The organism is Pseudoalteromonas holothuriae (assembly GCF_945859825.1).
In the GTDB taxonomy this organism is placed as follows: domain Bacteria; phylum Pseudomonadota; class Gammaproteobacteria; order Enterobacterales; family Alteromonadaceae; genus Pseudoalteromonas; species Pseudoalteromonas holothuriae.
The window spans coordinates 57672-112004 of record NZ_CAMAPC010000015.1; the positions used below are offsets into that span (position 1 = coordinate 57672).

Below are 54333 nucleotides of genomic sequence, written 5' to 3' on the forward strand. Positions count from 1 at the left end.
CGCGCACACTGGCTTCCCGGGCGGTCTTAAGTCTGTGAACTTCGAGAAACTTCAAGCTAAAAAGCCTGAGATGATCATCGAAAAAGCGGTTAAAGGCATGTTACCTCGCGGTCCTCTAGGTCGTGAAATGTACCGTAAGCTTAAAGTTTACGCTGGTAACGAGCACAACCACGCGGCACAACAGCCGCAGGTTCTAGACATTTAAGGAGCACACTCATGGCAAATCAATACTACGGTACAGGTCGTCGTAAAAGTTCAAGTGCTCGCGTATTCTTACGCCCAGGCACTGGCAGCATCGTAATTAATCAGCGTTCTATCGAAGAGTACTTCGGTCGTGAAACTTCTCGTATGGTTGTTCGTCAGCCTCTAGAGCTAGTTGAAATGACAGAGAAGTTTGACCTTTACATCACTGTTGAAGGTGGTGGTATGACTGGTCAAGCTGGCGCAATCCGCCACGGTATCACTCGTGCACTAATGGAATTTGACGAATCACTTCGTCCAAACCTTCGTAAAGCTGGCTTTGTTACTCGTGACGCTCGTAAAGTTGAACGTAAGAAAGTTGGTCTTAAGAAAGCACGTAAGAAGACACAGTTCTCAAAACGTTAATTATTTACGTTTCAGAATTCAAAAACCCAGCTTTATGCTGGGTTTTTTGTTTTTTACTTTAGTATCTATCAATTGCAGGCTTTATAAACTCGACAGGAAAAACCGATTTTTTTGCTTGAATAATGAACCATTTTGCTAATGCTTGGTTTTCAAAATAAAAAAAGTGCAATATTTACGGTATTTAGTGCAAATCTGTCGATAACTCAGCGTATTTTTTTGCTACAATTGCATGGCAAGTAAAGTGAGCGAGTTTCAAACCCTTATTTGATGGTTGTAAAGCCTCAGTTGAGGTTGATCTTGGTCAGTATATTGTTTTTTGATTGGCGTATCATATTTCATCGGCCTCATGCTCAAAGTAACCTAGCTAACTTATGTTCGGGTTTATTAGGGCATGGGACTGTAATAACCTTGTTTTAATCAAGGGATTTATTTATGATCGCGTCTATTTTGTAGTTTCTTAAAATTAACCTGCTGTAACTGATGTTCTCAATATAGCAAGTGTTGAGAATCATAGTGGAGATAAGTGGATGAGCAATGCGCCTGTAGACAATGGCCGACGTCGCTTTTTAACCATAGCTACCTCTGTTGTTGGTGGTGTTGGTGCGGCTGGGGCTGCTGTTCCTTTTATTGCGTCTTGGAGTCCAAGTGAGCGAGCTAAATCTGCAGGTGCGCCTGTAGAAGTAGATATCAGTAAACTTGAGCCAGGACAATTAATTCGTGTTGAGTGGCGAGGCAAGCCTGTTTGGGTTGTTTTTCGTACGCCAAAAATGCTTGAACAAATGAAGGTTCATGAAGGTCAACTTCGAGACCCTGCATCTGATGAGCCTCAACAACTAGATTCAGCTAAAAACCCATATCGTTCTAAGCGCCCAGAAATATTTGTGGCGGTTGGTATTTGTACTCACCTTGGCTGTTCACCTAGCTTTTTACAGGGTGGGTTTGGTGAAAAGGTTGAAGGTACAGAGGATGGTTTCTTCTGCCCGTGTCACGGTTCTAAGTTTGACATGGCTGGTCGAGTATTCCAGTCTGTTCCGGCACCGTTGAACCTTGAAGTGCCACCGTATACCTTTATTGATGACACCACAATCATTATTGGTGAAGAAGAAGGGGTTGCGTAATGTTTGGTAATATTATCAACTGGATCGATGAACGTATTCCAATGACTCGCGTCTGGAATATGCACATTGCTCAATATCCGGCACCAAAAAACTTTAATTTTTGGTACTTATTCGGCTCTCTAGCCATTCTTGTTTTAGTAAACCAGATTTTAACCGGTATATGGTTAACTATGAACTATGTACCATCAGCAGAGGGAGCATTTGCTTCTGTTGAATATATCATGCGTGATGTTGAGTATGGTTGGTTACTTCGATATCTGCACTCAACAGGTGCTTCAGCGTTCTTTATTGTTGTTTACCTGCACATGTTCCGTGGTATGATCTACGGTTCTTATCAAAAACCGCGTGAGCTACTGTGGTTATTTGGTATGCTTATTTTCCTTGCACTCATGGCTGAAGCTTTCATGGGTTACTTATTACCTTGGGGACAAATGTCTTTTTGGGGTGCGCAGGTAATTATTTCACTGTTTGGGGCTATTCCTGTTATTGGTGATGATTTGACGCTTTGGATCCGTGGTGACTATGTTATCTCTGGTGCAACGTTAAACCGCTTCTTTGCATTACACGTTATTGCATTGCCACTGGTGTTAGTTATTTTAGTTTTCCTACATATTGTAGCACTGCATGAAGTGGGCTCAAACAACCCTGATGGTGTTGAAATTAAACGCAAGAAAGGCAGTGTCGCGGAAGAAGATAAGCCTAAGTTCAAGTTTCATGAATACTACACTGATAAAAAAGATATTGTCGATGCAATACCATTTCACCCTTATTACACAGTAAAAGATATTTTGGGTGTAGCAGGATTTTTAATTCTGTTTTGTTGGGTTGTATTTTTTATGCCTGAAATGAATGGTTTCTTCTTAGAAGCACCAAACTTTGAAGCGGCAAACCCACTTAAAACACCAGAGCATATTTTCCCTGTTTGGTATTTTACGCCATTCTATGCAATATTACGTGCTATCCCTGATAAGCTCATTGGTGTTATTGCAATGGGTGCGTCAATTGTTGTACTTGCGTTATTACCTTGGATTGACCGTGGCAAAGTTAAGTCGATTCGCTATCGTTGTGGCTTTCATAAGTTAAACATAGCTCAGTTTGTGGTAACGTTCGTTATTCTTGGTTGGATTGGTGCAACTCCACAGACAGACTTTAAAACTCTGCTATCGCAAATTACTACAGTGACATACTTCATGTTCTTCGTATTGCTTTTTGTATACTCGAAGAATGAAACGACCAAACCATTGCCAACGAGGTTGACGAAATGATGAAAAAGCTAGTTATCGGTTTATTCGCATTGTTGCCAACGTTTGCAATGGCAGCGGGTCCATCAGTGCCTTTGATGGACGCTGGCAATGATTTAACAGACAAAGCGTCATTACAACGTGGTGCAAAGTTGTTTATGAACTATTGTCTTGGTTGTCACCAAATGCAATATCAGCGTTACGAGCGCACGTTCAGAGATATTGGTATTCCTACAGAGATTGGTGAAGCAGAGCTTATCTTTGATGGTTCAAAAGTGGGTGGCCACATATTGAACGCAATGGAAGAAGATGATGCAGCTAAGTGGTTTGGCGCAGCTCCACCAGATTTAACGCTGGTTGCTCGTGTGCGTGGTGCTGACTGGATTTATACATACCTGAAATCTTTCTATAAAGATGACTCTCGTCCGTTTGGCGTAAATAATACTGTTTTCCCATTAGTGGGTATGCCGCACGTTTTACAAGAGTTACAAGGTTTACCAATGCCAATTACTGAAGAAGTAGAAGAGCATGGTAAGACAGTAACTAAAGTCGTGGGCATCAAAACTGATGGCTCGGGTGAAATGAGTACTGATGAGTATGATCAAGCTGTACGAGATCTTACTAACTTCTTAGCGTATGTCGGTGAGCCTTCTCGTCTTCAGTCGGAAGCACTCGGTATTAAAGTGTTAGGGTTTTTAGTTATTCTATTTATCCTGGCGTTTTTCTTGAAGAAAGAATACTGGAGAGACGTTCACTAAGTTGAACATTTCTAAGGTAATTTTGTAATAGGGGCTTTTGCCCCTATTGCTGTTTAAAGTGATTTATTACTTTTTGTAATTATTAATGGAGGTAGGCATGGCCGTTGCTGCCAATAAGCGCCCTGTAATGACTCTTTTCTCTGGTGCAAACTGCATGTATAGCCATCAAGTACGTATTGTACTGGCTGAGAAAGGGGTAAGTGTTGATATTCACCTAGCGGAAAAGGATAATCTGCCAGAGGCTCTACATGAGATAAACCCTTATGGTACTGTTCCTACTTTGATCGACCGTGAATTAGGTTTATACCAAGCGGATATCATCATGGAATACCTTGACGAGCGTTTCCCACATCCACCTTTAATGCCTGTCTACCCTGTAATGCGTGGCCGTAGCCGTTTAATGATGCATCGCATTGAAACTGATTGGTACAGCCTAGCAGCTAAAATTGCTCAAGGTGGTGCAGAAGAAGCGCAAGCGCGTAAAGAATTAACTGAAGCATTACTTGCTGTTGCGGCTATTTTTACAGAAGCACCTTACTTTATGAGTGAGGAGTTTAGCTTGGTGGATTGCTATTTAGCACCATTGCTTTGGCGTTTACCACAATTAGGCATTGAGCTTAATGGTACAGGCGCAAAAGAGCTTAAAGACTATATGCTGCGTTTATTTGAACGTGACTCATTCCAAGCCTCATTAACAGAAGCAGAACGTGAGATCAGAGCATAATGACACCTAATCGCCCATATTTACTGAGAGCCTTTTTTGATTGGATAGTTGACAATGAGTGTACACCTCATCTCGTTGTGAACGCTGAATATCCAGCTGTTCAAGTGCCTACGCAGTTTGTACAAGATGGGCAGATTGTGTTGAATATCAGCCCTTCAGCTGTGACTCAATTTGCTATAGACAATCACCAATTGAGCTTTAATGCACGCTTTGGTGGTCAACCTATGCAGGTGTATGTGCCTATCGCTGCAGTACTGGCAATCTATGCACGTGAAAATGGTGAAGGTACTGTATTCACGCAAGAAGAGTTTTCTGAAGAGCAAGTGCAAGAAACGCCAGAGCCGCCAGTTACAGCAGAATCAGAAAAAAGCGAGCCAGAAAAGAAAAAGGGATCACATTTAAGAGTGATCAAATAACCTTTTACTTATTGCTTATCTTGATTAGTAAAAACCTGCTTTAAGCAGGTTTTTTTATGTCGAACTTTGAGTGTATTATAAATATTCAAATGCTTTAACTACACGAGTCACACCGTTAACATGCCTCGCTATATCTACGGCTCTATTAGCTTCAGCTTGGCTTACTAATCCCATTAAGAACACTTCACCATTTTCCGTAACTACTTTGATGTTGTTGCCACTTACATCATCGGCTGCCAATAGCTTGGTTTTTACTTTAGAAGTAAGCCAAACATCATGGGTTTGTGTTGCAACACCAATGTTACTGATGACGCGCAGCTGATTATGTATTTGGCGAATTGCAGGAATGCTTTTTAATGCATGTTGCGCTTGTTGCTTCATTTCAACATTGGCAACTTGGCCAACCATTAATGCAACGCCATTAACACTAATTAGGCTGATATTTGCATGATCAGCTAAGCGCTCGATATTGCGAATTGCTATCATTCCTTTGATTTCGATATTGTTATCATCAAGCTGAGAACCAATTGTTCGGCGGTCGTCAGCAGCTGAGATTGCACCAGCAGTGCCTGCAACAACCGCTGCTGCACAGCCTTGTAGTAGCAATGCACCTAAAAGTACCGCAACAGGTCTAATTAGCATTATTGCTCTCCTTGGGGAAATAAGACGTCATCAATTAATTGGCTTAGGCAATGAGTAATGAATAAGTGCGATTCAACGATACGACTTGGGCGCTTACTTGGCACTCGTATCTCTACATCATTAGGTCCTAATAGACCAGTTAGCTCGCCACCATCATCGCCAACAAGTACTAATACTTTCATGTCTTTGGTCAATGCAGCTTCTGTGGCACTTACGATGTCTTTTTCATTGCCATTTACAGCAATAACTAACAGCAAATCACCTTGTTGCGCGAATGCTCTTACTTGCCGTGCAAAGCGGTCAGTATCATCTACAGTTGCTTGGTTACCGAGTTGTACTGAGGCCTGAGTCAGTGCGACAGCGGGCAAGCAAGGGCGTTCAGTTTCATAAAAGTTAACTAATAAGCCTGCCATATGCTCAGCTAGCATATGGCAGCTATTTACACCACAACATAGTAGTTTATTACCATTTATTAAACCTTGCACAATCGTCAAAGCGGCTGACTCCAGCGCATCGGGTAGCACTTCACCTGCAGCAATTTGTGCTTGAATACTTTCTGTAAAAATACTCTTGATAGATTCTTGCATACTAAAAAACGTTTTTAATCCATTGTATATTAGGAGGGTTTTGGCCCTCAATTGCGACAAAGTCTACGCGCAATGGTGCATTATGCAACTGTTGTGCGCTCAAGTAGTGATAAATACTACGTCTAAGTCTTTGTTGTTTGGTATGACTTAGGGCAGATAATGCACCACCAAAATGCTTCGATTGTCGATATTTTACTTCAACAAAGACCCAGCTATTTGCATCTTGCATAATTAAATCAATTTCTCCAAATGGGCAATAGTAATTTTTTTGTATAAAAACAAGCCCTTGATTGATTAAATAAGCTTTAGCTAGCTGTTCGTAGTGATTACCTTTATCTTTGCTACTTTTGAATAGTCCTTTAAACATGGGCGTCCTGCCTAATTAAGTGTTTGTACGTCTTCCATCTCTGTTTGGCGCATAAATAGCGGCGCCGGAGGTGTTTCATCGAGTCTGACTATACGGATTTTGTTCTTTCGATATTGAGCCCAGCTTAACCTGCGCGTTAGGGTATTATCACGTTTTATACTGAGTTGACCTGTTAAGCCACTAAACTCTTTACCTGGAATGCGTGCTAGCTGCTTGATATGTGGTATCAATCTAATTGAGTCGTATGCCATAGCAAATAGACGTTGTTCAATATCTGCTTGCTCAGGCCATAACTCAAGATATTGTTTTCTTAGCCCGTTTTGTTGTATCGCATCAGGCAGCATCCATGGTTGCTCGGTAAAGTATAGGCCTTCTAAGTCGCCTTTATCAGTACTATCGATTCTGCGGCTATAGCTTCTTGAGGTAGCATATAAAGGTATGCGTTCAGCAAAGGTGCTAACATTAACGTCCAAATAGGGTTTTAGTAATCGAGTTTCTGTCGCATCACCTAAAATATAAACCACATCAATATCGCCTCGAGAGCGAGTTTCACTTTCAACCTCTTCTCTAAACAAAGACTTTATTGATTTAATTCGTTGTTTTGACTCATCCACTTCCAGTAAATCAGCTACGACCTTGGCCATATTTTTACTATCAGTGTAAAGCCCAACTTCAGGTTTGGCTTCGCTGAACCTTTCCCATTGCTGTTGAAAATGGTTAATCAGGCGGTGACCTGAGTTATTGTCAGGGGCAAGCAGCATAGGTTTTTGGTATTCTTTGGATAAAAAGTGTACTAATGCTTGCTCAACTTCATGTTCTGGGTTGAGTGCAAAGTAATAATGCTGTGCCATATGGGTTAGCTGGCTGGGTGTATTTAAATAAATAGTGGGTAACGCAGTAACAATATTGCTACTTGCAAGCTTATCAATATTACTTTTTAACAGAGGGCCGATAACAAAGTCGACTTGATTCAAAGCGAGTGCTTGCTCAATTTCTTCAATACTTTGTGTTTCGTCAATAAAAAATACCTCTGTGATATTTTGCTTATCGAGCGCGGCCAAAAAGCCATTTTTGAGCGCTCGACCAAAGCGTTCGCTATTGCCTGATTGTGGCAATAAAATAGCGAGTCGTTGTGCGTTATATGGTACTAAGCTAACGGCAGTTGATACTTTCTCTGGCAATAAGTAACTGGCTGGGTGGTTGACAAAACGGCGCTGCCAGTTATTAAGTGCTTGATGTAGTTGCACACCCATTCCAAGATAAACGAGTTGATACTTCGCAAGTTTAATCCAGCCTTGCTGAATAACAGAGCCTGAGTTGAGTTTTTCTAACGCGAAAGATGAAAGTTGTTGCAAAGCCTGCCATAGCTCATCATTAAGCCCAGAAAGAGTAAGGTTATTTTGTGCGCTTAGGTTTGCAGCATTAAAAAAATAGTGCAAAGCTTGATTAGGTAACCCTTCAGATGCATAAATACTACCAATTAAATATTGGTGCCATGCTTGGTGCTCTGGTAACGAGAGTTGTTGTTCAAGATTTCTTAAAATTGCTAACGCGGCACTTGAGCGACCTTGCTGTTTACGAGCAAGGGCAATATATAGCCTATTTTGTACGTGATCGACACTCATTTTACTTTCAAGTGCGAGACTTACTTGCTCTAATACGCGCCATTGCTGATTGCTAATGGCTGCATCTCGCGCTAAATACAGTAGCTGAATTCTGTTTACACCCTGCTTAGTCTTGGCTTTTTCAAATAAGGCTAGTGCATTAGACGTGTCTAATGCATCCTTTGTTTGCTGATTTTTTGGCTTGGCATTCTCTGTAGGTACTTTTTCAGTTGTACTACAGGCTGATAACCCCGACAATATAGCGATTACAAGACTAATTATTTTCAGTCGCACAACAACGCCCTAATTGATTTATTTTCTAAGGGCTATCTTACTGACTGAACTGGGAGAGCTCAATGATAAAAGCACAGAACACAGATAAAATAGGTACCCTTTATGTGGTAGCCACGCCAATTGGCAATCTTGCCGACATCAGCGAGCGCGCACTGGCTACTTTATCGAGTGTTGACTTAATTGCGGCTGAAGATACTCGCCATACAGGAAAGTTGTTGAGTCACTTTAATATTAAAGCAAAGACGTTTGCTTTACATGATCACAATGAAAAGCAAAAAGCCCAGCAAGTAATTGATTGGTTGAATGAAGGTTTGGATATCGCTTTGGTATCAGACGCTGGTACTCCACTTATTAGCGATCCGGGTTATGCGGTGGTTAACCTGTGCCGTGAACAAGGCGCAAACGTTACCCCAGTGCCAGGGGCATGTGCTGCCATCACCGCACTGAGTTGCTCAGGTTTGCCAACCGATCGCTTTCAGTTTATTGGCTTTACACCAGCAAAAAGCCACGCAAGGCAACAGTTTTTTATCGAGGCCTTTGAAAGCGGCATTACCAGTATTATGTATGAGAGCACGCACCGCATTATGGCGAGCCTTAATGACCTACAAACAGCGCTTGGTGCTCAGCAGCAAGTCGTTTTTGCAAAAGAGCTTACAAAAACCTATGAAACGTTTTTTAGTGGTAGTGTTGAGCAACTTATTGAGTTTTTAACACAAGATCCGCAAAAGCAGCGCGGTGAGTTAGTACTTATGCTGCCGGGTAAGGCTAAACAGCAACAGGAGATCCCCGCAGAAGCAAAACGTATGCTGGCGTTGTTAGAACCACAAATGCCACTTAAAAAAGCCTGCGGCGTGGTGGCCGAATACTTTGATTTGAAGAAAAATGCACTGTATAAGGCGGCAATTGCTGAAAAAGACGCGTAAAAAGCGTGAGCTTTGTGCTTACTTACCGTATAATCCTCGCCGAGTCAGCTGGATAATCGCTGCCTGTGACGAAAATGATCAGGGGGAGGAAAGTCCGGGCTCCATAGGGCAGGGTGCCAGCTAACGGCTGGGGGGCGAAAGCCCACGACAAGTGCAGCAGAGAGAAGACCGCCAACTTTCGAGTTGGTAAGGGTGAAAGGGTGCGGTAAGAGCGCACCGGGCCACTGGTAACAGTTGGTTGCAAGGTAAACTCCACCCGGAGCAAGACCAAATAGGGTTCCTTAAGGTGTGGCCCACATCGGAACCGGGTAGGTTGCTTGAGCCTAGGAGTGATCCTAGGCCTAGACGAATGATTATCGCTCGCAAGAGTACAGAACCCGGCTTATAGGCTGACTCATTAATTTTAGTAACCGCTTGATTTATTTTCGTAAGTTGAGCGGTTTTCTAAAATTCTTATCATATGGAATCATGGCAATTTTATTTTGATCGACTTTTGCCTCGATAATATCAAGTATTACCTGCTAATAATCATGTGTTTATATATTATAAGCGCCATACATTGTCTGTAAATTACTCTAAACAGATTGCTTATTTAGCTAAATGAATGTTTTCGCATTTCACCATTAATGTGTGAAGTTAACCACGGATGTATTTCTTTCACTATTATCTTACCTACATTTCGCCTACATACTCTTTTAATTAATTGAAAATTAATAACTTTAATTTTTGGCTACCTTTTGGGTTAGTACACTGGTGTGTTTGGCTTTGGTTTCATTAGCCGTTAAGGCTGATGCGATTGACCAGTTAGTCAAAGCTAAGATGAAAGAGCGGCATATTCCTGGTCTTCAATTGGCAGTTGTCAAAAATGGCAAGCTAGTGATACAAGGCAATTATGGTTTTGCCGATCTACAACACGCAGTACCGGTAATGAGTAAAACGCTATTCCCAATTAATTCGATGACTAAAGCTTTACGGGTGTGGCTATTGTGCAGCTAGCTGAGCAAGGGTATTTAGCTATTGATGATGAAATTGGCAAGCACTGAGCCGATTTACCTAGTAGCTGGAAATCTCTGAAAATAAATCAATTGATGGGCAGCAGCTCGGGCTTACCTAATATCCTTGCATCAAACCATATGCTGGAAACTATCGTGTTAAAAGATGCACAGACTTTGTGGAGGGAGGTGCAAAAAAAGCCTTTTCAGTTTACGCCTAATTCGCGCTTTCGCTATAACCAAACTGGCTATGTAATTTTAGGCAAGATCATAGATAAGTATGTGCCAGAAGGCTTTGCAACTTATATAACTAATATGCAGCTCAACCCTGTTGGAATGAAACAAACTGCGCAAGCAGGGTTTGATTATTTAGAGTTAATGGTGCCTAATCAAGCTCGTCAGTATTTACATTTAGGTGAAGGGAAATATAAAAACTTTTATGGCGAGTTTCCGTATATGCTCAGAACAGCTGCGGGGATGAGCTCAACAGCCACAGAACTGGCAAACTATATGGTGCCTTTAGAGCAAGGGAAATTAGTCAAAAACCAAGATTTACTATGGACTCCTGTTAAGTTAAATAATGGTCGTACTGAAGGCTTTAATAACCGTAAAAATGGGTATGCCATGGGCTGGCAAGTTATTCAGCGCAAATATCACCCGGCGGTTAGGCCAGTGGCGTTAATGCGACAATACTCATTACTTACCCTGAAGATAATGTCTCAATTGCGATACTAACCAATTTTATGGGTGCATTGTTTATTGAATTTGTCGATGATATTGCTGCACATTATATTGCGAACTTTAATGATGAAATTAAGCAAAAATCGTATCATCCGATGAATTACTTAGAAAAATTAACTGATGAGCAGGGTTTTGATAATTTTTCTGCAACGTTTGCTCAGGCACAATCTGAAACCGGTGTGATGTATGACCTAGAAATGCTCACTGAATGGGGTAACCAACGGTTGAAAAGGTTCATGTAAAAGCGGGAGTTGAGATCTTCAAGTTTGCGATTTCGATGAACAAACTTACTATTTCAGCAGCTTAGCAAAAGCTTATCAAGCGGTTAAGTAATACGCTTTGGCACTGAAATACTATCAACAGATATTGGAGATTAATCCAAAAAGCCAATATGCAAGCACTAAAGTAACTGAGGTGAGTGGTTATCTATAAATTGAAGTCTCATCCAGTGTAGTAATGAGATGCACTCTATCTCTGAGTACTGAATTTAGGTACCTCAGTGAGTTGGCGATTTAGGCAAGGCAGAGGCTTCAGAAGTAGGGCTTATTCAAACTTAAAAGCAATAAGCGCGTTACGCTGCAGCACAATACTCTAATGGAGAAGTAAATAACCTCGGCTCTGGATAAGCGAATTTGCCTAATAAAGCTATTTTTGTTCACCTTCTGCATTGCCTTTATGCAGTAATAACCGGCTGTTACTGCATAAAAGTGCCTTGATATTGATAAATGTTAACATTGGATTGCAAGTAGTGTTAGCTTACACAGCATTTTCTATTGAAAACCCTTATCCAAACCTGAGGTTATGATGGCAACAAGTTAAGCTCTGTCCGTCAGTGCGCAAAACTTAACATTCGCTCAGCAACAAGCTAATGTTATGTGGCAGGCTGCTACGGTACAAGGTATTAACGTATTAAGGTATTAACGTATTAATGAATACGAGTAATGCCGTAACAGGTAAAGTTGTAATACCCAAGTACTTGAAGTTCCTGACCGCTAATACAGTAAAGATTTTCAACCAATTATGATGCTGACGTGATAGCGAAGGCATCATTTTGACTGATTTTAACCTATGGAAAACAACAAAATGTCAAATAGAACTACTGAAAGTAACAAGACTCAAATTATAGCAGATAAATCTTTAGCGCAGACTGGAGCGCTCGCAGTGCAAGATGCGGCAACTAATATGCGTGATATGAATGCCCTTCTATCAACTGCATCTGGTGCCGCGTTAGCTAAGTTTATCGAACAAGGCGATGTAAAATATTTGCAAGCCTTGGAGGATTTAAATAAACAAACGAAAACATCTACAGATCATTTTATCGATTTGTTTAACAGTGTCACTAACTCACAGAATAAACAGTTAGATGATGAAACTAACAAGACTCAAATTATAGCAGATAAATCTTTAGCGCAGACTGGAGCGCTTGCAGTGCAAGATGCGGCAAATAATATGCGTGATATGAATACCCTTCTATCCACTGCATCGGGTGTCGCGTTAGCTAATTTCATTGAACATGGCGATGTAAAATATTTGCAAGCCTTGGAGGATTTAAATAAACAAACGAAGATATCTACAGATCATTTTATCGATTTGTTTAACAGTGTAACTAACTCACAGAATAAACAGTTAGATGATTAATTGCTAAGGAATCATGATGGACAATGAAGCACAAAAAAACTAATAATGAGCATGATGAATTGAATAATAAGCCTTATTCAGTAGACATGAACGATACTCTGTTTGCAGACTCCCTTTCTTGAGGTATGCAAAATGCCATTATATCTCATCAGAATGCTCAAATGGCATCTTCTGCATCCATAATTAGTGCTTGTGCGCATATTTTACAATAAAAATCAAAAGCCTATGGTGAAGGTGGGAAAAAGATGTACCCGAAACCACAATTAGGGCATGGAAATATAAGAGAATAGGTATTTCAGACAGAGCGCGAGCACACTTTGTTAATTCCTGTTAACCAAACAAAATCTCTGCTCTAAAATCATAGTCAAAATTAGCAGCAACGAGTTTGCTGCTAATTGAGCCTTTGTTTTTGTGTGCTGCTTAACCATGTTGCGAACAATTCGGGAGGATAACAGAGTCTAGGCTTGGTTTTGCACCAAGCCTAGAGGAAAATATTTTACTCACCCGTAAATTTATGATCTATTCAGATCGACCAAATAAGCGAATTGCTCTTATTGCTCTTGATTAAGCTGGGTTAGCTTCTCTCCAATCGGCTTTGAGAAGTTATAACCATCATACTTATCCCAATTGATAGACCACGTCATTACGCCACCAAAATTAGGGTAGGTTTTGTTTGGCACTACACTAGAGCAACTTACACCTTTAACTAAGCAATCCAGCGCTGCGGTAATATTACCAATCGGTGCTTGACCAGAGTTTGCTGACTGTGGCCCTGAGGGTAGGCCAATTGCCACTTGGTCATCGCGTAGCGGCGCAAACTGGGTGCCATTGGCAAGTTCAAATCCTTCAATAAGCATTTTGGCATGAGCAACCATCATGTTGATGGAGCCTTCAGGTGCACTTCCTGAAAGATAAGGATTGGGCAAACCACCATTGTTGTAAAGCTGCACATGCAGTAAATCTAAGGTGTCACGTAGTTCATCAATTAGAGGAATATACGCGCCCCAAATACCTGAGTAGGCAACCATACCACCATGCACATAAGGGTGCTCCGGTGCCATGGTTAAGACCATATCACCACCCATGTTTTGCTCAATTTGTTTTAAGGCTCTAGGTAAGCGGGCTTGAATTTGCGAACCATGAACAAGATTTGAGCCGCTTTCCAAGTCAATGTCTAAACCATCAAAACCCCATTCATCGATAATTGCGCTTAAACTCGCAACAAAGTTGGCTTCATCACTGTCGGTGTTCAGAGTAATAGTGCCCTCGGCGCCACCTAAACTTAGTACAAATACTTTGCCTTGAGCCTGTAAATTTTGCATGTCTTGTTTGAACTGTACAGGGTCTACGGCTGGGCAATTTGAATGAATGTCACTTTCAAACAAATTAAAGTGCACTGTGCCATTAGAGTTACGATCGTTATCTGCAAAGGCAATGTCGATGACATCCCATGCATCGGAGATCTGGTTAAGTGGTAATGGGCAACCAGCTGGATTAACAAAGTTATGCCAGTAACCAATCAGTTTATGGGTTTTGCCAAGTGGTTTGTCTATGACCTTAACACTCACCCCTTCGCTGGTGGCTTCATTGCCTAGGTTGTCTTTGGCTGTTGCTACAATGGTTTTCATACCTAGGCTTGCTGGTGTATAAGGCACTGAGTAAGGTACTGTGGTATCGGTTGCAATCACTACGCCATCAACAGCAAAACTCACTTGCGTTACTTGACCAAGCAAAGCTGATGCACTCGCTGCTATTTGTACTGAGTTACCTAAAGTGAGCTGCGTACCAGCGCTTGGGGCTGTAATCGAGGTGACCAGTGGTTTATCTGTGACAGAGATCGTTTGCGAGAAGCTACCTGAGTTGCCTTCATTGTCAATGGCGGTGGCTTTGAGTGACACAGTACCAACTTGCTGGGGTTGCCAGCTAACCGTGTAGGGGGCTTGCGTTAGGCTGGCTAATAAAGTTTGATCTGAGTAAATATCAACTTGGTTTATTTGGCCATCTGCATCAGTTGCATCGACGGATACATCATATTGATTGCCTTTAAGTAAGGTGCTGTTAGGTGCAGGTGAGGTAAAGGTAACATCTGGTTTAATCGCGCAAATACCTTGCTCAGTCCAAGCTTCTTGCCAATGTTGGCCAATTCCTGGTTCATATGCCCATAAGGCGCTTGAGCTACACCAAGGACCAATATCGCATTGATACTTATAATTATTATGAGAAACTATATCCCCATTGTTATAACTACCACCCGCTTGATAGGCAGGCACATTAGCGCATCCACCTGAGCTTGGTTCAGTAACATCAATTGAAACTATAGCGGTTGCACTTGCACCTTTATCGTCAGTTGCTACCACTTTAAGTTGTTGTTTGCCAACATTCGCAATCCAGTCGTACTCAAAAGGAGAGAGTGTGTCAGTTGCCAATAAAGTGCTATTAAGCCAAAAACTAACAGACTTAATTTCGCCATCTCTGTCGCGTGCATCTGCACTAATTTTTACTGTTTCGCCTGTTTTGTACTGTGCATTATTAGCAGGGGAGAGTAGCTCTACAGTGGGTGGAATATTTTCCCCCCCGTCGCGTACAGTGATATTAGCAATATCACTGGGTTTAGTTGCACCTTGATCATCAGTTGCGATGGCACTTACTTGATATTGCCCTACGACAGTTTGCCAAGTCACTTCATAAGGGCTGATTAGGTCAATACCAATAGATTGCGCATCTACAAAGAACTCTACCTGAGTGACTTGGCCGTCAGAATCATTAGCTGTTGCACTAAAAACAGCGCTGTCATTGGCGGGCAAAATAGAGCCATCGGCTGGACTTGTAAGAGAAATAACGGGATGTTGGTTGCCGCCACATTGTCCTAAACTTTTCCATACTGAATACGGAGCAGAATTATTAATTGGTGTCTCTGCGCGTGTCCACCACTGTGCTTCAAATGCCGTATTTTGCTGTTGAACTAAATCGCCTTTAGTGTAAACCGTGGCGTTAGACCAAGTTGCAAGACTTTGGCAGTCATAAGCTAGCGCTTGTAGTGGCAAGACAGACAACCCAAGCAGGGTGTGGTGCAGTAATATTCGTTTGGTAATATTCATTTTTGTTCCTTTACAGTTGTATTATTTTTGCACAAGGCAAATTTCAGCATATAACCTAGGTACATGTTAAGCAATTGTGATTTAGTTATATGTGATGACAATTTGAGTATAAAGTGTGGATATCACTGTCAGTTAATAGGGGATAGGTAAGCAATCTGTTATACTTGTGCTCTTGCTTGTTTGTAAGCTGTGTATCAGCGCATTTAGCAAGTGCAGTTGGCTGAATAAAATGACAGTAGAATGTGCTTTATTCGGGCTTATGCCACTGTAGTTATCCTATCTTCTGTTGACGATAAGCCCCAACACACGAGAGTTTAAATGACATTTTCTGATTTGGGGCTATCTCCCGCAATTGTTCAAAGTATCAGTGAAAAAGGTTACACCACGCCCACACCTATTCAGGCTAAGGGTATTCCTGCTGTTTTATCCGGTAAGGATGTGATGGCGGCAGCGCAAACAGGCACCGGTAAAACGGCAGCTTTTACGTTACCTATCATTGAACAGTTGTTACACCAAGAGCGTCCACGAGCTAATCAGGCGCTTGCTTTAGTACTAGCCCCCACACGTGAATTAGCACTACAAATTGCTGAAAACGTAGAGGCTTATAGTCAAGGTACACGGTTACGTTCAGCAGTTGTGTACGGTGGCGTTAAAATTAATCCGCAAATGATACAATTACGCAAAGGGGTGGACATTTTGATCGCCACACCGGGGCGTTTGTTAGATTTATTTAGCCAAAATGCAGTGAAGTTTAACCAGCTGCGTACATTGGTGTTAGATGAAGCGGATCGTATGCTCGATATGGGCTTTATTCATGATATTAAAAAGATCATTAAAGTGCTGCCTAAAGAGCGCCAAAATTTACTGTTTTCAGCAACGTTCTCTGACCCGATTCGTGATTTAGCAAAAGGCTTAATTTTTGACCCGGTAGAGATTTCGGTTACCCCTAAAAATACGGCATCAAAAACGGTAACTCAGTTTGCATACGGCATTGATAAAGCGCAAAAAACTAAGCTGTTGAGCCATTTAATTCGTAATAATAAATGGCAGCAGGTATTGGTATTTTGTCGTACAAAACATGGTGCAAATCGCTTAGTCACGCAGTTAGAGCGAGACAAAATCAGCTCAGCTGCGATCCATGGTAATAAGTCGCAATCTGCACGTGTAAAAGCTTTAAATGGTTTTAAAACAGGTGAGATCTCAGTATTGGTTGCAACCGATATTGTTGCGCGAGGTTTAGATATTGCTGAGCTACCTTATGTTGTGAACTATGACTTGCCAAATATATACGAAGATTATGTACACCGAATTGGCCGTACCGGCCGCGCTGGCAGTGAAGGTGTTGCGGTGTCATTTGTAACGCAGGATGATGCAGAAGATTTATATGGCATCGAACGTTTTATAGGGGCGTTAATTCCTCGTGCGCAAGAATCAGGGTTTGAACCAAACAATCCTGTGCCTGAAAAGGCCTTAGATACGAGACCAGTCAAACCTAAAAAGGCTAAAAAACCAAAGCCTCAAAAAGATCATCAAGCCATTGACCATAATAAACGTCAGCAAAATCCAGCGGCCAAAAAAGCAAACCCAAATGGTGCAAATAAAGGTAAACAGCAACGGGTAAAGTCGGCAATTGATAATCCGACCAACGCTAAACCTAAGCGTCGTCGCTTTAAGCCAAAGCCTGCAAACACTTAATTACGTGTTAAAAAAGTTGTGTTATCGCCTCGTTTATCTCAAGCTAGAGGTATTAATACTAATTTTATTAAAGCATTGATCATTTTAGCGACTTAAATGGCTCATTAACTACGTTAAAGATTTCTCATGTACAATAACTACATAGCGAAATTTTTGCTTGGTTACTAAGCCATTTATCTATTGCAATATCTGGTCATTTATTTAATACAATTGGTATTAAACCCTTGCTAAGCAGCGTTTTTTTGCTCTATAAGGAAATAACATGACTGATTATGCATTAGCCTGCGTTGGCGTTGCCATTTTTGTTTATTCAATCAGTGTGCGCCAGCTTAACCGAGCCGAGTTAACGGGTCCTATTTGGTTTGTATCATTAGGTGGGTTGCTGGGTTGGTGGTTTACTGATTCTTGGCAGTTTCAGGTTCAAGATAGTACAGTATTATTACCTATCATAGAGTTAACCCTTGCAATTGTATTATTTAGTGATGCAGCAAAAACGCGCTTAAGGGTGCTTTTTCACTCCTATAAATTACCACTTCTTATGTTGCTAGTAGCACTGCCTTTGACTATGGCAATAGGTACCTTATTAGCCTACTGGTTACTTGCTTTGCCTTGGCTATATGCGGCATTACTTGCAGTAATCATTAGTCCCACAGATGCCGCTTTGTGCAAAGGGTTTATTACGCAAAAAAAAGCTCCTGCGAATTTAACAGAGGCAATCAATGTAGAAAGTGGTCTCAATGATGGTTTGTGTATTCCTATATTTGTATTCTTATTGGCCGTTATAAAAGGCCAAACACAAGCAAATGGACTTGAATTATTAATCTTATTTGGTCGTGAAGTGGGCATCGCACTATTAGTGGCGGTGGTATTAGCATGGGCAGCTATTGCTGCAATTAAAGCAGCTCAGAAAAGGCATTTATTTGCTTTAAACTCGAGTCCATTCTTATTTGCAGGTATTGCTATTGCGATATTTTCTTTCACCGAAATTCTCCATGGCAGTGGTTTTATTGCCGTATTTTTGAGTGGCTTACTTTTTGACAAGTTTTACCAGCACAGCTTTAAAGAACAGCTGATTGAAGACAGTGAACTTATCGCTGATTTTGCCTCGTTACTAATTTGGGTGCTTTTTGGCATTGTTGTGAGCCAGACATTTAGTTTCGATAACAATTTATATGCTTGGCTATACGCTTTACTGGCAGTAAGTGTGATCCGCATAATTCCTGTACTGTTAAGCTTGATGCTAATTGATATCAGCATGAGTGAAAAAATAACACTTGCATGGTTTGGACCAAAGGGTTTGGCCTCTGTCGTACTTACTTTAATGTTGTTACAGGCAAATATTGATGGCACAGAACTGATAGCCCATGTTGCTGCCTACACTATTTTACTCAGCGTGTTTTTACATGGGATAAGCACTCGGCCTATTGTGTTGCGTTTTTCTCAAAAAAAGCAAAAATAGAAACAATAAGGTTTTGTACTGGTATTTGAAATAGCCTACATGTCACCATTTAATTTTATTTGTTTGAAATTATTGAATAAAAAAATTATCAATTTTTTTTATTCTAGAGCTTGAACTCAAACTGTCATTATACTGCAATTAAAAAGTCATGTTCTGTCCCTAAACTGAGCCGCAAATTAATCAGTTGCGATTTTGGCAACTGAGTGCTCACGTTACAGGAAATTTACCATGAATAAAAAGTTGCTGGCAGTTGCCGTATCGGCGGTTTTACTTAGTGCATGTAATGACACCGACACAAAAACAGTTGAAGTTATTAAGGAAGTTGAAGTCATTAAAGAAGTACCTACAAAGGCAGTTACTTCAGTTAAAAATGTGATCTTAATGATTGGCGATGGCATGGGTCCACAACAAGTGGGTTTGTTGGAAGAGTACGCAACGCGTGCGCCTAACTCTACTTATAATGGTCGTGGTAATCAAACAGCGCTATCTAAACTTGCTCATAATGGTCACTTAGGGTTGTCATTGAATGCGCCACACGGTGCTAATGGCAAGCTAGTTACTGATTCAGCATGTTCTGCAACACAGCTTGCGACGGGGATTGCTGCTGGTTCTGAAATGATTGGTTTAGATGATCAAGGTAATATTGTTGAAACGATTTTAGAAAAAGCCAAAAAAGCAGGTAAAGCAACAGGTTTAGTGTCGGATACACGTATTACGCACGCAACACCAGCGGCTTTTGCTGCACATCAACCTCACCGTTCATATGAGCCTGAAATTGCAGAGCAATTAATTGAAAGTGGTATGGTTGACGTATTGTTATCAGGTGGTGCTCGAGTGTTTATGCCATCTGATATTAAAACTGATGAAGCTGATAGAAAAGCGATGGCGGATTTAGGCGCGCCTGAAAGTGTTTATAAAAAGTCAAAACGAAGTGATGACAGAAACTTAGTTATTGAAGCCAAAGAGCAACATGGCTATGCATTGGCTTTTGATAACGCACAAATGCAAAGTAGCGAAGCAGATAAATTACTTGGTTTGTTCGCAAACTCAGGTATGGCTGATGGTATTGCATATAAAGCCTGTAAAGCAGACAACAGCTGTACGCAACCATCATTAAAAGAAATGACAGTTAAAGCACTTGACGTATTATCTAAAGATGAAGACGGCTTTTTCTTGATGATTGAAGGTGGTCAAATTGATTGGGCTGGTCATGCAAACGATGCCGGTTGGATGCTTAATGAATTACTGAAATTTGACGAAGCTGTAGAAGCTGTTTATGCGTGGGTTAAAGACCGTGATGACACATTAGTGGTTGTTACAGCCGACCACGAAACAGGAAGTTTTGGTTTTAGTTATTCGAGCCATAACAAGCCAGAAGCCGTTACATTACCTGGCGATGGTATGAATGGTAAAGACTATAAGCCTAAGTTTAACTTTGGTGGCTTAGAGATACTAGATACCCTTTACGCGCAAGAAGGGACTTTCTATGACGTTATTGGTGAAGTAAATGGTAACTACGATTACTCAAATGCAACTGACCAGCAGTGGAAAGAAGCGATTGAGAAATACACTCCATATACAGTGACTTATGAGCAAGCAGCAAAAGTAAATGCGACGCAAGACGTTAATAGCAGCGGTTACCCATTACCTCAGTTTGATGATTTCTCTGATTTTTATGTATATGACACTGAAGACTTTACTGCTAAAGTAGGTCGAGTGCTGGCAACGCAGCAAAATGTAGTGTGGGGTACCGGTACTCATACAGCCGCGCCAGTACCTGTGTATGCATTTGGTCCTGAAGGCGTAACTAGACAGTTCTCAACCATGCAGCACCATGTTGATATTTCTAATAAGATGATGGCTGCACTAGGCCTTATTGAAGAATAATGTGTTAGCAAGCACAGCCCTTAGACTTTAATGCAAAGCCACCATTTGGTGGCTTTTTTCGCATTATGACTTTAGTTTCTCATTATCAGATATGAAGGCGAGTAAGGCATCTTCAGGCATTGGTTTAGCATAATAATAGCCTTGGCCAAAATCGCAGCCAGCTGATAGTAAAAGCTGATGCTGCTCATACGTTTCGATCCCCTCTGCAATAACTAATATGCCAAGTTGATGTGCCATCATGATCATAGCTTCACAGAGCGCAAGGTCGTCTTTACTATCTGCAATGCCATCTACAAAGCGCTTATCAATTTTAATATAGTCGGTATCCATTTGTTTAAGATACGCTAATGACGAATAACCGGTACCAAAGTCATCTAATGCTAGAGAAAACCCTTGCGCAGTAAGTGCATTTAAGCGCTTTTGAGTACGCGGCTGGGCATTCATCACTAATCCTTCGGTAATCTCAATAACAATATCTTGTGCTTGCAAATCAAGCGCTTGTAATTGCTTATACCATTTACTTAAATGGCATATTTTAGATGTAAATTGCACCGGAGAGACATTAATGCTCAATTGAAGCTGTTTACCCGTCGCTTGTACTTTAGTTAACGTATTGCAAGCAGTTGTGAATATAAACTCCCCCATTTTGTTTATGAGCTGAGTTTCTTCTGCAAGAGGAATAAAGCTATCGGGGCGGATAAGCCCTTTTTGCGGATGTTGCCAACGTATTAATGCTTCTGCTTTACATATTTTTTGAGTTTTTAAATCAACGATGGGCTGATAAAACAGACAAAACTGTTGCTCTTGCTGCGCAATGCGCAAATCTTTGAGTAGTCGCATACGGCTTTCTGCATGTTCGCGCATTTCATTACTGAAAAAAGCATAACCGCTGCGCCCTTGTTGTTTTGCTTGATACATGGCTTGGTCTGCCGCTTTTAGCAAGTGTTCACTACTGGTACCATCTCCAGGAGAGCGTGCAATTCCGATACTGGCGCTGATATGAAATGATTCATTACCAATATTTATTTTTGGTTGTAATTGCTTAAGTACTTTATCAGCCAACTCTATCAGTGTGTTGTCATTTCCTAGATAGTGAGTTACAAGTACAAACTCGTCGCCACCTATTCGAGAAACCAAACTGCAAAGTGGACTGAGCAGGTTAAGTCGGTTGGCAACTTCAGTTAGCAGTTGGTCACCATAAAAATGGCCAAGGGTATCGTTGATGTCTTTAAAGTGATCTAAGTCGAGCAATAAAATAGCTAGCTGTTGTTTTCCTTGGTTCAATCGGCTTTTTAAATGACGTTTTAGCTGAGTGCGATTGGCCAGCTCTGTGAGCTGATCATAGTGAGCTTGACGCCAAATCAACTCATCTTGCTGCTTTTTTTCGGTAATATCAGTAAATATAGCAACGCGGCGATAGGGCTCAGCATTACTGTCGTAAACGCTATTAATGGTTAGCCATTCAGTAAATAGTTCGCCATTTTTTCGGCGGTTAACTATTTCGCCTTGCCATTTACCGTGATTTTCTAGTTGTTGCCACATATTGGTATAAAATGACTGTTCATGTTTGCCTGACCCTAACACTGCGGTGGTCTTACCTACGACTTCAGAACGTTTGTAACCAGTAACATGACTAAATGCAGGGTTAGTATCTAGAATGTAGCCATTGGCATCCGTGATCACCATTCCTTCACTACTATTGTTATAGACCAAAGCTGCAAGGTTGATGGCTTCTTCTTGTTTCTTGCGTTGACTGATATCACGAACGACTAAAATTGCTTGTGCATGGTCGAGGATTGGGCTTAAACGGCACTCAAAAACGTGACGTTTGTTATTCTCAACAATTGAAAATTCCAACTGACAATGTGAATGAGCACTAAGCTCTGCAAGGTGCTTGAGTAAGCGTTGATAAATATGCTCTGGGAAAATGTGCGCTAATACAGAGGCGCGTTTTGCAAATTCTCCATGGCGCATCAAAATATTACCTTGCTTATCTAATCTTAGATAGCTATCTGGTAGTGATGCTAATAAGGCACTTAGCTCAGCATGTTTATGAGAGAGGGCTGACTCAATACTCAAGCGAATATTTGCCATTTGTTCAAACCGTAAAGCGATAGCATTAAATTCTGGGGTTTGTGATTTTTGAGACCAACGTACAGGCTGCCCTTGAGATAGGCTTTCAATGGCATTGAGCAAGTTTTTCAGCGGTTTTAGAATGACTCGCTGTAAGCGCCAATGTGCTTGCCAAATTAATAAAGCAATAGCCAATACAAATAATAATAAAGTAATGGCAACTTCTTTATTTGCTTGTGTAATTGCTTGTTCAAAAGGCAACGAAACATGGACGTCTAAAGAGTTTTGAGTATCACTGATAGCTAGAGGGAGCGTAAAGTAGATACGACGATGCCCATTGTCATCATTTAATATATGTGTTTGATTTGACGCTAAAGTTGGCCAACTGGCATTGCTTGGCGTACCTAATAATGCTGGGTTAAATGGTGATTGCGCAATGATGTTTTGATTGACGTCACTTAACATCACTTGACTACCTTGTGGCAGGGGTAATTTGGCCAAGGTGTGACTCCATCTGTCTAGAGGTTTTACTGCAACTAAGATTGAGAGAATCGCATTATTATCATCAAATACGGGCATTGCAAAATTAACGGTTGCTTGGTTTACTGAGCGGTCTTGTTGGAACTGGCCAATGGTAAATTGCTCCAATGACAAAGCTTTTTGAAAGTACTCTCGATCAGTGATGTTGATAGCACGAGTACTTGTTTGCAAAGAACAGATGACGTCACCATTGGGTGCGACAATGCCAATATTGGCAATATTGGCGGACAATAACCGTGCATGTGAGAGTAACTCTGGACACTGACCATAGGTGAGGTTGCGTACACTTTCATGGTTAGCAAGCTGGGTTAACAACGCCTTCGTATCAGTAATTTCAGTACTTTGTACTGCTACGATATGCTTTGCCAGTAGCAGGGCATGATGCTCGCTTTGCTCTAATATTTCGGCTCGTTCATCTAATAGTTGTGCAAATATCACTAGAAGGCCAGGAACACAAATAAGAAACAGCAAACGATAGAAGCGTTGCGGTATTGATAAATTAGAAATAATCACACCTAGAAGTACCAGTAAAACGATCTTGTATAATACTAAACTGTGACTCTATGCGCCAAGTAATTAGGCGTTTTTTATTAAATATTTACACCATTTCGGTGCACACGATCTATGCGTTTTAAGTAGTCAAAAATAAAATTTATTATTTTCCTGCTGATAAAATACTGTAATTTTTCTGTTAGGAAGTCGTGGATTTCAATAGTTCCCACTTTTTTCCACCTAATTCATACACTTTCACTAAACCCGCATTTTTTCTGGCCTCAAAAGCAATAGCAAAGCTCATATTTGCTTGACATAAAGTGCTGTCAAGCCCTAAACTGTACTATCGTGGTAAAAAGTGGTTTTTAGTGGATCAAATTGGATCTTGAACGCTAAGCGAGGTTGAGGTTGGTTTTTTAATGTTCAAAGGTGCAAGCTCATTGAGCTTAGATGACAAAGGTCGTTTTGCGGTACCAACTAAGTACCGACAACAGCTGCTGTCTGAAGAGCAGGGCGCACTGATCTGCACTATTGCTATTAATGAACCATGTCTATGGCTTTATCCCATGAGCGAATGGTATGAAATCGAAGCTCGCTTACAAAAACTATCCAATATGAACCCCAGAGCAAGGCGTTTGCAGCGTATGTTACTGGGTCACGCTACTGAATATCAACTAGACAAAAATGGTCGTATTTTATTAGCACCTTCATTGCGCACCCATGCTGGATTGAGCAAGAAGGTTATGCTGGTTGGGCTGTTAAATAAGTTTGAGATCTGGGACGAAGATCGCTGGCATCAACAGATGCAACTTGACACTGAACTTGAACGTGGTGGTGAGTTTGAAGCGTCTCCAGAGCTCGATAATTTCTCGCTGTAATTGAAAGTAAGGCAAAATTTGAGCATGACGGCGCAATTTCAACATGTGTCGGTGTTGATGGCAGAAACGTTAGACGCACTCGCTATTAACCCACAAGGCATATACATAGATGGCACATTTGGCAGAGGCGGTCATTCGGGGCAGATTTTGTCACGTTTAGACTCGCAAGGCCAGCTACAAGCAATTGACCAAGATCCTCAAGCCATTGAGGCAGCAAAAAAATTTGCTGATGATACCCGTTTTGCGATAGCTCATTCACGTTTTTCAAATATTAAAGAAGTTGCTCTGCAAGCTGGTTTGCTTGGTAAAGTAGATGGCATCTTATTAGATATAGGTGTTTCGTCACCGCAGTTGGATGACGCTCAACGTGGTTTTAGTTTTATGAACGACGGACCGCTTGATATGCGAATGAACCCAACGGCAGGTCGCAGTGCTGCCCAATGGTTGGCTGAGGCTGATTTAGAAGATATTACCTTTGTTATCAAAAAATACGGTGAAGAAAAGTTTGGCCGTCGTATCGCACACAAAATTCTTGAAACACGTGAGCACACACCTATCACAACAACTAAGCAGTTAGCAGAGCTGGTTGACGAAGCCGTACCAGTAAAAGATAAGCATAAACACCCAGCCACACGCACTTTCCAAGCCATTCGAATTTATATTAATAGTGAGCTGGAAGAAATTCAAACTGCGCTACAAGCGTCGATAGAAGTACTCAAGCCGGGCGGGCGTTTAGTGGTGATTTCGTTTCACTCTTTAGAGGATCGGATCGTAAAACAGTTTATTAAGAAGCAGAGTAAGGGAGAAGCGGTGCCCAGAGGTCTGCCTTTAACGGATGCACAACTTAAACAAAACCTGACGTTAAAGGCAGTGGGCAAAGCTATTAAACCAAGCGTAGAAGAAGTTGCAATGAACCCAAGAGCTAGAAGCTCAGTATTAAGGGTGGCGCAAAAACTGTAATGAGTAAAAACACAGATCGACAGCCAAAACTATTTGTTGAAATTATTCAGGGTTTGTTTGCACACAAATTCACTCTGTTTTTACTGCTGTCGATTTTTGTCACTGCCTTGGCTGTTGTACAGGTCACTCACCTCACCAGAGAGCAATTAATAGCACAAGATGAATTATTGCAACAGCGAGATGAACTCGACTTACAATGGCGCTATTTGTTGGTGGAAGAAGAGTTTTACTCACAACATGCGCGAATAGAAGAGATAGCGAAGACGCAACTGAATATGCAACGCCCAACCAGTAAAGATGAACAAGTGATGGTGCTACAGTGAATAAGTCAAAAGCAGTCACTAGTCTTATCACTTGGCGTTTTGTTTTGGTATGCGTTTTGATGGTTTTGGTATTTTTAACCTTAGTAGCGCGTGCTGCTTATTTACAGGTTATTGAGCCTGATAAAGCGCGAGCTGAAAATGCTAAACGGACTGTGCGAGTAGAAAAGCTAAAAGTACAGCGAGGCATGATATTTGACCGCAATGGTAAAGAACTTGCGGTAAGTGTGCCCGTAGTCAGTGTATATGCAGACCCAAAAGCACTTGATAAGTCGATTGCTAAAAAAGTGCTAAAAGAGGCACGTAAAAAGGGTGAAGACTATAAAGCAATAGCTGAAAATGAAGCTGAGATGGCTCGACGTAAGCAAGCTTGGTATACCAGTGAGCTACGTTGGCGAGAGCTGGCTGATGTTCTACAAATCAAAAATGACGAAGTTGATAGTCGCTTGCGTAACGACCCAAGCAGACGCTTTATATATCTCAAGCGCCAAGTGACTCCGGCAGTTGCCAACTATATTAGTCAACTTCGCCTGCCCGGTATTCATTTGCTAGATGAGTCAAAGCGTTTTTACCCAAGTGGCGAGGTAACTGCGCACATTCTAGGATTTACCGATATTGATGGTAAAGGTATCGAAGGCATTGAACGTTTATTTGAAACTGCACTGACTGGCGCTGAAGGTAGACGCACGGTGCGAAAAGATGCTCGAGGGCGTGAAATTCAAGTGCTTTCAGAAGAACAACGTGTAGAGCCTGAAAACATTGAATTAAGTATTGATTTGCGTATTCAAGCGATTGCTTATCGTGCTTTAAAAAGTGCTGTATTAAGTTATAAAGCCACATCAGGGTCTGCCATGGTGGTTGATGTTAAAACTGGTGAAGTCTTGGCAATGGTAAACAGCCCCAGTTTTAACCCTAATGATATGCGTGATGCTGCACCTTATAAGCGTCGTAACCGCGCCATTACAGACCTTTTTGAACCGGGTTCAACGCTAAAGCCATTGGCTGTATTAGCAGGCCTTGATTATGGTGCAATTGAGAGCAGTGATACGGTAAATACTCACCCAGGGTGGATGCGTCTAGGCGGCTCCCTTGTGGAAGATACGCGTAACCATGGTGAAATGACGTTACGTGAAATTTTAAAAATCTCTAGCAACATGGGGGTTGCTAAAATAAGCCAAATGCTGCCAAAAGATTATATGGTTGGCTTATATCAAAAGGTTGGATTTGGAGAAGATACAGGCACTATGATGGTTGGTGAAAGTAGTGGTTTATTTTATCCAAATCGTCGCTGGTCAGATTTTGAAATTGCTACTCTAGCTTATGGTTATTCGGTAGCAGCAAGCACGGCGCAAATTGCACGTTTATATTCGTTATTCGGCTCTGGCGGTGTATTGCGTCCTTTAACTATTTTAAAACAAAAAGCTCCGCCCCCAGGTGAGCGTATTTTTGAGCAAGACGATGTACACGCTGTAGTAGAAATGATGGAATCGGTATTTGAAAAAGGAGGAACTGCATCCAATATCAAAGTAGATGGGTATCGCGCTGCAGGCAAAACGGGTACTTCTGAAAAAGCCATCGCAGGTGGTTATGGTGATGAGTATGTAGGGTATTTTGCGGGGGTGGCACCAGTAAGTGACCCTCGTTTGGCAGTAGTGGTAATGGTTAATGAACCTGGTGGAGATGTGTATTATGGAGGTCATACTTCAGGGCCTGCATTTGCAGAGATCATGTCAAATGCATTGCGTATTTTAAATGTTGCACCAGATAAAGGTAGGGTTGCCTATATATCGGAGTTAAGCAATGAGTCGTGACATCAGTCTGGTGCTTAAAGATTTTGACGTACAGTGCTTGCCTGTGATGGTGAGTGACTTGCGTTTAGACAGCCGGCAGTTACAAACGGGTGATGCATTTGTTGCATTAAGAGGCCACCAATTAAACGGTGAAGATTTTGCAATATCAGCACTAGAACAAGGTGCCCAATGTGTTTTAATTGACGCTGATAGCGAACTGGCCGCCACCCGTGATGCATTTATTCCCGTGCCCAAACTAAGCAAAAATATTGCAAAAATAGCTGCGCACTTTTATCAGCAGCCAAGTCAAAAGCTTTGTAGCGTTGGGGTTACTGGTACCAATGGCAAATCAACGACGACCACCATGATTGCCAATCTAGCACAGTTGTGTGGTACGCCTTCAGCAGTGATTGGTACGTTAGGGTTTGGACAACCTGAGCAGTTAACCGAACTTGCCAATACCACGCCATCAAATGTTGATTTACAACGTATTTTATCCCAGCTGAGTGAAGATAATGAGCTCGTAGCTATGGAAGTTTCTTCTCATGGGCTAGTGCAAGGGCGCTTAGATGAAACCGAGTTTGACGTTGCGGTATTTACGAACTTATCGCGAGATCACTTAGATTATCATGGTGATATGCAGCGTTACGCGCAAGCAAAATTAGCACTTTTTCAAAAGCATAAACCACACTTTAGTGTTTTAAATATAAATGATGCATACGCACAGCAATGGTTACGTGAGCATCAGTTCAAACATGTTGTTGTATATGGTAAAAAGCCTTTGCAAGACTCTTATCAGCAGTATGTCTGGTTTGAAGATGTTACGTTTAATAAGCAAGGGGTTGCCTTTTCAATTACCAGTAGTTGGGGAAGCGGAAGGGTAAGCGCTGCGCTTTACGGGCAGTTTAATGTTTATAATCTTGTCGCCGCAATTACCACGTTGCTAACGCAAGGGTATAGATTTGAGCAGTTATTAAGTGCTGCTGGACAATTAGAACCCGTTGCAGGAAGAATGCAGCCACTGAGTGTGAAAAATAAACCAACCTGTATTGTTGATTATGCGCATACGCCCGAAGCATTAGAGCTGGCCTTAAAAGCACTGCAACAGCATGTACCTGGTAATGTGGTGTGTGTATTTGGTTGCGGTGGCGATAGAGACAAAGGAAAGCGCCCTTTAATGGCGCAAGTTGCAGAGCGTAATGCGGATAAATTAGTGATCACCAGTGATAACCCTCGCAGTGAAGACCCTCAAAGTATTATTGATGACGTTAAGGCTGGACTCAGCAAGCCTGAGTATGCTGTGTGCAAAATTGATAGGGCAGAAGCTATTCGCTATGCAATTGAGTTAGCACCAAAAAATGGTGTGGTGTTGATTGCTGGTAAAGGGCATGAGAATTACCAAATAATTGGAAGTGAGCGCTTAGAGTTTTGTGATAGGCGTTATGTGGAAGCCATTTTGCATGAGGTAAATGCATGATAAAAGTAGATTTAGCTTGGCTTGCTGCGGTACTTGATACTCCATTAACTGGAGAAAATTTGTCGATAGCTAATGTCAATACAGATACCAGAACAATTACAAATAATGAGGTGTTTTTGGCGTTACGCGGACCAAATTTTGATGGTCATCAGTTTGTGGAACAAGCCAAAGAAAAAGGGGCGATAGCGGCTATTGTTGATACACCAGTAGCATGTGATATTACACAACTTGTGGTTAAAGATACGCGTTTAGCATTGGGGCAACTGGGTAAAGCAGTAATACATAAAGTTGCACCAAAAACCATTGCGATTACAGGTAGTGTTGGCAAAACTACAGTCAAAGAAATGTGCGCTGCTATTTTAGCAAATAAAGGCAAGGTTTTGGCTACTAAGGGTAATTTTAATAACGATATTGGTGTGCCTCTCACTTTGCTACGTTTAAAAGAAGATGATGAATTTGCTGTTATTGAACTTGGCGCTAATCATATTGGCGAAATTGCTTACACGACTGCATTAACTAGTCCTGATGTAGCTGTGGTTTGTAATGTAGCACCAGCACATATTGAAGGATTTGGTTCAATCGAAGGTGTTGGACAAGCTAAAGGTGAGATATTTTCAGGATTAAAAACTGGTGGCGTGGCGGTTTTGAACTGCGACTGTGAATTTGTCGATATGTGGCGAAATGATCTTAGCTATGTGAAAACCAAGTGCTTTTCAAGTAACAAACAGCTTGATGTGTGGGCTGAAGATGTGCTTTTAAGCGATACGGCACATGCAAGCTTTATGCTGTGTACTAAAGAAGAAAAAGTACCAGTACAACTTGCATTACCCGGCGAACATAATGTGACTAACGCGGTAATTGCTGCTGCTTTAACTTGCGAGTTGGGTGCTTCACTCAGTGATGTTGCTGCTGGTCTAGAAAATATGGCACCTGTTAAAGGCCGGGTTAACCTTATTAAAGCAGGGCCCAACCTTAATGTCATTGATGATACTTATAATGCGAATGTACGTTCTGTTAAAGCGGGTATAGACATGTTAATGAACATGCCAGGTTATCGTATTTTAGCGCTTGGTGATATGGGAGAGCTTGGTGAACAAGCCCGCGAATATCATCAAGACGTGGGAGAATATGCACAATACAAAGGTATCGATGCTTTATTTTCTTTAGGCGTTTTAAGTCGCCATAGTAGTGAAGTGTTCTCTCAGCCGGAGCGGCATTTTTCGACTCGAGAGCATTTGTTAAATGCACTGAAAAACAAAATAAATGAACATGACGGGGTCTGTACTGTGTTAATTAAAGGTTCTCGCAGCGCACGCATGGAATTATTAGTCAAAGATTTAATAAGCAGTTGCCAGAACTTAAGCACTGATGAGGCCTCAAAATGTTAGTTTGGTTAGCAGAGTATCTAACTCAATATTATAGTGGCTTTAACGTTTTTTCTTACCTTACTTTGCGCGCTATTTTTGGGATCCTAACTGCGTTATTTATCTCGTTGTATTTTGGCCCTAAGTTAATTCGCGCATTACAAAAAATGCAGATTGGTCAAACTGTACGTGATGATGGACCCCAATCACATTTGTCAAAGTCAGGTACCCCAACGATGGGGGGGTTATTGATCTTAGCGTCGATTTTTACCAGTACGCTAATGTGGGGAGACTTAGATAATAAATACGTTTGGGTCACGCTATTTGTGATAGGTAGTCTTGGCGTTGTTGGCTTTGTAGATGATTATCGTAAGGTTATTCGCAAAGACAGTAAAGGCTTAATTGCAAGATGGAAGTATTTCTGGCAGTCGGTGATCGCCATATCTGTCGCAAGTTTTATGTACTTTACGTCTAACTCAGCAGCTGAAACAACTCTGGTTGTACCATTTTTGAAAGAGGTGATGCCCCAGTTAGGGCTGTTTTATTTGGTTATGTGTTACTTCGTGATTGTTGGTACCTCAAATGCAGTAAATTTAACCGATGGACTCGATGGCTTAGCGATAGTGCCAACGATTTTGGTTGCTTCTGCGTTGGCCATTATTGCTTATTTAACTGGTAATGTGAATTTTTCTAATTATCTCCACATTCCACATATACCATTGGCCAGTGAGCTGGTTGTTGTATGTACCGCGATAGTGGGTGCAGGTTTAGGGTTCTTATGGTTTAACACTTATCCAGCACAAGTATTTATGGGAGATGTTGGTTCATTAGCATTAGGTGGCGCGCTAGGGATTATTGCAATTTTGGTACGCCAAGAGTTGGTATTATTGATAATGGGGGGGGTATTTGTGATGGAAGCCTTATCCGTTATTTTGCAGGTCGGTTCTTATAAATTACGTGGTCAACGTATTTTCCGTATGGCACCTATTCACCATCATTATGAGCTCAAAGGCTGGCCTGAACCTCGAGTTATTGTACGTTTTTGGATAATTTCTATTGTTTTGGTTTTAGCTGGATTGGCAACGTTGAAGATTAGATAATGCAGTATTTAAACGTACTAAAAAATAAAAACATTACAGTGCTCGGGCTCGGTGTAACGGGTTTGGGCATTGTACGTTTTTTGCTATCGCATAATATCTTACCGCGTATTGTGGATAGTCGTCCTGTGCCGCCAGGTGCGCATTGGCTAGCTGAGAATGCGCCCGAATGCGAGGCAGTGTTTGGTCCATTAGCACAAGCAAGTTTATCTAGTACAGATATGATTATCATCAGCCCAGGCATTGCTTTATATGAAGCAACAGTGGCAAGTGCAATTTCCGATGGTGTTGAAGTTATTGGTGATATTGAACTATTTGCCCGTCTCAATGATAAGCCTGTAATTGCAGTAACAGGCTCAAATGGTAAGTCAACCGTGGTGACATTAGCGGCCCAAGTTCTCACACAAGCAGGTATGAAAGTAGGCTTGGGCGGAAATATTGGTACTGCGGCTTTGGATTTACTTCATCAAGACTATGATGTGTTTGTGCTAGAGCTTTCTAGTTTTCAGTTGGAAACCACGCATAGCCTTTACTGCACTAGTGCAATGATCTTGAATATCACTGAAGATCATATGGATCGTTATCCCGATTTTGCTGCGTATTGTGCGGCAAAACAACGTATTTATAAGCATACCGAGCATTTAGTTTATAACGCTGCAGATAAGAATACGTTCAACAGTGCTCAGCAAGGGGTCAGTGTTGGGTTAAGCGGTGGCGATTATCAAGTAGCTAAGCACCGGGGGGAGTATTATTTTTCTGTGCATGGTCAACTGCTGTTACCTGTTTCATGTATGGCTTTACAGGGTAAACATAATCAATTTAATGCTTTAGCTGTTATGGCATTGCTGGCACCAATTTCATTGCCAGCCAGTGCATTTGAACGTGCTTTCGCTCAATTCAAAGGACTGGCGCATCGTTGTCAATTAGTTGCAGATGTTCAAGGTATTAAATACTTCAATGACTCTAAGGCAACTAATGTGGGTGCGACAGTTGCTGCATTGGAAAGTTTAGAAGCCGAGCATGGCAAGATTATTTTAATTGTTGGTGGAGATGCAAAAGGTGCTGATTTAAGTCCGCTTACAGAGCCGATGAAAAAGCACTGCAAGGCTATTTATGGCTTTGGCAAAGATGGCTCTTTATTTTTGTCTTTACATCGTTATAGCCATCTAGTGGCAACATTGGAAGAAGCGGTAAAGCAAGCTCAAGCAATAGCAAGTAATGGCGATTGTATTTTATTGGCACCTGCTTGCGCCAGTATTGATATGTACCCTAACTATATGGTTAGAGGTGAGGAGTTTTGCCGGTTAGTGGGTGAAATAACAAAATGGTAGCATTGCCACAGCTGCGGCTGGATTTCAACTTTAAACAGTCAAACGCATTATATGATGTGCCTTTGCTTTACGCTATGTTGTGTTTGCTGGGGGTGGGATTTGTGATGGTGACCAGTGCATCAATGCCAGTTGCAGAAAGATTATTTAATAATCCTTATCATATTACTATTCGACATGGCGCATTTTTGTGTATGGGCTTTGTATTGTTTTGGATAACCACCAGTGCGCCGATGGTATGGTGGAAGCGCTGCAACCCTTATTTGTTACTGTTTGGTTTAGCACTTTTAGTGTTGGTATTGCTGATTGGTCGTGAAGTAAATGGGTCTAAGCGATGGATACCTGTGGGGCCGGTGGGGATTCAGGCTGCGGAATTAGCCAAACTATTTTTCTTTAGTTATATCGCAGGTTACCTTGTTCGCAAGCGAGAAGAAGTTCAGGAGAACTTAAAAGGTTTTGCCAAGCCTATTGCTGTATTTGCTGTATATGCGTTTTTAATCTTGATGCAGCCTGATTTAGGTACTGTGGTAGTGATGTTTGTAACCACAGTGGGTTTACTTTTTTTGGCAGGTGCCAAGCTATGGCAGTTTTTTGCGTTAATTCTAACCGGTATTTTGTTAGTGGTTTTGCTTATCATTTTTGAACCCTATCGTATGGCTCGGGTAATTGGTTTTTTGGAGCCATGGGACGATCCATTCGGTAAAGGTTATCAATTGGTGCAATCATTAATGGCTTATGGTCAAGGTGGTTGGTTTGGGCAAGGATTAGGTAATAGCGTGCAAAAATTGCAGTATTTACCTGAGGCACATAATGATTTTATTTTTGCGGTGGTTGCTGAAGAACTAGGGTTTGTTGGCGTAGTAAGCATTATTATGCTGCTCGCAACTTTGGTTTTTAGAGCTTTGTTAATTGGGCAAAGAGCATTGAAGAGCGCTTTGGAGTATGAAGGTTATTTTGCACTTGCCATTGGTATTTGGTTTGCTTTTCAGACCATGGTGAATATAGGTGCAAGTGCAGGTATTTTGCCAACAAAAGGATTAACGTTACCCTTTGTGTCATATGGTGGGTCAAGTTTATTGGTGATGATAGTTGCTGCGGGTGTATTACAGCGAGTGGATTTTGAAACTAAAATGGCAACCAAACAAGCAACCTCAAGAAGTGGTGCTCGTGGAGGTCGGCGATGACTAAACGTCTTATGGTTGTGGCAGGAGGCACGGGCGGGCACATTTTTCCAGGTATTGCAGTCGCAAACGAGCTTAAGTCACAAGGTTGGGAAGTATCTTGGGTTGGCACTGCGGATAGAATGGAAGCGCAGGTTGTACCTAAGCATGGTTTTGAGATTGATTTTATTAATGTTCAAGGTGTACGTGGCAATGGCATCAAACGTTTACTCAAAGCACCATTTATGGTGCTTAAAGCAATTCTGGCCGCCAGAAGTGTGATTAAATATCGCCGCCCTAATGTGGTGTTAGCGATGGGCGGGTATGTAACAGGCCCTGTGGGAGTTGCGGCAAAACTAACCGGTATTCCTTTGGTAATTCATGAACAAAATGCGGTGGCAGGCTTAAGTAATAAGTTATTAGCCAACATAGCCAATAAAGTGTTAGCTGCATTTCCAAGTGCATTTGCAAGTAACGAAGTACAAGTTGTTGGTAACCCTGTACGTCACTCGGTAGCAACTCTTACACCAAAAAAGGTTGCTAAGCAGTTAAATTGCTTGGTGGTCGGTGGCTCGTTAGGTGCCAAGGTGTTAAACGATATATTACCCGCTGCATTTGCAAAACTGAGTCAAACAGCATCATTGCCGATTGCTATACGCCATCAAAGTGGTAAAGGGCACAAAGCTGAACTGATCGACTGCTATAAATCTGCAGGTGTCGCAGCGTCAGTCTTTGAGTTTATAGATGATATGGATAGTGCTTATGATTGGGCTGATATTGTTATCTGTCGTGCAGGTGCGCTAACAGTGAGCGAAATTGCGGCTGCGGGTAAAATGGCGCTCTTTGTCCCTTATCCACATGCGGTTGATGATCATCAAACGGCTAATGCGGGTTATTTGGTGAATAATGATGCTGCATTGTTGTTGCCTCAAAGTCAGTTTAATGAACAAACACTCTGTGAATTGCTGTTTCCTTATGTGCACCAGCCAGAGATGATTGAGCAGCTTGCAATACGTGCAAAGCAACAAGCAAAGTTAGATGCTACGTCTTGCGTGGCGAAAGTATGCGAACAACTAAGTTCGCCCATTTGAATTTTAGATATAAAAGAGTAACGCGTGAAAGAAATCACTAATCGTCGGGCTATGAGAAGAATTAACACCATACACTTTATTGGTATTGGTGGTGCTGGTATGGGCGGCATAGCAGAAGTATTGGCTTATGAGGGGTATCGGATCACGGGATCTGATATTGCTCAAAATGCCATGACTGAGCGGTTATTGAAAGCGGGTGCTGAGGTTTTTATTGGGCATCATGAGAATAATATTAAAGATGCCAATGTGGTCGTTGTATCGAGCGCAATTGATGAGCAAAACCCTGAAATTATCGCTGCTAAGGCAGCGCGTATTCCAATTGTGCGCCGTGCAGAAATGTTGGCTGAGTTAATGCGTTTTCGTCATGGTATTGCCATTGCGGGTACACATGGCAAAACCACTACCACAAGTTTAATAGCCAGTATTTTTGCTCAGGCAAAATTAGACCCTACTTTTGTTATTGGCGGGTTATTAAATAGTGCTGGCACTAACGCAAAATTAGGCACCAGTGATGTGCTTATTGCTGAAGCAGATGAAAGTGATGCGTCGTTTTTGCATTTACAACCTATGGTATCTGTGATCACCAATATTGAAGCAGATCATATGGATACTTACCAAGGTGATTTTGAAAAAATGAAAGACACCTACGTGGATTTTATTCATAACCTGCCATTTTATGGTTTAGCCGTCGTGTGTATTGACTCACAAGTTGCGGCAGATTTAATCCCACGCTTTGCACGTCCAACCATTACTTATGGGGAGTCGGAGCTGGCAGATTACCGGATGCAAGACTTTCAACAGACACTCAATAGTAGTGAGTTCTCGGTGGTTAGTAAAAAAGGTGAGTTAATCGAAGTAAAACTAAACATGCCTGGTAAGCACAACGCTCTTAATGCCACTGCAGCTATTGCTGTAGCTAAAGATCATCACATAGACAATGGTGCTATTTTAGCCGCCCTTGAGCAGTTTGAAGGAATTGGTCGACGTTTTCAGCACTATGGTGAATTTGCAAACGAGCGTGGCACCGTTATGTTAGTGGATGATTATGGTCATCACCCATCAGAAGTGGCTGTTACTGTACAGGCGGTGCGTGCTGGGTGGGCGGATAAGCGTTTAGTGATGATTTATCAACCCCACCGCTATACAAGAACACGCGACTTATATGAGGATTTTGTGAAAGTCCTTGCTGAAGTTGACCAGTTGATTTTGTTAGATGTTTATAGTGCTGGTGAGTCTCCCATTGTCGGTGCTGATAGTAAAAGTTTGTGTCGTAGCTTAAGACAACGAGGTGTTGAGCCAATTCACGTTGCTGATCATAAAGAGTTATCAGCAATACTGGCTGAGGTAATACAAGATAATGACCTCGTCATTACTCAAGGTGCAGGTAATATAGGTCAAATCGTTAAACAATTGGCTGCCAGTCAAATGTTGGTTACTCAATTACAGCAAGGTGAAGCATGAGTCGATTTGGAAAAGTAGCAGTATTGCTTGGTGGCAGCTCTGCTGAGCGAGAAGTGTCTCTTAAATCTGGTGAAGCAGTTTTAAATGCTTTGCTTCAGGCTGGCGTAGATGCTTTGGCCTTTGATCCCGCCGAGCGAGACCTGTGGGAATTAAAAAACTTAGCCATTGAGCGTGTGTTTATTGCGCTTCATGGTCGAGGCGGAGAGGATGGTACTATACAGGGTGCTTTAGAGTATATGGGCATTCCATACACTGGCAGTGGTGTATTAGGCAGTGCATTAGCAATGGATAAAGTACGTTGTAAACGCCTTTTTCAATCGGCCAAGTTGAGCACAGCCGCTTATACAGTGATAGATGCCAATACTGGTTTTGACGCGCAGAGTATTATCAATGAATTTGGTAAGGTGATGGTAAAGCCATCACACGAAGGGTCTAGTATTGGTATGGCGCAGGCCAGTAATGCACAAGAGTTGAATGTAGCGCTCACTCATGCTTTTAAATTTGATGATCAAGTATTGGTTGAGCAGTGGATCACGGGTCCAGAGTTTACTGTTGCAATGCTAGGTGGCGAGGCGTTGCCAGTCATTGAAATGAAAACGCCACGTGGTTTCTATGATTACGAAGCCAAGTATCAAGTCAATAGTACACAATATTTTTGTCCTGCTGATATCTCAAATGCTTATGCATCACAATTACAAGTAATGTCTAAGCATGCTTTTGAGTTAGTGGGTGCAAAAGGTTGGGGTCGTGTTGATGCGATGCAAGATGATAATGGGCAATTTTATTTGCTTGAAGTGAATACAGTTCCAGGGATGACGCAAAAGTCATTAGTACCTATGGCGGCTAAAGCACAAGGCATAAGTTTTGAACAACTAGTTGTTCGCATTTTGGAACAAACGCTTTAAAATGCGTGCATTTTTTGATAAAGCCAAACTGCTAAAACAGCGCCTTAATTGGTCGTTGATTTTAGGTGTCAGCTTTTTCATGTTGGTTATACTGAGTGTAATTAAAGGTACATACTGGGTAAGTGATTGGTTAGTAGAGCATAAAGATGCGCAAATAAAGCAATTAACAGTACTAGGTAAACCTTATTACACCAAAGAAGTCGATATTATTGCGGCGATTAAAGAAGTTGATTTGAGTAGCTACTTTGAACTTGATGTTAAGTCTGTGCATAACAAGGTACAAGATCTGCCTTGGGTAGCCCATGTGTCAGTGCGTAAGCAATGGCCTGATCAATTACAGGTCTATGTTGTTGAGCATCAACCTGTTGCAGTGTGGAATAGTGATTTACTGCTCAATAAGCAAGGTGATGTTTTTCAAGCTCAAAGTGAACAACTAAGTACACAGTTGCCCCAGTTATATGGGCCTGAAGGGAGTGAACGCGAAGCTTGGCAGACCTTCTTGCAGTTTAAAGACATGCTGTTGGTGAATAATTTTGAGCTAGTAAGCTTGGCGCTATCGGAGCGTTTTGCTTGGCAGCTTTGGCTAGATAGTGGTGTGCGGCTTAATTTAGGTCGAGAGAGTATAGCCAAACGAGTACAAAGATTTATTGATGTTTATCCAAAAATGCAGGCACCGGAAGGTGCCATGATTGATGTGATAGACCTGCGTTATGATACGGGGCTGGCGATTAGCTGGAAATATCCGCAAGTACAAGAACAACAAAGTAAGAGTGAAGCATGACCAAGTCAGCAGAAAGAAATTTAGTGATAGGGTTGGATGTAGGTACTTCAAAAGTAGTTGCGACCGTTGGTGAAATTACCGCGGATAATCAGCTTAGTATAGTTGGTGTGGGCAACCAAGTCTCTTATGGTATGGATAAGGGTGGTGTTAATGATCTCAACCTTGTCTCAGAGTCTATTCGTCGTGCGATTGATGAAGCGGAACTGATGGCGGATTGCCGTATTAGTTCTGTTTATTTAGGTATCTCTGGTAAGCATATTCAATGCCAGAACGAAAGCGGCGTGGTAGCGATTAACAATGCTGAAGTGAGTGATGACGATATTGCTAACGTGATACATATTGCGCGTTCCGTACCAATTTCTGCAGAACGTAAAATGCTCCATTCATTGCCACAAGAATACAGCATTGATATGCAAGAGGGGATAAAGAATCCCCTTGGTATGAGTGGGGTTCGTATGGAAGCCAAAGCCCATATCATAACTTGCTCGAATGATATGGCTAAAAATTTAGAGAAGTGTGTTGAACGCTGCGGGCTTCAAGTTGATCAATTAACGTTTAGTGCGTTGGCTTCTTGTTATTCGGTACTCACGGATGATGAAAAGGAACTGGGTGTCGCGGTTGTTGATATTGGTGGAGGGACGATGGATATTGCTATCTATTTAAATGGCGCATTACGTCACTCTGCTGTAATCCCTGTTGCAGGTAATCAGGTTACCGGTGATATTGCTAAAATATTTCGTACTCCTATCTCTCATGCTGAGTCATTAAAAGTACAATATGCCTGTGCTAGCAGCCAAATGGCTAGCAATGAAGATACAATAGAAGTACCTAGTGTGGGTGGTCGTCCAGCACGCTTAATGTCTCGACACACGTTATCTGAAGTTGTTGAGCCTAGGTTCAGAGAGTTATTAGAGTTGGCGCTTGAAGAAATACGCCGCTCAGGTTTTGAAGATCAAATTGCTGCGGGTCTTGTTATTACTGGTGGAAGCGGGAAAATGACCGGTGCCCTTGAGGTGGCCGAAGATATTTGTCAAATGCCTGTGAGAATAGGTAAACCCATCGGTGTAACGGGCCTAACAGATTATGTTAACGATCCTGCATATGCAACAGCGGTAGGTTTGTTACAATACGGCCGTACACTGCAATCGATGAATGCACAAAAGTCCAAAGCAGAGACGGAAGGAAGTTGGTGGAGCCGCATTACAAAATGGTTCCAAGGTGAGTTTTAAGCTCAAGTCGGAGAGTGAAGATGTTTGATATTATGGAACAACACAGCGAAGAAGCTGTTATTAAAGTCATTGGTGTGGGTGGTGGTGGTGGTAATGCCGTTGAACACATGGTGAAACAAGAAATTGAAGGTGTACGTTTTGTTGCTGCTAATACCGATGCGCAAGCACTGCGTAAATCATCAGCAGATATAACTGTGCAACTAGGTACTCAAATTACTTCAGGCTTGGGTGCAGGTGCTAACCCAGATGTGGGGCGTAAATCCGCTGAAGAAGATATTGAAACTATCAAATCAGCCTTAGAAGGTGCTGATATGGTATTTATCGCAGCGGGTATGGGCGGTGGAACCGGTACTGGTGCTGCGCCTGTTGTGGCTCGTGTTGCGAAAGAGCTTGGAATTTTAACTGTGGCTGTTGTTACCCGTCCATTTGATTTGGAAGGTAAGAAGCGTATGGCAGCAGCTGATCAAGGGATTGGTGAACTGTCAGAAATTGTAGATTCACTTATTACAATTCCCAACAACAAATTACTTAAAGTTTTAGGCAAAGGAACTACACTGTTAGACGCGTTCGCTAAGGCTAACGATGTACTATATGGTGCTGTACAAGGTATCGCTGAACTAATTACTCGTTCAGGCTTGATCAATGTTGACTTTGCAGACGTAAGAACAGTGATGTCTGCGATGGGAACAGCAATGATGGGTACCGCTTCGGCTTCAGGTCCGGACCGTGCGCAAGAAGCTGCTGAAGCAGCAATTTCAAGTCCTTTATTAGAGGATGTAGATTTAACAGGCGCAAAGGGCATTTTGGTAAATATTACAGCAGGTATGGACATCACTATCGAAGAGTTTGAAGTAGTGGGTAACCACGTTAAAGCACTAGCTTCAGAGAATGCGACTGTGGTTGTTGGTGCCGTTATTGACCCTGAAATGAGCGAAGAGCTACGTGTAACTGTGGTTGCAACTGGTTTAGGTGGTGAGCGCCGTCCTCAATTCGGTATTGTAGATAATGGCTTTAAAAAGGTTGTAGGGTCTGATTCGAGTAATGAGGCTCAAGAAAGCACTCAATCAGCAGGTATGTTTGTTCCTAGTTTTACACAGCCACAAACAGATGGTACTCAGGAAACAGCATCTCAGAAGAGTAAACCAGCCGCAAGTAATAAGCCAAGCGCTAGTACAGAAACAAGTAAAGTAGGTAGCAAAGAAGCAGATAAAGAAAAAGAAAATTATTTCGATATTCCTGCGTTTTTGCGTAAGCAATCAGATTAATATCTGATTATAGATTGAACAATTGGCAGCTGATCGTATTTATGATACAATCCGCCGTCTATGTGTAATAAAAGTGGGCGAAGCTATGATTAGACAACGTACAATTGCCGAAGTTGTAAAAGCAACGGGTGTAGGGCTTCATAAAGGCGAAAAGGTCACGATCACTCTCCGACCAGCGAGCGAAAACACCGGAGTGGTATTTCGTCGTGTGGATCTTGATCCAGTCGTTAATTTTGAAACTACGCCAGAAGCTGTTGGAGATACGCAGCTGTGTACGTGTTTAACTAATAAAGATGGTATTCGTCTTTCGACCACTGAGCACTTAATCGCTGCAGTCGCAGCTATGGGTATCGATAATTTAATTGTTGAGCTTGATAGTGCAGAAGTGCCAATTATGGATGGGAGTGCATTACCATTCATTTATTTATTGCAAAAAGGCGGCATTAAAGAACAAAACGTTGCTAAACGCTTTATTCGTATCAAAGAAAAAGTCCGTGTTGAAGACGGTGATAAGTGGGCAGAAATTACGCCTTATGATGGATTTCACATTGATTTTGAAATTGCGTTTGATCACCCTGCTATCAATGAAAGCCGCCAACGCATTGCGCTGGATATTACTGCACAGAGTTTTACAGAGCAAATCAGTCGAGCTAGAACGTTTGGCTTTATGAAAGACATTGAATACATGCATGCCAATAATTTAGCTTTAGGTGGCAGCATGGACAATGCAGTTGTGCTTGATGATTATAAAGTATTAAACCCAAATGGTCTTCGTTATGATGATGAGTTTGTAAAACACAAAATATTAGATTGTGTGGGTGACATGTTTATGGCTGGGTACAATATCCTCGGTAAGATCACATGTTTTAAATCAGGCCATGGCTTAAATAATAAGTTGTTACGTCAGATTATGGCAACTGAATCAGCATGGGAATGGGCTACGTTCGATGAACCTGTCTCAATGCCAGCACCAGGTCTTGAAGTTACTACGGCTTGAAGCACACAATATAGATAAAAAAAATGACGCATTATGCGTCATTTTTTTTATCTATATTGTGTGCATGAGCAGCAAGTTTGAGCAGTTTGGCTTGTAAACTTGGCGGGGCGTTGCTCGCAAGTTCTTTTAATTGTTCCGCTGTTTGCTCACTCATGACACGGTTACATGTTTGAGTGTTCTGTAACTTGCCTTTATCTTGGCGAGTTGCCAAACGTTGCTGCGCTTCTGGGTTAGTCGTGATTTTAACTTGTGAGCATTCAATCATGCCCGCTTTGCGAAACTGGGATAAAATTTCCATCTTAAGATAGTTGAGTCGAGTTGCCAAAGTAGCAGATGCGGCTTCTATAACTAAAGTACCATCACGATAATTAGCAACCCGAGATTTCTTGCTTAAAATAGGGCCAATGGCTTTTTCTAAACATTGCTGTAGTTCAGCCATTTTTTTTGATTTGTCGGTGTAATTAACTAACTTATTTGACCACTTACCCATCAGTTCATTGAGCTGTTTTGGATCATAGCGACTTTTTGCCATACCGTGCCTAGCCTCGTTGGTAATGCTGTCAGCAGTATAACGCTCTCTAAGGCACAACAGAAGTTTTATTGATACCCTTGAATTTATAGAGTCTAGTACCCATCTTACTTAACAACCTCAAATACCATTGAAGCAGTTAATAACTAACTCAAATGGGTAGCGGTAACGCCATTGAATTATATAGCAGTACTAAATTGACACAAAAATGGGTTGATTTCACTTCAGTGGTTTGCACTGTCGCTGAGTCTGGTATGATAAGGCATAATTTTAAATTTAGGCAATACAACAAGTACTAACTTTACTTGTTGCCAAAGCGAAGCAGTGCGACCTCACCTGCCAAAAATAATATGGATGTGGCGTAGGTCAGCCATCACAAGAGCGAAACGGTTTTAACATGATAGCTAATTTATTTACCAAGATTTTTGGTAGTCGCAACGACCGCACTATTAAAAACATAAGAAAAACGGTCGCTTTAATAAATGCCCTTGAAGCGCAGTATGGCGCGCTTTCAGATGATGAGCTAAAAGCAAAAACAGCTGAATTTAGACAGCGTTTTGAACAAGGTACAAGCCTAGACGATTTATTACCTGAAGCGTTTGCAACGGTACGAGAAGCATCAAAGCGTGTATTTAACATGCGTCACTTTGATGTACAAATGGTGGGTGGTGTTGTTTTGCACCAAGGTCGTATATCAGAAATGCGTACAGGTGAAGGTAAAACGTTAACTGCGACTCTACCTGCATATCTTAATGGCCTTACAGGTAAGGGTGTTCATGTTATTACAGTTAACGATTATTTAGCAAAGCGTGATGCAGAAACTAACCGTCCGCTGTTTGAATTTTTAGGCTTAAGCGTTGGCTGTAACGTACCAGGCATGATGCCTCAACAGAAAAAAGCCGCGTATTCGGCTGATATTACATACGGTACAAATAACGAATTTGGTTTTGATTATCTGCGCGATAATATGGCGTTTAGTATAGATGAAAGAGTGCAACGTCCACTGTATTACGCTGTTGTGGATGAGGTAGACTCGATCTTAATTGATGAAGCTCGTACGCCGTTAATCATCTCAGGTCCAGCTGAAGATAGCTCTGAGCTATACACCAAAGTTAATACCTTAGTTCCGCTATTAGAACTGCAAGAAAAAGAAGATGAAGAAGGTATTGAAGGTGATGGTGATTTCACACTCGATGAAAAATCAAAGCAGGTCCATTTGACTGAACGTGGTCAACTGAAAGTAGAAGAATTATTGATTGAGCACGGCTTAATCGAAGAAGGCGATTCGCTATATTCAGCAGGTAACATTACGCTTTTAAGTCACGCTTATGCTGCACTACGTGCCCACAAGTTATATCAAAAAGATGTGGATTATGTCGTTAAAGATAACGAAGTTATCATCGTTGATGAGCATACGGGACGTACAATGGAAGGGCGCCGTTGGTCTGAGGGCTTACATCAGGCTGTTGAGGCCAAAGAAGGCGTACGTATTCAAAATGAAAACCAAACGTTAGCATCGATTACTTTCCAAAACTATTTCCGTATCTACGATAAGTTAGCGGGTATGACTGGTACAGCTGATACAGAGGCTTTTGAGTTTCAGTCAATCTATGGCTTAGATACAGTTGTAATTCCGACAAATAAGCCAATGATCCGCGACGATCGTGCTGATCTGGTTTATTTAACACAAGATGAAAAGTTTGACGCAATTTTGGAAGACATCCGAGATTGTCAAAAACGTGGTCAACCAGTGCTTGTTGGTACTATTTCAATCGAAAGTTCTGAATACTTATCGCATTTCTTAACAAAAGAAAAAATTAAGCATAATGTACTTAACGCAAAGTTCCATGCTCAAGAAGCAGATATTGTTGCTGATGCTGGTTTACCTGGTACAGTTACAATCGCTACAAATATGGCCGGTCGTGGTACGGATATCGTGCTTGGTGGTAACTGGCAGGCTGACATTGCAAAAATTGAAAACCCAACGGATGAACAAATAGCCCAGATAAAAGCACAGTGGCAAAAAACACATGATGAGGTTATTGCCGCTGGTGGTTTACATATTATTGGTACTGAACGTCATGAATCTCGTCGTATCGATAATCAGTTACGTGGTCGCTCTGGTCGTCAAGGAGACGCGGGATCGAGCCGTTTTTACTTATCAATGGATGACGCCTTAATGCGTATTTTCGCTGGCGAACGTATGACTAATATGATGCGTAAGCTTGGTATGCAAAAAGGGGAAGCGATTGAGCATCCTTGGGTTAATCGTGCCATTGAAAATGCACAGCGTAAAGTTGAGGCGCGAAACTTTGATATTCGCAAGCAATTGTTAGAATATGATGACGTTGCAAATGACCAACGTCGTGTAGTCTATGAGCAGCGTAATGAGTTACTTGTCGAAGGTGATATTTCAGAAACCATTACAGCAATTCGCAGCGACGTACTTAACAGCCTCATTGATCAGTACATTGCGCCACAAAGCTTGGCTGAAATGTGGGATATTCCAGGCTTGGAAGAAAGAATTAAAGGTGACTTTTTAATAGAGTTACCAGTAGCACAGTGGCTTGCTGATGATGAAAAGTTATATGAAGAAAAGCTACGCGATCGTATTTCAGAAGAATTAGATTCTGCTTACAAGCAAAAAGAGCTGATGGTTGGTCCTGATGTCTTACGCCAATTTGAGAAAGCGGTTATGTTACAAAGCTTAGATCAACATTGGAAAGATCACTTAGCTGCAATGGATCACTTACGTCAAGGTATTCATTTACGTGGTTACGCACAGAAAAATCCTAAGCAAGAATATAAACGCGAGTCGTTTGAATTATTCTCAGAAATGTTAGAAAACTTAAAAGTAGATGTAGTTGGTATTCTTAGTAAGGTGCAAGTGCGTGCTGAAGAAGATGTTGAGAAAGTAGAGCAACAACACCGCCGCAGTGAACAAATGCCAAAAGAATATCAGCATGCAGAAGCTGAACACGTTGGTGGTGAGGTGCCTGAAGGCGTTGCGGTTGCAGCAAGAGCTGAACAGAAAGTTGGACGCAATGATCCATGTCCTTGCAAGTCAGGTAAAAAGTTTAAACAGTGTTGTGGTAAATTAAAGTAAGTAAACACTCAATTATAAATTTTTAAAAGCGGCCTTAGGTCGCTTTTTTTTCGAGAGGATAAAATGGCTAAGAAACACGTAAAAGTAGCTGTGGGTGTGATCATTCAAAATAGAAATATTTTTGTTAGTAAACGTAGTGAACACCAACATCAAGGCGGCTTGTGGGAGTTTCCCGGTGGGAAGGTAGAAGCAGGTGAAAGTGTTACCGATGCACTTAATCGAGAGTTAAAAGAAGAAGTTAATATTGATGTTCACAGCTCAGATGCCTTTATGATTATTGAGCATGATTATGGTGACAAGCATGTATGTTTAGATATTCATTTAGTGAATGATTTTTCCGGAGAGCCAAAAGGGTTAGAGGGTCAGCCATGTAAATGGGTTAGTATTGAACAGCTTCATGAACTGGCTTTCCCCACTGCTAATCTGGAAATAGTGGCTAAATTACAGGCTGAATTTTAATCTTACGTGCAGTTATACATGATTTGTTACTTTTCCTTTTATACCAATCTTTGCTTTGAGTTTGTTTTAGGTAAACAGGACGTTTAGTATGATCATGTATTACTGATAGGAAAATCATAATGAATAAAATTACTTTAACTGCAGCAAGTGTTGCAATTACTTTAGGCTTGCTTGGCTGTAGCGAACCTACCACGAACTCTAACAGCAGTGCATCACAAGAGTCTATTCAAACCGCATTTGTGTCTGGCATTAACCTAAATAACATTGACCGAACAGTAAAAGCGCAAGATGATTTTTATTATCATGTAAATGGAAAATGGTTAGAAAAAACCAAAATACCAGCAGATAAATCAAATTATGGCTCCTTCACGCAATTATATGATGAATCACAAAAAGCACTAAAAGATGTGTTAGAAAGGGCTAAAGCTAACTCACAATCAACACTGGGAAGTGATGAGCATAAGTTAGGGGCGTTTTATGCTAGCTATATGGATGAAACAGCACGTGATGAGCTGGGCTTATCACCAATAAAAACATACTTGACAGATATTAATGCCATTAAGAATAAGAGTGAATTACCTACACTAATGGCAAGTATGTTAACAAAAGGCGGCGATAATCCATTTGGTTGGTATGTAAATAATGATGCGAAAAACTCTAGCGAACATGCACTTTACTTATATCAAGCAGGGTTGGGTTTACCAGATAGAGATTATTATTTAAAAGACACTGAAAAATTTAACATCTTACGTGCTGAGTATGTTGAATACATAGCGCAGGTATTTAGCCGTTTAGGGAACGAAGATGCATTGCAAGTTGCAGAAGAAATCTTTGAGCTTGAAAAATCGATGGCACAAGCACAGTGGACGCGTGTAGAAAGTAGAGATGCAACAAAAACTTATAATAAAATGACAGTTGCACAAGCTGAACAGCTAATGCCTGATTTTAAATTATCAGCATACTTTCAAGCGCTAGGTCTTAATTTAGAGGAGCTCGTTGTTAGTCAGCCTTCATATTTTGAAAGTTTGTCGAGTGTTTTTGCAAACACATCACTTAAAACTTGGCAAAATTACTTAACTTTTCATTTTGTAAACAACCATGCACAGTTATTGAACAAAGAAATGGTTGAACTGAAATTTAATTTTTTTGGTAAAAAACTACGCGGTTTAGAAGAGCAATCGCCAACATGGAAAAAAGCAGTGGATGCCAGTAATGAAGTGCTTGGTGAGTTGCTTGGTAAAATTTATGTGCAGCAATATTTCCCACCAGAAGCCAAAGCTAAAATGGAGCAATTGGTTGCAAACCTAATCAAAGGGTTTGAACAGGCAATTGATGAATTAGAGTGGATGAGTGCCCAGACGAAAGTTGCAGCAAAGGAAAAGTTAAGCAAGTTCACACCCAAAATTGGTTATCCTGATAAGTGGAAAGACTACTCAGCTCTTGATATTAATCGTGACGATTTGTTAGGTAACTACGTGCGATACAGTCAGTGGGCTTATCAGAACATGATCGATAAAATTGGTCGCCCAGTAGATCGTTCTGAGTGGTTTATGATGCCACAAACTGTGAATGCATATTATAACCCGGTAAATAATGAGATTGTTTTTCCTGCCGCTATTTTACAGCCGCCATTTTTTAATTTAGCGGCGGAGGATGCGGTTAACTATGGTGCAATCGGCGCTGTTATTGGTCATGAGTTAGGCCATGGATTTGATGACCAAGGCGCTAAATATGACGGTGACGGCAACTTGCGAAACTGGTGGAGCGACTCGGATCTGGCGCAGTTTGAGGTGCGAGGGAAAAAGCTGGTTGAGCAATTTGACCAATTTAAGCCGTTTGAAGATGCTAACGTAAATGGTGAATTTACACTAGGTGAAAACATCGGAGATTTAGGTGGCCTTACTGTTGCCTATAAAGCATATCAAATTTCTCTTGGTGATAATAAGGCACCTGTAATTGATGGTTATACAGGCGAACAGCGTTTCTTTATGGGTTGGTCGCAAATCTGGCGAAGAAAATACCGTGATGAAGAATTACGTAATCGCCTAGTAACTGACCCGCACGCACCAAGTCATTATCGTGTTATCGGCGTATTACCTAATATGCCTGAATTTTATAAAGCCTTTGACGTTAAAGAGGGTGATAAAATGTACTTGGCACCTGAGAAACGCGTTAAAATTTGGTAATTAGTCGTATTTTTCGTTCTATAGCCCGCATTTTGTGGGCTTTTTTATGCCCAATAAACTACACATATCAGTTTTGTTATAACATTAATCACTTGAGCGACCTAAATAACTTACTAACTATGTTAAAAATTACTCATGTAAAATAACGACATACTGAAATATTTGTTTAGTTATTAAGCCAATAATTTGTCGTAATATCTTATTATTTATTTAATGCAATTGGTATTATTGCACCAATATGAAAAAATAATGATAGCGCTGTCATTTTTGTTTCTATATGATGAAATTACATAAACTAAGCTATTTATTAATCAAATCGCACTTAAAACAAGAGAATTAAGCGAACATGTAGCCGCTTTATAAAGGAGCCTAGGATGAACTTTAAACACACTTTACTCGCCACTGCGATGGTGGCCACACCACTGTTTACCCATGCAGCATTGTCACAGGCTCAATTGCAGCGCTTCACGCAAGGCACTGAATTTATGTTTGCTGTTGAGGATAACTTTCATAAAGGGGTTGGTAGTGTACTTGCGTCTATTACCTTAAAAAATGACTCCGGTGTTGCTTTGCCAAAAGGTGAGAGTGATTGGCAGATTTATATTCATTCAATTAGAAAAATTCAAACTAAGCAGGTCGCAGGTCTTAAAATTGAACATATAAATGGAGATCTTAACCGTTTGGTCCCTACCAAAGAGTTTGCAGGCCTCAATAGTGGTGAGAGTTTAAAAGTGCAATATGAAGCAAGTGCTTGGCTTGCGGCATACAGTGATTTTATGCCGCGTGCTTTTATGGTGGCAAACTCTCAAAAACCAGTTATTTTCGCAAATACAGATACTGAAGACTTTACCCAGTTTGTGGCACCTATTGAACGAGAAAACCAACTAAAGCGTTATAATGACCCTGTTGACTATACCAAAATTGCAAATGCTCAATTGCGATTTGAACGCAATCAACAAAAGCTATCAGTAAGTAAAGAAGAAGCAATTAAGCGTATTATTCCCAAGCCTAGTAACGTCGATTTTAACCGAGGCACTGCGGTGCTTAATAGTGATTGGCAAATACGTTATGCGGGTAGGCTTAAATCTGAAGTGAACGTATTTACACAAAGCTTAGCATCTTATGGCCTGAAGTTAGAGGCAAAGCCTGATCATATTTCAGTTGCTAACTCACCTGTCATAATCTTAAAAGTGGATGAATCAATCGCTAAAGGTAAAGCTGAAAGTTATCGTTTAGAGGTGGATGATGAGAAAATAACTGTTGTAGGTACAGATAATGCTGGCGTGTTTTATGGTATACAAAGCTTACTTGCACTGTTTTCGCCTGATGTGCAAGAGAATATCGAAATCCCTAATGTTGAAATAGAAGATAGCCCTCGTTTTTCTTGGCGAGGAATGCACTATGACAATGCGCGTAACTACCATGGTAAAGATGCACTGTTCAAGCTAGTTGAGCACATGGCACGCTATAAAATGAATGTGCTACATTGGCACTTTTCAGAGGATGAGGGTTGGCGCTTAGAGATCCCCGACCTACCTGAACTTACCCAAATAGGTGGCTATCGCTGTTTTGACTTAAGTGAGCAGAGCTGTTTACTAACGCAATTGGGCACTGGGCCATTTAAATCAGGTTCTGGTAATGGCTATTTATCCCGTAAAGATTTTGTGGAGTTACTTAAATTTGCTACAGCAAGGCACATTAAAATAGTTCCTGAAATAGAAGGCCCCGGTCATGCGAGGGCGTCGATAAAAGCAATGGAAGCCAGATATAAAAAGTTCACAGACATAGGCAATGATAGTGCTGCAAGTACATATTTACTTAGTGAACCTGATGATAAATCACAATACCTGACCGTCCAAAACTATCATGATAACTCTATGAACGTATGCCTTGATTCTACTTATGCATTTATTGATAAAGTGACCTATGAGTTGCAAAGTATGTATCGAGATGCAGGTACACGACTAACCCATTTACACTTTGGTGGTGATGAAGTAGGTAGCGGTTCATGGAGCCAATCTAAAGCATGTCAGGCATTATTCTCAGAGCCAAATAATGGTGTAGCGGGCGTTGCTGACTTAAAACCGTATTTTACGCAAAGAGTAGCCAGTCTTTTCGATAAACGTGGCATTACGCCTGGTGCTTGGGAAGATGGTTTAATGTACGACAAGGTTAACCCATTTAATCGAGATGGCTTTCCCAATAAGGAGGTTACGGTTAATGTCTGGGATAATATATGGGAGTGGGGGGTAGCTGATAGAGCATATCGACTTGCGAATGATGGATATCAGGTTATTTTATCGCATGGCACTCATTTATACTTTGATCACCCATATGAAGCTCACCCTGATGAAAGAGGTTATTACTGGGCAACACGTTACATCGATACTAAAAAAGCGTTTGGATATATGCCAGATGATGTATATGGCAATGCTGACTTTACGCGCAACCGCGAACCCATTGTTAACCTTGAAGCTTTAGTTGGGCGCGAATTACCTAAACTTGTAAAGCCAGAAAATATCTTAGGCGTACAGGGTCAGGTATGGAGTGAAACCATTCGTACTGAGGAGCAAGTGCTGGCGATGATCTTCCCTCGTATTTTATCGGTCGCGGAACGAGCATGGCATAAAGCTGAGTGGGAAAGCTTAGGTGCAAATCAAAATAATTTTGCAAAAGACTGGCAAGAGTTCGCGGCAGCAGTTTCAGTTAAAGAGCTCACAAAATTGCAAAAGGGCGGAGTCAATGCCAATTTACCTGTGCCCGGAGCTTTATTAAAAGACGGTAAGCTACATGCCAATAGTGCGTTTCCGTATTTGACTATCGAATACTCTTTAAATAATGGGAAAACCTGGTTGCACTATAGCGAGCCTGTGAATATCAATGATGCTCAAGCTGTTCAATTAAGAACACGTCATGGTGAGAATAACGTTAGCCGTGTCACAAACTTAAATAAGTAGATTTAAATGCAAAGCAAGTAACTAGCACTGTCAGTTTGTATTAGTACTAGTTACATTTGTGTTTAAAATCTAACTAGTCAAAGATAAAATTTTAACGTAAAGTTAAATGTCAGCGCTGTCATTTTTTAATGCAGCTCTAATAATGATATTAATTAGCGACAAGAAGAAAATTATGGAAGCAATCGTGGAAATTGAAGATAAAGAGAAGCAAAGTATTTGGTTGCCAATGATACTTGCCGGTTCAATGTTTTTCATCTTAGGGTGTATCACTTGGTTGAACGGTGCAATAACTCCATTTTTACAACAAATGTTGGAGCTAACGCCGTTGCAGGCCTCTTTTATTATATCGTCCTTTTATATTGCAGTAACGGTTGCTGGTATTCCATCAGCGATGCTCATTAAGCGAGTTGGTTACAAAAATGGAATGGCGATTGGTTGTGTAGTTATGGCTGCATCAGCATTAATGTATATTCCTGCAGCAAAAATGCAAATGATAGAGATCTTTTTGTTTGCACAATTAATGATAGGTGTTGGCCAAACTGTTTTGCAAACGGCCGTGAACCCTTATGTTGTTAAAATGGGGTCGGAAAAGTCAGCTGCAGTAAGAGTTTGCATTATGGGTTTGCTCAATAAGTCTGCGGGTGTCATTGTACCAATTATATTTGCAGCAGTGGTTGTAAGCGGCCTTGCTGAAGGTGGCGTGAAGTTAAGCCAAGAGCAAAAAGATATCATGGCTAACAGCTTAATCGGGCCATATATAGGAATTGCTGGGTTAATCTTTATATTCGCTCTGTTTGCGAAGTTCGCACCTTTACCGGACCTTATATTTGACGAAGAAAGCAAAACCAGTAAAGGTGAGCTTAAAGAAACATTGAGTCACCCCCATCTTGTATTGGGTGTCATCGGTATAGCTTTATATGTTGCGGTTGAAGTTATTGCTGCTGATACTATTGGCTCGTATGCTTTGCAACTGGGCATTGCAGATTATTCTGTTATGACTTCTTATACTATGGCTTGTATGCTCATCGGTTATGCAATAGGTATCGCTTTGATCCCACGCTTTATGTCACAACAAAATGCGTTGGTGATGTCTGGAATTGCTGGTATTGTAACTGTTTTGGCGGTTGTATTTGGCAGCAATGACTCATATGCTATTGCAAACTTGGTTCTTGTTCCATTTGGTGGACCTGAGCTACCAGATCCGTTATTGTGTATTGCATTGCTAGGTTTTGCTAACGCTATGGTGTGGCCTGCGATTTGGCCCTTAGCTTTAGATGGTCTGGGCAGGTTGACAGGTACAGCATCTGGCTTATTGATTATGGGTATTGCAGGTGGTGCACTGGGACCACTATTGATTGGTGTTGGTAATGTAGCCGGACTGGGTGCTCAAGGTGCATATAGCTTAATGATACCAAGTTACTTGTTTATCCTCTTCTATGCTGTGAAAGGTCACAAAATGAGAAGTTGGAAGTAAAGAATTTCTATCTATACGTAGAAATAATCCCGTGTGTAATGCCACCGAAAGGTGGCATTTTTTTATTTTAAATTAGTAGCTTAAAAATAATTCCAATGTTATTAAAACATTGATCATTCTAGAAGTTAAATGACTATATTAGAATTTCTGCCTGGCTACTAAGTCATTTATTTAATGCAATTGGTATAAGCCAAATCATTTGCTGAAAAAGTCGTAAGTAACCAAGTGGAATAGATACTTTGATTGGGTGGTAAATTACATAGTTTAAAAAATAGAAAATTGAATGGAATGATTCAAAGAAAATTGGGGCGACTGATGGGACTTGAACCCACGACAACCGGAATCACAATCCAGGGCTCTACCAACTGAGCTACAGCCGCCACAATAACAACACCTATTTGATGTGTGGCGCGCATAATACATAAATATCTGGTATTTGCAAAGTGGTTTGGGCGAAAATACTGCGGCTCTATAAAAGTCATTAAAGTCATTAATGATGAAATGGATAAGGCGGCCAACACCTAATTAAGCCAAAACATAGATAGTTTATGGTAAATCCAATAATGGCAACGTATGTGGCGCATCACTAATTTGATTAGTGAGCAACCCTAAAGTGCGATTCATGTGCCGTTTACCTGAGATAAATAAGAAGATAGAAATACTTAATCTCACGTTACAATGAAGCTGCTATTAACTATCACTAAATGAAGAGCCAGAGAAATAGTTCGACTACGTTTGTTCTCTTGTACGCGACTAAAAACTGGCGAAGGCTAGATGTTCCTTATGATTGTTATAGATTTATATTCTAGTCGTATACTGGTTGGCATATCTATAAACGCATGACGACTGCCTAAGTCGCTTATAAGGATTAGTTTTCCACTCTGATAGAGGTGCCCGGTTAGAGTGGACCAGAGTAATTAAGTGGCTAATGGTATTCCATTTAGCCATATGTGAGGCCTTTCATCTAAATATTGTCTGTAAAATAGGCTGTTTAGATGTTTTAGCTGGTTATTTGTACGAACAGATAAAAAATTAAAGAAAGTGCTTGATCAAAAAAAGGATCGCCCTATAATGCGACCCCACTGACACGGAGCGCTACGCACAATAAGCAAAGCAAAACGAGTCAGCGTCGAGTAAAACTTAAAATGACTTTTTAGTAAAACAAAAACTTCAAATTAAGTGTTGACAAAAAAATAGGAAAGCGTAACATGCGCAGCCCTAGCGAGATAAAGCAAAGCGCTTCATCATCGCCTTGATTACCAAAGCGTAATCATAAATTGTTCTTTAAAAATATGAAGCAATCATCTGTGTGGGCACTCGTACAGGTTGAGTTCTAACAGCGAACCTTCTTTCTTAGATTGAAGCAACGCAAAAAATTTAGAGTCTCAATTGAACTGAGTGACCAACGGAAACAAGTTTACTTGTTTCAACACAGTCAATTCGATATCTCATCTTTTATTAGGTGAATATCAAAATCAGAATTCAATGAGCGCCGTTTTGAAGCTTAGGTTTCAAGACAGAAAAAACTTTTAATTGAAGAGTTTGATCATGGCTCAGATTGAACGCTGGCGGCAGGCCTAACACATGCAAGTCGAGCGGTAACATTTCTAGCTTGCTAGAAGAT

44 protein-coding genes, 1 tRNA gene, 1 rRNA gene and 1 other RNA gene (1 of these 47 cut by a window edge) are annotated in these 54333 nt (G+C 41.2%); 39 read left to right on the plus strand and 8 right to left on the minus strand.

The window, feature by feature from the left end; translation table 11 throughout:
* The 7 genes from rplM to OCI93_RS16010 form a co-directional block, all read left to right on the plus strand.
* Nucleotides 1-205, plus strand: the final stretch of a protein-coding gene (rplM, locus tag OCI93_RS15980; protein ID WP_261594553.1) for a 50S ribosomal protein L13. Its footprint begins 224 nt before the window's first position; only the last 205 of its 429 coding nucleotides appear in the window; its start codon lies off the left edge, out of view; its stop codon occupies nucleotides 203-205.
* A gap of 11 nt (nucleotides 206-216) precedes the next feature.
* On the plus strand, nucleotides 217-606 hold the full coding sequence (gene rpsI / locus OCI93_RS15985; protein ID WP_261594552.1) for a 30S ribosomal protein S9: 390 nt from the start codon (nucleotides 217-219) through the stop codon (nucleotides 604-606).
* A gap of 527 nt (nucleotides 607-1133) precedes the next feature.
* Complete coding sequence (gene petA / locus OCI93_RS15990; protein ID WP_261626814.1) at nucleotides 1134-1724, plus strand: ubiquinol-cytochrome c reductase iron-sulfur subunit; 591 nt, start codon at nucleotides 1134-1136, stop codon at nucleotides 1722-1724.
* Nucleotides 1724-2989 carry a cytochrome b gene (locus OCI93_RS15995; protein ID WP_261594550.1) on the plus strand — a complete coding sequence of 422 codons (1266 nt, stop codon included), beginning with the start codon at nucleotides 1724-1726 and terminating at the stop codon, nucleotides 2987-2989. The genes petA and OCI93_RS15995 overlap by 1 nt, the downstream gene beginning before the upstream one ends.
* Complete coding sequence (locus OCI93_RS16000) at nucleotides 2986-3723, plus strand: cytochrome c1 (RefSeq protein ID WP_261594549.1); 738 nt, start codon at nucleotides 2986-2988, stop codon at nucleotides 3721-3723. The genes OCI93_RS15995 and OCI93_RS16000 overlap by 4 nt, the downstream gene beginning before the upstream one ends.
* A 97-nt stretch (nucleotides 3724-3820) precedes the next feature.
* Nucleotides 3821-4447, plus strand: coding sequence for a stringent starvation protein SspA (sspA, locus tag OCI93_RS16005; RefSeq protein WP_261594548.1), 627 nt, complete (start codon nucleotides 3821-3823; stop codon nucleotides 4445-4447).
* Entirely contained in the window at nucleotides 4447-4863 is a 417-nt protein-coding gene (locus tag OCI93_RS16010) for a ClpXP protease specificity-enhancing factor (RefSeq protein WP_261594547.1), read from the plus strand. Before sspA ends, OCI93_RS16010 begins: the two co-directional genes overlap by 1 nt.
* Nucleotides 4864-4938: 75 nt before the next feature.
* Here the strand turns inward: OCI93_RS16010 and OCI93_RS16015 are convergent, their stop codons facing one another.
* The 4 genes from OCI93_RS16015 to OCI93_RS16030 are packed head-to-tail and all read right to left on the minus strand — an operon-like array spanning nucleotide 4939 to nucleotide 8357.
* Entirely contained in the window at nucleotides 4939-5505 is a 567-nt protein-coding gene (locus OCI93_RS16015) for a BON domain-containing protein (protein WP_261594546.1), read from the minus strand.
* The gene (locus tag OCI93_RS16020; protein ID WP_261594545.1) at nucleotides 5505-6092 is read right to left on the minus strand and encodes an SIS domain-containing protein; all 588 of its coding nucleotides are present in this window, start codon (nucleotides 6090-6092) and stop codon (nucleotides 5505-5507) included. The genes OCI93_RS16015 and OCI93_RS16020 overlap by 1 nt, the downstream gene beginning before the upstream one ends.
* A gap of 1 nt (nucleotide 6093) precedes the next feature.
* Nucleotides 6094-6459, minus strand: a complete 366-nt coding sequence (locus OCI93_RS16025; RefSeq protein WP_261594544.1) for a YraN family protein — start codon at nucleotides 6457-6459, stop codon at nucleotides 6094-6096.
* An 11-nt stretch (nucleotides 6460-6470) separates the two neighbouring features.
* Entirely contained in the window at nucleotides 6471-8357 is a 1887-nt protein-coding gene (locus OCI93_RS16030; protein WP_261626815.1) for a penicillin-binding protein activator, read from the minus strand.
* A gap of 62 nt (nucleotides 8358-8419) precedes the next feature.
* On the opposite strand from OCI93_RS16030, the gene rsmI reads away from it, so the two are divergent.
* From rsmI to OCI93_RS16060, 7 genes are all read left to right on the plus strand, one after another.
* Nucleotides 8420-9280 carry a 16S rRNA (cytidine(1402)-2'-O)-methyltransferase gene (rsmI, locus tag OCI93_RS16035; RefSeq protein WP_261626816.1) on the plus strand — a complete coding sequence of 287 codons (861 nt, stop codon included), beginning with the start codon at nucleotides 8420-8422 and terminating at the stop codon, nucleotides 9278-9280.
* Between the two features lie 40 nt (nucleotides 9281-9320).
* An RNA gene (gene rnpB / locus OCI93_RS16040) (RNase P RNA component class A) lies at nucleotides 9321-9681 on the plus strand.
* 325 nt (nucleotides 9682-10006) lie between these two features.
* A complete protein-coding gene (locus OCI93_RS16045) occupies nucleotides 10007-10276 on the plus strand; it encodes a serine hydrolase (protein WP_261626817.1) in 270 nt (89 codons plus the stop codon).
* Nucleotides 10277-10368: 92 nt separating this feature from the next.
* Nucleotides 10369-11007 (plus strand): serine hydrolase, encoded by a 639-nt coding sequence (locus OCI93_RS16050; protein ID WP_261626818.1) that lies wholly within the window; start codon nucleotides 10369-10371, stop codon nucleotides 11005-11007.
* Nucleotides 11008-11015: 8 nt separating this feature from the next.
* A complete protein-coding gene (locus tag OCI93_RS16055; RefSeq protein ID WP_261626819.1) occupies nucleotides 11016-11255 on the plus strand; it encodes a hypothetical protein in 240 nt (79 codons plus the stop codon).
* A gap of 580 nt (nucleotides 11256-11835) precedes the next feature.
* Nucleotides 11836-11934, plus strand: coding sequence for a RebB family R body protein (locus OCI93_RS21125; protein ID WP_410007640.1), 99 nt, complete (start codon nucleotides 11836-11838; stop codon nucleotides 11932-11934).
* 162 nt (nucleotides 11935-12096) lie between these two features.
* Entirely contained in the window at nucleotides 12097-12651 is a 555-nt protein-coding gene (locus tag OCI93_RS16060; protein WP_261626820.1) for a hypothetical protein, read from the plus strand.
* Nucleotides 12652-13202: 551 nt separating this feature from the next.
* Here the strand turns inward: OCI93_RS16060 and OCI93_RS16065 are convergent.
* Nucleotides 13203-15749, minus strand: a complete 2547-nt coding sequence (locus tag OCI93_RS16065) for an Ig-like domain-containing protein (protein WP_261626821.1) — start codon at nucleotides 15747-15749, stop codon at nucleotides 13203-13205.
* A 318-nt stretch (nucleotides 15750-16067) separates the two neighbouring features.
* Here OCI93_RS16065 and OCI93_RS16070 point away from each other — a divergent pair, with 318 nt between their 5' ends.
* From OCI93_RS16070 to OCI93_RS16080, 3 genes are all read left to right on the plus strand, one after another.
* Nucleotides 16068-17444: a DEAD/DEAH box helicase gene (locus OCI93_RS16070; RefSeq protein ID WP_261594536.1), complete on the plus strand. Its 1377-nt coding sequence runs from the start codon at nucleotides 16068-16070 to the stop codon at nucleotides 17442-17444.
* A 262-nt stretch (nucleotides 17445-17706) separates the two neighbouring features.
* Nucleotides 17707-18903 carry a cation:proton antiporter gene (locus OCI93_RS16075; RefSeq protein WP_261594535.1) on the plus strand — a complete coding sequence of 399 codons (1197 nt, stop codon included), beginning with the start codon at nucleotides 17707-17709 and terminating at the stop codon, nucleotides 18901-18903.
* 228 nt (nucleotides 18904-19131) lie between these two features.
* Nucleotides 19132-20790 carry an alkaline phosphatase gene (locus tag OCI93_RS16080; RefSeq protein WP_261594534.1) on the plus strand — a complete coding sequence of 553 codons (1659 nt, stop codon included), beginning with the start codon at nucleotides 19132-19134 and terminating at the stop codon, nucleotides 20788-20790.
* Between the two features lie 63 nt (nucleotides 20791-20853).
* Here OCI93_RS16080 and OCI93_RS16085 read toward each other — a convergent pair whose 3' ends face one another.
* Nucleotides 20854-23916, minus strand: a complete 3063-nt coding sequence (locus OCI93_RS16085) for a bifunctional diguanylate cyclase/phosphodiesterase (protein ID WP_261626822.1) — start codon at nucleotides 23914-23916, stop codon at nucleotides 20854-20856.
* 398 nt (nucleotides 23917-24314) lie between these two features.
* Between OCI93_RS16085 and mraZ the strand changes: the two genes are divergently transcribed.
* The 16 genes from mraZ (at nucleotide 24315) to lpxC (ending at nucleotide 41998) form a co-directional block, all read left to right on the plus strand.
* Complete coding sequence (gene mraZ / locus OCI93_RS16090; RefSeq protein ID WP_261594532.1) at nucleotides 24315-24773, plus strand: division/cell wall cluster transcriptional repressor MraZ; 459 nt, start codon at nucleotides 24315-24317, stop codon at nucleotides 24771-24773.
* A gap of 24 nt (nucleotides 24774-24797) precedes the next feature.
* On the plus strand, nucleotides 24798-25733 hold the full coding sequence (rsmH, locus tag OCI93_RS16095; RefSeq protein WP_261594531.1) for a 16S rRNA (cytosine(1402)-N(4))-methyltransferase RsmH: 936 nt from the start codon (nucleotides 24798-24800) through the stop codon (nucleotides 25731-25733).
* Nucleotides 25733-26056 carry a cell division protein FtsL gene (ftsL, locus tag OCI93_RS16100; RefSeq protein WP_261594530.1) on the plus strand — a complete coding sequence of 108 codons (324 nt, stop codon included), beginning with the start codon at nucleotides 25733-25735 and terminating at the stop codon, nucleotides 26054-26056. Before rsmH ends, ftsL begins: the two co-directional genes overlap by 1 nt.
* Nucleotides 26053-27864 carry a penicillin-binding transpeptidase domain-containing protein gene (locus OCI93_RS16105; RefSeq protein ID WP_261594529.1) on the plus strand — a complete coding sequence of 604 codons (1812 nt, stop codon included), beginning with the start codon at nucleotides 26053-26055 and terminating at the stop codon, nucleotides 27862-27864. Before ftsL ends, OCI93_RS16105 begins: the two co-directional genes overlap by 4 nt.
* A complete protein-coding gene (locus OCI93_RS16110) occupies nucleotides 27854-29320 on the plus strand; it encodes a UDP-N-acetylmuramoyl-L-alanyl-D-glutamate--2,6-diaminopimelate ligase (protein ID WP_261626823.1) in 1467 nt (488 codons plus the stop codon). The genes OCI93_RS16105 and OCI93_RS16110 overlap by 11 nt, the downstream gene beginning before the upstream one ends.
* On the plus strand, nucleotides 29317-30708 hold the full coding sequence (locus OCI93_RS16115; RefSeq protein ID WP_261626824.1) for a UDP-N-acetylmuramoyl-tripeptide--D-alanyl-D-alanine ligase: 1392 nt from the start codon (nucleotides 29317-29319) through the stop codon (nucleotides 30706-30708). The genes OCI93_RS16110 and OCI93_RS16115 overlap by 4 nt, the downstream gene beginning before the upstream one ends.
* Entirely contained in the window at nucleotides 30702-31784 is a 1083-nt protein-coding gene (gene mraY, locus OCI93_RS16120) for a phospho-N-acetylmuramoyl-pentapeptide-transferase (protein WP_261594526.1), read from the plus strand. The genes OCI93_RS16115 and mraY overlap by 7 nt, the downstream gene beginning before the upstream one ends.
* Nucleotides 31784-33112 (plus strand): UDP-N-acetylmuramoyl-L-alanine--D-glutamate ligase, encoded by a 1329-nt coding sequence (murD, locus tag OCI93_RS16125; RefSeq protein ID WP_261594525.1) that lies wholly within the window; start codon nucleotides 31784-31786, stop codon nucleotides 33110-33112. Before mraY ends, murD begins: the two co-directional genes overlap by 1 nt.
* Entirely contained in the window at nucleotides 33106-34293 is a 1188-nt protein-coding gene (ftsW, locus tag OCI93_RS16130) for a cell division protein FtsW (protein ID WP_261594524.1), read from the plus strand. Before murD ends, ftsW begins: the two co-directional genes overlap by 7 nt.
* Nucleotides 34290-35360, plus strand: coding sequence for an undecaprenyldiphospho-muramoylpentapeptide beta-N-acetylglucosaminyltransferase (gene murG, locus OCI93_RS16135; RefSeq protein WP_261594523.1), 1071 nt, complete (start codon nucleotides 34290-34292; stop codon nucleotides 35358-35360). The genes ftsW and murG overlap by 4 nt, the downstream gene beginning before the upstream one ends.
* 51 nt (nucleotides 35361-35411) lie before the next feature.
* On the plus strand, nucleotides 35412-36821 hold the full coding sequence (gene murC, locus OCI93_RS16140; RefSeq protein WP_261594606.1) for a UDP-N-acetylmuramate--L-alanine ligase: 1410 nt from the start codon (nucleotides 35412-35414) through the stop codon (nucleotides 36819-36821).
* Entirely contained in the window at nucleotides 36818-37726 is a 909-nt protein-coding gene (locus tag OCI93_RS16145; RefSeq protein WP_261594522.1) for a D-alanine--D-alanine ligase, read from the plus strand. Before murC ends, OCI93_RS16145 begins: the two co-directional genes overlap by 4 nt.
* A 1-nt stretch (nucleotide 37727) precedes the next feature.
* Nucleotides 37728-38507 carry a cell division protein FtsQ/DivIB gene (locus tag OCI93_RS16150; RefSeq protein WP_261594521.1) on the plus strand — a complete coding sequence of 260 codons (780 nt, stop codon included), beginning with the start codon at nucleotides 37728-37730 and terminating at the stop codon, nucleotides 38505-38507.
* Entirely contained in the window at nucleotides 38504-39736 is a 1233-nt protein-coding gene (ftsA, locus tag OCI93_RS16155; RefSeq protein WP_261594520.1) for a cell division protein FtsA, read from the plus strand. Before OCI93_RS16150 ends, ftsA begins: the two co-directional genes overlap by 4 nt.
* A 20-nt stretch (nucleotides 39737-39756) precedes the next feature.
* Entirely contained in the window at nucleotides 39757-41001 is a 1245-nt protein-coding gene (gene ftsZ, locus OCI93_RS16160) for a cell division protein FtsZ (protein ID WP_261594519.1), read from the plus strand.
* Between the two features lie 85 nt (nucleotides 41002-41086).
* Nucleotides 41087-41998, plus strand: coding sequence for a UDP-3-O-acyl-N-acetylglucosamine deacetylase (gene lpxC / locus OCI93_RS16165; RefSeq protein ID WP_261626825.1), 912 nt, complete (start codon nucleotides 41087-41089; stop codon nucleotides 41996-41998).
* A gap of 31 nt (nucleotides 41999-42029) precedes the next feature.
* Here the strand turns inward: lpxC and OCI93_RS16170 are convergent, their stop codons facing one another.
* On the minus strand, nucleotides 42030-42530 hold the full coding sequence (locus OCI93_RS16170) for a DUF721 domain-containing protein (protein WP_261594517.1): 501 nt from the start codon (nucleotides 42528-42530) through the stop codon (nucleotides 42030-42032).
* A 394-nt stretch (nucleotides 42531-42924) separates the two neighbouring features.
* Here OCI93_RS16170 and secA point away from each other — a divergent pair, with 394 nt between their 5' ends.
* The 5 genes from secA to nagP all read left to right on the plus strand — a co-directional run bounded on the left by secA (nucleotide 42925) and on the right by nagP (nucleotide 52709).
* Complete coding sequence (gene secA, locus OCI93_RS16175) at nucleotides 42925-45633, plus strand: preprotein translocase subunit SecA (RefSeq protein WP_261594516.1); 2709 nt, start codon at nucleotides 42925-42927, stop codon at nucleotides 45631-45633.
* Between the two features lie 63 nt (nucleotides 45634-45696).
* The gene (gene mutT, locus OCI93_RS16180; protein ID WP_261594515.1) at nucleotides 45697-46092 is read left to right on the plus strand and encodes an 8-oxo-dGTP diphosphatase MutT; all 396 of its coding nucleotides are present in this window, start codon (nucleotides 45697-45699) and stop codon (nucleotides 46090-46092) included.
* A 119-nt stretch (nucleotides 46093-46211) separates the two neighbouring features.
* Complete coding sequence (locus OCI93_RS16185) at nucleotides 46212-48278, plus strand: M13 family metallopeptidase (RefSeq protein ID WP_261626826.1); 2067 nt, start codon at nucleotides 46212-46214, stop codon at nucleotides 48276-48278.
* Nucleotides 48279-48652: 374 nt separating this feature from the next.
* Nucleotides 48653-51235 (plus strand): family 20 glycosylhydrolase, encoded by a 2583-nt coding sequence (locus tag OCI93_RS16190; protein WP_261626827.1) that lies wholly within the window; start codon nucleotides 48653-48655, stop codon nucleotides 51233-51235.
* Between the two features lie 172 nt (nucleotides 51236-51407).
* Nucleotides 51408-52709 carry an N-acetylglucosamine MFS transporter NagP gene (gene nagP, locus OCI93_RS16195; protein ID WP_261594512.1) on the plus strand — a complete coding sequence of 434 codons (1302 nt, stop codon included), beginning with the start codon at nucleotides 51408-51410 and terminating at the stop codon, nucleotides 52707-52709.
* 304 nt (nucleotides 52710-53013) lie between these two features.
* Here the strand turns inward: nagP and OCI93_RS16200 are convergent.
* Nucleotides 53014-53089, minus strand: a tRNA-His gene (locus tag OCI93_RS16200).
* 1150 nt (nucleotides 53090-54239) lie between these two features.
* Between OCI93_RS16200 and OCI93_RS16205 the strand changes: the two genes are divergently transcribed.
* Nucleotides 54240-54333 (plus strand): 16S ribosomal RNA (locus tag OCI93_RS16205); the annotation flags it as partial.

Coding starts and splice junctions, on each gene's coding strand:
- rpsI (WP_261594552.1), top strand. CDS start 217: ATGGCAAATCAATACTACGGTACAGGTCGTCGTAAAAGTTCAAGTGCT.
- petA (WP_261626814.1), top strand. CDS start 1,134: ATGAGCAATGCGCCTGTAGACAATGGCCGACGTCGCTTTTTAACCATA.
- OCI93_RS15995 (WP_261594550.1), top strand. CDS start 1,724: ATGTTTGGTAATATTATCAACTGGATCGATGAACGTATTCCAATGACT.
- OCI93_RS16000 (WP_261594549.1), top strand. CDS start 2,986: ATGATGAAAAAGCTAGTTATCGGTTTATTCGCATTGTTGCCAACGTTT.
- sspA (WP_261594548.1), top strand. CDS start 3,821: ATGGCCGTTGCTGCCAATAAGCGCCCTGTAATGACTCTTTTCTCTGGT.
- OCI93_RS16010 (WP_261594547.1), top strand. CDS start 4,447: ATGACACCTAATCGCCCATATTTACTGAGAGCCTTTTTTGATTGGATA.
- OCI93_RS16015 (WP_261594546.1), bottom strand. CDS start 5,505: ATGCTAATTAGACCTGTTGCGGTACTTTTAGGTGCATTGCTACTACAA.
- OCI93_RS16020 (WP_261594545.1), bottom strand. CDS start 6,092: ATGCAAGAATCTATCAAGAGTATTTTTACAGAAAGTATTCAAGCACAA.
- OCI93_RS16025 (WP_261594544.1), bottom strand. CDS start 6,459: ATGTTTAAAGGACTATTCAAAAGTAGCAAAGATAAAGGTAATCACTAC.
- rsmI (WP_261626816.1), top strand. CDS start 8,420: ATGATAAAAGCACAGAACACAGATAAAATAGGTACCCTTTATGTGGTA.
- OCI93_RS16050 (WP_261626818.1), top strand. CDS start 10,369: ATGGGCAGCAGCTCGGGCTTACCTAATATCCTTGCATCAAACCATATG.
- OCI93_RS16055 (WP_261626819.1), top strand. CDS start 11,016: ATGGGTGCATTGTTTATTGAATTTGTCGATGATATTGCTGCACATTAT.
- OCI93_RS16060 (WP_261626820.1), top strand. CDS start 12,097: ATGTCAAATAGAACTACTGAAAGTAACAAGACTCAAATTATAGCAGAT.
- OCI93_RS16065 (WP_261626821.1), bottom strand. CDS start 15,749: ATGAATATTACCAAACGAATATTACTGCACCACACCCTGCTTGGGTTG.
- OCI93_RS16070 (WP_261594536.1), top strand. CDS start 16,068: ATGACATTTTCTGATTTGGGGCTATCTCCCGCAATTGTTCAAAGTATC.
- OCI93_RS16075 (WP_261594535.1), top strand. CDS start 17,707: ATGACTGATTATGCATTAGCCTGCGTTGGCGTTGCCATTTTTGTTTAT.
- OCI93_RS16080 (WP_261594534.1), top strand. CDS start 19,132: ATGAATAAAAAGTTGCTGGCAGTTGCCGTATCGGCGGTTTTACTTAGT.
- mraZ (WP_261594532.1), top strand. CDS start 24,315: ATGTTCAAAGGTGCAAGCTCATTGAGCTTAGATGACAAAGGTCGTTTT.
- rsmH (WP_261594531.1), top strand. CDS start 24,798: ATGACGGCGCAATTTCAACATGTGTCGGTGTTGATGGCAGAAACGTTA.
- ftsL (WP_261594530.1), top strand. CDS start 25,733: ATGAGTAAAAACACAGATCGACAGCCAAAACTATTTGTTGAAATTATT.
- OCI93_RS16110 (WP_261626823.1), top strand. CDS start 27,854: ATGAGTCGTGACATCAGTCTGGTGCTTAAAGATTTTGACGTACAGTGC.
- OCI93_RS16115 (WP_261626824.1), top strand. CDS start 29,317: ATGATAAAAGTAGATTTAGCTTGGCTTGCTGCGGTACTTGATACTCCA.
- mraY (WP_261594526.1), top strand. CDS start 30,702: ATGTTAGTTTGGTTAGCAGAGTATCTAACTCAATATTATAGTGGCTTT.
- murD (WP_261594525.1), top strand. CDS start 31,784: ATGCAGTATTTAAACGTACTAAAAAATAAAAACATTACAGTGCTCGGG.
- ftsW (WP_261594524.1), top strand. CDS start 33,106: ATGGTAGCATTGCCACAGCTGCGGCTGGATTTCAACTTTAAACAGTCA.
- murG (WP_261594523.1), top strand. CDS start 34,290: ATGACTAAACGTCTTATGGTTGTGGCAGGAGGCACGGGCGGGCACATT.
- murC (WP_261594606.1), top strand. CDS start 35,412: ATGAGAAGAATTAACACCATACACTTTATTGGTATTGGTGGTGCTGGT.
- OCI93_RS16145 (WP_261594522.1), top strand. CDS start 36,818: ATGAGTCGATTTGGAAAAGTAGCAGTATTGCTTGGTGGCAGCTCTGCT.
- OCI93_RS16150 (WP_261594521.1), top strand. CDS start 37,728: ATGCGTGCATTTTTTGATAAAGCCAAACTGCTAAAACAGCGCCTTAAT.
- ftsA (WP_261594520.1), top strand. CDS start 38,504: ATGACCAAGTCAGCAGAAAGAAATTTAGTGATAGGGTTGGATGTAGGT.
- ftsZ (WP_261594519.1), top strand. CDS start 39,757: ATGTTTGATATTATGGAACAACACAGCGAAGAAGCTGTTATTAAAGTC.
- lpxC (WP_261626825.1), top strand. CDS start 41,087: ATGATTAGACAACGTACAATTGCCGAAGTTGTAAAAGCAACGGGTGTA.
- OCI93_RS16170 (WP_261594517.1), bottom strand. CDS start 42,530: ATGGCAAAAAGTCGCTATGATCCAAAACAGCTCAATGAACTGATGGGT.
- secA (WP_261594516.1), top strand. CDS start 42,925: ATGATAGCTAATTTATTTACCAAGATTTTTGGTAGTCGCAACGACCGC.
- mutT (WP_261594515.1), top strand. CDS start 45,697: ATGGCTAAGAAACACGTAAAAGTAGCTGTGGGTGTGATCATTCAAAAT.
- OCI93_RS16185 (WP_261626826.1), top strand. CDS start 46,212: ATGAATAAAATTACTTTAACTGCAGCAAGTGTTGCAATTACTTTAGGC.
- OCI93_RS16190 (WP_261626827.1), top strand. CDS start 48,653: ATGAACTTTAAACACACTTTACTCGCCACTGCGATGGTGGCCACACCA.
- nagP (WP_261594512.1), top strand. CDS start 51,408: ATGGAAGCAATCGTGGAAATTGAAGATAAAGAGAAGCAAAGTATTTGG.